Origin of the sequence: Paraburkholderia sp. SIMBA_053, assembly GCF_046534895.1 — a bacterium.
GTDB classification, from domain to species: Bacteria; Pseudomonadota; Gammaproteobacteria; order Burkholderiales; family Burkholderiaceae; genus Paraburkholderia; species Paraburkholderia caledonica.
In genome coordinates this window covers 57672-115342 of record NZ_JAWRXU010000018.1, presented here as the reverse complement: position 1 = coordinate 115342, position 57671 = coordinate 57672, and the positions used below count along the sequence as shown (strand labels likewise).

Genomic DNA, 57671 nt, shown 5'->3' with positions numbered 1-57671 from the left:
TGCCGAACGTGCTCCAGTATCCGGTGGCGATCGCAGCCATCTTGCGCGCGGGTTACGTGGTCGTGAACGTTAACCCGCTCTATACGCCGCGTGAGCTCGAGCATCAGTTGAAGGATAGCGGCGCGGAAGCAATCGTCTCGCTCGAAAACTTCGCGGTAACTTTGCAGGCAGTTGTGCGCAATACCGCGGTGAAGCATATCGTGGTCGCGGCAATGGGCGATCTGATGGGCGTCAAAGGCGCGGTTGTGAACTTCGTCGTGCGTCAGGTGAAGAAAATGGTGCCGGCCTGGAGTTTGCCGGGCCACGTCAAATTCAACACTGCAATTGCGGAAGGCGAGCGGCAGACTTTCAAACCCGTTCAGCAGGGCCCGGACGACGTCGCGTTCCTGCAGTACACCGGCGGCACCACAGGCGTGGCCAAGGGCGCGACACTGCTGCACCGGAATCTGATTGCCAACGTGCTGCAATCGGAAATCTGGCTCAACCCGGTTCGCACGGATCGTACGGACATCGAGCAGTTCATCACCGTTGTGGCGCTGCCGCTTTATCACGTCTTCGCGCTGACGGTGTGTGGGCTGCTGACCATTCGAACGGGCGGTTTGGGCGTTCTGATCCCGAACCCGCGTGATATCTCTGGGATGATCAAAGCCTTGCAAGGCTATGCGATCACGACGATCCCTGCAGTCAACACGCTGTACAACGCGCTGTTGAACAACCCGGACTTCCACAAGCTCGACTTTTCCAAACTGATCGCAGCCAACGGTGGTGGAATGGCGGTTCAGGAAGCGGTCGCGAAACGATGGTTCGAGAACACGCATACGCCCATTATCGAGGGCTATGGTTTGTCGGAGACGTCGCCGTGTGTGACTTGCAACCCGGTGACGATAACGGAATATAGCGGCACGATCGGTTTGCCGCTGCCGTCGACCGAAGTCTCGATTCGGGACGACGAGGGCAACGAGGTCCCACTTGGGCAGCCCGGCGAAATTTGCATTCGCGGCCCGCAGGTCATGGCCGGCTATTGGAACCGGCCAGACGAAACAGCCAAGGTCATGACGTCGGACGGCTTCTTCAGATCGGGCGATGTTGGCTTCATGAACGAGCAGGGCTTTGTGAAGATCGTCGACCGCAAGAAGGACATGATTCTGGTTTCGGGCTTCAACGTTTATCCGAACGAGATCGAGGACGTAGTGGCCAGGCTGCCCGGCGTGTTCGAGGTGGCTGCGGTCGGCGTTCCCGACCAGCATTCAGGTGAGGCCGTTAAGCTGTTCGTTGTCAGGAAGGATGACGCGCTCACCGACGCGGATATCTTCGCCTACTGCAAGCAGCAGCTGACTGGCTACAAGCGGCCGAAGATCGTCGAATTCCGCACCGAGCTACCGAAGAGCAATGTCGGCAAGATCTTGCGCCGCGAGCTACGCGACGGGCGTGCATGAACGTAAGGCACTAATGTAGATCAGGGGCTCTCAATGAGTTCCGGTAGCAAGACCAGAAAGCCCGACAGACGGACAGTCTGCCGGGCTTTTTGTTTGTGCTGTCGCAAACGCAAAGCCGGCAAGCATCGCGGCTCGCCGGACCCATAAAAAAAGGCGCCCGAAGGCGCCTTTGAGGCAAAACTGCGTATTTACGACTTATTAGAACTTGTGGCGGATGCCGACGCGAGCTGCGAGTTGGTTCTGGTTCTGCGAGCCCGACAGGCCGTTGATGCTTGCCGTTGCCCGAGCCACACCACCGGCAGCGGTCAGCGTGTCACCCAGAGCGTGCTGGTACACACCCATCACGTAGACGTCGGTACGCTTGGACAGGAAGTAGTCCACGCCAATCGCGCCTTGGTGGTACTGAGCGCGCGATGCACCTGCGATGTCCGCGCCGCGCGTGTAGTCGTATGCCGCGCCGACCAGCAATGCCGGGGTCAACTGGTACTTGAAGTTGATTTCAGCGTTGTTGAACGTAACCGACTGACCCTTGAACGGCGATGCAAACGAAGCGCCCAGGTTCGCGAAGCGGATGTTCGAGTACGTCAGGCCGACCGTTGCCGCGCCGAACGTGTATGCACCGCCTGCACCGATAACCTGGTACGTGTTAGCCGACGTGTAGCCAGCGTAGACCGGCGAAGCAGTCGCTGCGAAGGCAGCCGCAGTCGTCGTCGTGCCGCCGTTGTTGAACAGGCCGCCCGAAGCTGCCGGCGTACGTGCGTTCAAGTAACCGACGCCCAAGACCAGCGGACCGTTGTTGTAGCCAGCGCCCAACGACCAGATCTGGTTCGAAGTAACGTTGCCAGCAATGCCGCCGAAGCTGTACGTGCCGCCGAACTTCAGGCCGCCGTAATCCACGCTCGTGTACTTGACCGTGTTGTTCGTACGGTATGCGTTGTTGAAGTTGTCGATGTCGCCCGGGTGAGCAGCGATGTAGCCGCCCCACTGGTCGCCGGCTTCCAGCGGACCAACGTAGTCGACGACGGAGTCGTACTGGCGACCCAGCGTGACGGTGCCGAACTGGCTCGACAGACCGACGTATGCTTGACGACCGAACATCAGGCCGCCTTGACCCAGCTTGCCGTTGTTCACGTCAAAGCCGTTTTCCAACACGAACAGCGCCTTCAGACCGCCGCCCAGATCTTCCGTGCCGCGCAGGCCGAAACGCGAGCCTTGCATAACACCGCTGGACAGGTTGTACAGGTGCTTGCCACCAGCGTTGGTGTTGATGTTGAAGCCTTCGTCAATGATACCGTACAGGGTCACGCTGCTCTGAGCATGTGCGACGCCTGCGAATGCGCCCAGTGCTGCGAGAGCGAGAAGCGACTTTTTCATCGAATGATCTCCAAGGATTACGAATCTTTTGTACAAGGCGAATATTTATGTAGCGTTGAGGCCTTGCTTGTCCAACTTCGCGAGAAGTTGCACGTAATGTAACAAAACGGCTACATGGCACAAAGAAAAAGGACGGCGTCCGGAAGGCTCCTGTTTCGTTTACGCAACATGATCTAAAATTGAAATTTTGATGTCTCCGAAGGCCGAATCCGGCCTCGCCGGAGACTGCGTTTTTCTCCGCAAAGGCTTGCTGCATGGGCAGCGCAGAGTGGGGAGCCGGTTGTGAAATCAGGGAGTGCCGAATGTTTCTGGACGAGTTGATTACTGAATTTGATCGGGGTTTACGCTCAATGACTGGCGTCTCGCGCATGAGTCGTCCGTTGCCGGTTCCGCAAGAATCGGCTGCACACGCAGAGGTGCCCGAACTGTCGCCGGCCGAGCGCGCCCACTCCGCAGGTCTCATGCGCGTGAACCACGTGGGCGAAGTCTGCGCACAGGCGCTCTACCAGGCGCAGAAGCTCGCGACGAGGTCGCCATCGCTGCGGACCGTGTTCGATCGGGCCGCCGTCGAAGAAGAAGATCACCTCGCATGGACGGCCAAGCGTCTCGATGCACTGGACTCGCGCCCGAGTCTGCTGAATCCGGTCTGGTATGCAGGCGCCCTCGCTATCGGCCTTGCAGCTGGACGTCTGGGCGACCGCGTCAGTCTCGGCTTCATGGCGGAGACGGAGCGCCAGGTCGAACAGCATCTGGATAGCCACATGGACCGTTTGCCTGCCGCCGACCGTGAGTCGCGCGCCATTGTCGACCAGATGCGGGCCGATGAGGCCGAGCACGGCAAGGCCGCCATGGACGCTGGCGGCATCGAGCTGCCATTCCCGGCGCGCGCGTTGATGCGTGCAATGTCCAAAGTGATGACCCGTACCGCCTACTACATATAAGAGACAGCAGACGTCGGTTTTCTCCCCGCAACCGCCTCAAATTACCGTAAGTGGGACGACGCCCAAGGCGTCGTCCGTGCTCGATCCCCGAATCCCCGCCTCACACCTTCCAGCCGCCTGCCGCGATCGCTTACGGTCCGCGCCTTTCCCTCGTACTTTTCACGTATCACCTTCAGAAGCCGCAGTAGCTCTTTCATTTATAACGATTTTCCGTGTTATGTCTGACATGAACGAGTCGCGCTAAGTCCTTGTTCTAACAAACAAATTTCGCTGAAAAACCGTCCGTCTCCCTTGACCCCCGTTTAGCGTTCCTCTAAAGTGGGAGACAGTGTGAGAAAGTGTATTTTTGTGTGATCTGACACGCGGTTTCGGGTAGATTTTTACGAATCGGGCAGCCGGCGCAAAAGCGCCGGTCAAGAGGGAGAGCTAAGTGTTCCAAGGGGCGTCGGCGCTGACTCTCGATGCGAAAGGACGGATGTCAATTCCGTCCCGCTATCGGGATGCGCTGCAAACACAGGCAGAGGGCCGGGTGACGATCACCAAGCACCCGGACGGCTGCCTGTTGCTCTTTCCGCGCCCGGAATGGGAAATCTTCCGCGACAAAGTCGACAAGCTGCCCATGAACGCCGCCTGGTGGAAGCGCATTTTTCTCGGCAACGCAATGGACGTGGACATGGACGGCGCGGGCCGCGTGCTCGTGTCGCCCGAATTGCGCGCGGCCGGCACGCTGGAAAAAGAAGTGACGCTGCTCGGCATGGGCCGCCACTTCGAGTTGTGGGACGCACAGATTTACGCCGCGAAGGAACAGGCGGCGATCGCCGAGGGCATGCCCGAAGCGTTAAAGAATTTCACGTTCTGATCGCGGCGTACATATATGGCATCTGCGATGAGAAACGAATTGCAGCATCGCACGGTGCTGCTGGAAGAAGCGGTCAACGCGCTGGTCACCCGCGCGGACGGCGTTTATGTGGACGGCACGTTTGGGCGTGGCGGTCACAGCCGGCTGGTGCTGGAAAAGCTGAGCGAGTCGGGGCGTCTGATCGCTTTCGACAAAGACCCGCTCGCGATCACCACGGCGCAGCAGATCGCCGATCCGCGCTTTGGCATCGTGCATGAGAGTTTTGCTTCACTGCGCACCGCGATTGCGGAGCGCGGGATTGAACGGGTGTCGGGCGTTTTGCTGGATCTGGGCGTGTCGTCGCCGCAAGTCGACGATCCGGAGCGGGGTTTCAGTTTCCGCGCCGACGGCCCGCTCGACATGCGGATGGACCCGACGCGCGGCGAATCTGCCGCTGAATGGCTGGCGCGGGCCACGGTGCAGGAACTGACGGAGGTGATACGAGATTATGGGGAAGAACGGTTTGCTTTTCAGATTGCAAAGGCGCTTGTTGCTCGCCGGGCAGAGTCCGACCGTCTTGGGCCTCTCGTCAGCACGGGCGAGCTTGCCCAAATCGTGGCTAACGTCGTCAAAACCCGTGAGAAGGGCAAGGATCCGGCAACCCGCACCTTTCAGGCTATACGGATTCACATCAATCAAGAGCTTGCGGAGCTGCAAGTCGTTTTAGAAGCAGCGTTAGCGCTGCTGGAGCAAGGGGGGCGGCTGGTGGTCATCAGCTTTCATTCGCTCGAGGACCGGATCGTCAAGCGATTCATGCAGGCGCACGCAAGTACGCCTACGGTGGATCGTCGCCTGCCGATTCGCGCCGTCGACCTGCCGAGTCCCCCGCTCAAAATCATCGGCCGTGTGTTTGCAAGCGACGCTGAAGTCGCCGCCAACCCGCGCGCCCGTTCTGCCGTGATGCGCGTGGCGGAGCGAATCGCACCATGAATCGTCTCAACATTTTCCTGCTGATGATCGTGATGGGCTGTGCCTTGTCTGTCGTCAACGCAACCAATCAGCAGCGCCAGATCTTCATCCAGTTGCAGCGTGCGCAATCTCAGGAGCGCCAGCTGCAACAGGACTATTCGCAACTTCAATATCAGCAGAGCGCGCTGTCGAAAACGTCGCGCATCGAGCAGATCGCCACCGCGTCGCTAAAAATGCAATCGGTCACGACCGGCCGCACGCAATATCTGACGCTCGATCCGGGCTCGGCGAAGGCTGAAGACGCGCCGATCCCGACTTCCGGTCCGGCGTCCGCGCCTGCAACGAGCCGCAGCGGAGGCGTGCGATGAAAAAATCGTCGGCTCGCAAGAGCGTCGCCTTCTCGGCGAACCCGATCCTGTCGGTGCGCCTGCCTATGTGGCGCTCCAAGCTCGTCGTGTTCCTGCTTTTCATGGCGTTCGTCGCGCTGACCGCGCGCGCCTTCTGGATTCAGGGCCCCGGTAACGCGTTCTATCTGAAGCAGGGCGAAATCCGTTATCAGCGCCGGCTGGAACTGCCCGCCACGCGCGGCAAGATTCTCGACCGCAACGGTCTCGTGCTGGCTACGAGCCTGCCGGTGCGCGCGATCTGGGCAATTCCGGAATCGGTGCCGGACGATCTCGGCGCGGAAAAGCTGGGCGCGCTCGGCAAACTGCTCGGCATGACCGATAAGGAATTGCGCAGGAAGCTCTCGGAAGACAAGAACTTCGTGTACGTCAAACGTCAGGTGCCTGTCGACATCGCCGAAAAGGTGAAGGCGCTGGACATCCCCGGCATTTACGCGCGCGACGAGTACAAGCGTTTCTATCCGGAAGGCGAGATCACCGCTCACCTGATCGGCTTCACCAACGTCGAAGACGAAGGCCAGGAAGGCGTCGAACTCGGCGATCAGAAGCTGCTGGCGGGCATGTCGGGCAGCCGCCGCGTGATCAAGGACCGCATGGGCCACATCATCGAGGACGTGGACGAGCAGGTCGTGCCGCACAACGGCCAGGACGTGGATCTGTCGATCGACAGCAAGATCCAGTACATCGCGTACACGAACCTGAAAGCGGCCGTCGAAAAATTCAAGGCGAAGGCCGGCGCGGCAATGGTGATCGACGTGCGGACCGGCGAAGTGCTGGCGCTCGTCAATTACCCGACCTACAACCCGAACGACCGGTCGCACATGACCGGCGACCAGTTGCGCAATCGCATCCTGACCGATACGTTCGAGCCGGGCTCGATCATGAAACCGTTCACGGTGTCGCTCGCGCTAGATCTGCACCGCGTCTCGCCGACTACACTGGTTGATACAGGCGGCGGCCGCTTCGTGCTTGACGGTGCGCCGATTACCGACGACAGCGCGTTCGGTGTCCTGACCGTCGGCGGCGTGATCCAGAAGTCGAGCAACATCGGCGCGACGAAGATTGCGATGCAGCTCAAGCCCGAAGAGATGTGGAATATGTACACGAGCATCGGTCTCGGTCAGGCGCCGAAGGTCGGTTTCCCCGGCGCGGCGGCGGGACGTCTGCGTCCGTGGAAAAGCTGGCGCCGTATCGAGCAGGCGACCATGTCGTACGGCTATGGCCTGTCGGTGTCGCTGTTCCAGTTGGGGCGCGCATATTCGGCCATCGCGCACGACGGTCAGATCATGCCGGTGTCGATTTTCCGCACGCCTGGCGACCAGCCGGCAACGGGTCCGCAGATCTTCTCGCCGACCACCGCCCGTGAAGTACGCGCGATGCTCGAAACGGTCGTCTCGCCGGGCGGCACGTCGCCGGATGCGGCGGTGCCGGGTTATCGCGTCGGCGGCAAGAGCGGTACGGCGTATAAACACGGTCCGCATGGTTACGACCACTCGAAATATCGCGCGTCGTTCGTCGGCATGGCGCCCATGCCGAACCCGCGTATCGTCGTCGCGGTATCGGTCGACGAGCCGACCGCGGGTAGCCACTTCGGTGGTCAGGTGTCCGGGCCCGTGTTCTCGGGCATCGTCGGCGATACGTTGCGTTCGCTGAACGTGCCGCCGCAAATGCCGGTCAAGCAGATGGTGGTATCGGACGATTCCGCGTCTGCCGCACCGTCCGCAACGCCAGCGCCGTCTGCTGCGAAAAAGATCTCGACCAGCGCCGGCGCAAAGAAGATGACGATTTCCGCGAACGCGAAGAGCCATCCGGGAGTCGTTCGATGAGCGCGCTGCGCAACAATCATCCGGCGCATCGGGAGATCGCCGAAGCGCTGGGCTGGCTGCGCGCACGCGTGCAGCCGGGCGCGCATCTGCACGCCGACACGCGTTCGCTCGCCGCCGGCGACGCATTCTTCGCCTACGCAGTGGATGGCGCGGACAACCGTCCGTTCATCGACAGTGCAATTGAACGCGGTGCTGCCGCCGTGCTCGTTCAGGCCGAAGGATTCAACGGCGCGATCGATGCATCTACGACGCTTGCGGTGCCGGCGTTGAACGACCTCGCCGGTTCAATCGCGAGTGCCTGGTACAACGATCCGAGCGACAGCATGCTGACGGTCGGCGTGACGGGCACGAACGGCAAGACTTCGTGCAGTCAGTGGATTTCGGCGGCGCTCACCGCGCTCGGCACACGTTGCGCGACTATCGGCACGCTTGGCACTGGTCTGCCGGGACAATTGGTGCACACCGGCTTCACGACACCCGACGCGCCGCAATTGCAGCGCAGCCTTGCGCAATTGCGCGACGCCGGCGCGCGCGCAGTGGCGATGGAAGTGTCGTCGCATGCGCTGCACCAGGGGCGCGTGAACGGCACGGCGTTCGACATCGCCGTGTTCACGAATCTCACGCAAGACCACCTCGACTATCACCGCACTTTCGAAGCGTATGAAGCGGCGAAGGCGCGTCTTTTCGCGTGGCCTGAACTGCGTGCGGCGGTGATTAATCACGACGACGCGGCCGGCCGCCGTCTGCTAGTCAGCACTCGATGTCACGCGCGCACCATCGCTTACGGCCTCGACTCCGCGCAGAACGACGCTTCGCAAAGTGCAGGGCTAAGCGCGCCGCAAGCGGACGCGTGGTTGCTCGCGTCGAACGTGCGCGCCACCGCAACCGGCACCGCGTTCCATCTGAACACGTCCGACTGGGGCAAGGCCGACGTCGAAGTACAAACGCTCGGCGTGTTCAACGTGAGCAATCTGCTCGGCGTGCTCGGCGCATTGCTTGCCGCCGACGTGCCGTTCGACGCCGCGCTTGCCCAACTCGCGAAGCTCGAATCGGTGAACGGCCGCATGGAACGCCTCGGCGGCCGCTTGCAGAACGACGAGCCGCTCGTCGTGATCGACTACGCGCACACGCCAGACGCGCTTGAAAAAACGCTGGAAGCGCTACGCCCGATGGCCACCGCGCGCGGCGGCGAACTGATTTGCATGTTCGGCTGCGGCGGCGACCGTGACGCGACCAAGCGTCCGCTGATGGGCGCAATCGCCGAGAAGATCGCGGACGGCGTCGTAGTCACGAGCGACAACCCGCGCAGCGAAGATCCGCAATCGATCATCGAGCAGATCGCAGCGGGAATGAAAGACGCGTCGAAAGCGCGCCGCATTGAAGACCGCGCGAGCGCGATCCTTCAGGCGATCCGCAGCGCCGCGCGGGAAGACGTCATCGTGCTGGCTGGAAAAGGGCACGAAGCCACACAGGAAATCATGGGCAAGAAGCGCGCTTTCTCCGATCAGGACCACGCCCGTCTCGCGCTCGCAGCGCGGGCGACGCAGGCACGCGGAGGTGGCGAATGAGCGGGCAAGGAAATGCAATGTTCTCGCTGCGTGAAGCCGCGGCGCTGATTCCCGGCGCGACCGTGATCGGCGACGACAGCGTCACCTTCGAACGCGTGTCGACCGATAGCCGCAGCGCGGGTCCGGGCGATCTCTTCGTCGCGATCAAGGGCGAGCGTTTCGACGCGCACGACTTTCTCGGCGACGTTGCAGCGCGCAACGTGACGGCGGCGCTCGTTTCGCGCACGCCGCAAGACTGGAGCGTGCCGGCGCTGCGCGTGACCGATACGCGCGTCGGTTTGGGCGCGCTGGCTCGCGGCTGGCGTCGCAAGTTCGGCATGCCGCTCGTCGCCGTGACGGGCAGCAATGGCAAGACCACGGTCAAAGAAATGATCGCGTCGATCTTCGCCGCCGCCGTCGGCGCGGATGCGCGGCTCGCGACCGCCGGCAACTTCAACAACGATATTGGCCTGCCGCTCACGCTGTTCCGTCTGAATGCGGCGCATCGGCTGGCCGTGGTCGAACTCGGCATGAATCATCCCGGCGAAACGTCGTTGCTCGCGAAGATCGCCGAGCCGACGGTTGCGGTCGTGAACAACGCGCAGCGCGAGCATCAGGAATTCATGGCGACCGTCGAGGCGGTTGCGCTCGAGCATGCCAGCGTGATTCATGCGCTGAATCCGGACGGCGTCGCCGTGTTCCCGGCGGACGACGCTTTCGCCAGCATCTGGCGCGTGGCCGCCACCGGCAACCGGATCGTCGACTTCGCGCTGAACAGCGACGAACGCACGACCGAAGCCGCCGTCACCGGCAGGTTCGACGGCAAGCTGCTCAGCGTCGACACACCGCAAGGCCATGTCGAAATCACGCTGCAAGTGCTCGGCAATCACAACGCGCACAACGCATTGGCCGCGACATCGGCCGCCCTCGCCGCGGGCGTTTCGCTCGATGCGATCAAGCGCGGCCTCGAATCGTTCGGCGCGGTGAAAGGCCGCTTGCAGGTCAAGCATGCCGCGCTCGGCACGCTAGCCGGCGCAACGGTGATCGACGACACGTACAACGCGAATCCCGATTCGATGCGCGCCGCGATCGACGTCCTCGCGTCGCACGCTTCGCCGCGTGTGCTCGTCATGGGCGACATGGGCGAAGTCGGCGACAACGGTCCCGAGTTCCACCGCGAAATCGGCGCATACGCGAAGGAACGCGGTATCGACGCGCTGTACGCAATGGGCGACGCCTCGCGCGACGCCTGCACGGCGTATGGCGCGGGCGCGCATCACGTGGCCGACATCGGCACGCTGGTCGCGCAATTGCAGCAGGCCGGCTTCGGCGCCGCTGCAACGCTTCTCGTGAAAGGCTCGCGCTTCATGCAGATGGAGCGCGTGGTGGACGCCGTTACGAGTCCACAACCCAACGCAGCGGGCAATACGCCCGCCGCACACTGAAATAGAAGGACCGAAGCATGCTACTGGCGCTGGCGCAATGGCTGCAGAATGACGCAAGCTTCTTGCGCGTGTTCAGTTATCTCACTTTCCGCGCGGTGATGGCGACCATCACCGCGCTGCTGATCGGGCTCGTCTGCGGCCCGGCGGTGATTCGCAAGCTGACCGCCATGAAGGTCGGTCAGGCTGTTCGTAAAGACGGTCCGCAAACGCACCTCGTGAAATCCGGCACGCCGACCATGGGCGGTGTGCTGATTCTGCTCGGCATCGCCGTGGCCACGTTGTTGTGGGCGGACCTGACCAATCGCTTCATCTGGATCGTGATTCTGGTTACGTTCGGCTTCGGCGTGATCGGTTGGGTCGACGATTACCGCAAGGTCGTCTACAAGGACCCGCGCGGCATGTCGTCGCGCGAAAAGTATTTCTGGCAGTCGGTGATCGGTCTGTTCGCCGCGGTGTACCTCGCGTTCAGCGTGTCGGAGGCGAGCAACGTGCGCGTGTTCGACCTGTTCATGGCGTGGGTGCGCAGCGGCTTGTCGATGGGTTTGCCCGCGCGTGCCGACCTGATGTTGCCGTTCGTCAAATCGATCAGCTATCCGCTCGGCGTGTGGGGCTTCATCGTCCTGACGTATCTGGTCATCGTCGGCGCGAGTAATGCGGTCAATCTCACTGATGGTCTCGACGGCCTCGTCATCATGCCGGTCGTGTTGGTCGGCGCGTCGCTCGGCGTGTTCGCTTACGTGATGGGCAGCTCGGTCTACTCGAAATACCTGTTGTTTCCGCATATCGCCGGCGCGGGCGAATTACTGATTTTCTGCTCGGCAATGGGCGGCGCGGGGCTCGCGTTCCTGTGGTTCAACACGCATCCGGCGCAAATGTTCATGGGCGATGTGGGCGCGCTCGCGCTCGGCGGCGCCCTCGGCACGGTCGCGGTGATCGTGCGCCAGGAAATCGTGCTTTTCATCATGGGCGGCATTTTCGTCGCGGAAACGCTTTCCGTGATGTTGCAGGTGGCGTGGTTCAAATTCACCAAGCGGCGTTTCGGCGAAGGCCGGCGTCTCTTCAAGATGGCGCCGCTGCATCACCACTTCGAATTGTCGGGTTGGAAGGAGACGCAAGTGGTCGTGCGCTTCTGGATCATCACGTTGATGTTGTGTCTGTTCGGATTGTCCACGCTCAAGTTGCGTTAAGCAGGTATTAGGGGAAGCAGGCGATGTTCGGCGAGAAGTTTCGGGATCGGCAAAAGCCGATGGTGCTCGTGCTGGGACTGGGTGAATCCGGTCTCGCGATGGCGCGCTGGTGCGCGCGGCACGGCTGTCGGCTGCGTGTGGCCGATACGCGCGAAGTACCGCCGAATCTGTCCGCACTGGAAGCGCATGGCGTCGACGCCGCGTTTGTCGGCGGCCCGTTTTCGCCTGTGTTGCTCGAAGGCGTGGAACTCGTTGCGATCAGCCCGGGTTTGTCGCCGCTCGCCGCCGACCTGCTGCCGCTGATCACCGCGGCCCGCGAGCAGGGCATCCCCGTGTGGGGCGAGCTCGAACTGTTTTCCCAGGCGCTGAAAACGCTCGGCGAGAGCGGCTACGCGCCGAAAGTCATCGCGATCACCGGCACCAACGGCAAGACCACGACTACCAGCCTGACGGGCCTGCTGTGCGAACGTGCGGGCAAGAAGGTCGCGGTGGCGGGCAACATCAGCCCCGCGCTGCTCGACAAACTGAGCGAAGCGATCGACAACACCGCGCTGCCCGACGTGTGGGTGCTCGAACTGTCGAGCTTCCAGCTTGAAACAGCGCATACGTTCGAGCCGGACGCCGCGGCAATTCTCAACATCACGCAGGATCACCTCGACTGGCATGGCGGCCTCGACGCGTACGCCGCCGCGAAGGGCCGGATCTTCGGTACACAAACGGTGCGCGTGCTTAATCGCGACGACGCGCGCGTAATGGCGCTCGCGCCTTCCGACGCTAGCGACATCGAAGTCGTGACCTTCGGCGTAACCGAACCGAAGAGCGACGGCGACTACGGTCTGTTGCGCGATAACGGCATGATCTGGCTCGTCGAAGCACACGATCTCGACGCGAGCGACGAACCCGCACCGAAGCGTCGTCGCAGGAACGAAGCGGTTACGCCGCCGAACATTGCGCTGAAGCGCCTGATGCCGGCGGACGCCTTGCGCATTCGCGGCCTGCATAACGCGGCCAACGCACTTGCCGCCTATGCGCTCGCGCGCGCCATCGGCCTGCCCGGCGCGCGTCTTTTGCATGGCTTGCGCGAGTATCACGGCGAGCCGCATCGCGTGGAACTGATTGCATCGATCGACGGCATTGATTATGTCGACGACAGCAAGGGCACTAACGTGGGCGCGACGGTTGCCGCACTCGACGGTCTCGCGCAGCGCGTCGTGCTGATTGCAGGCGGCGACGGCAAGGGCCAGGACTTCGAGCCGCTTGCCGCGCCGGTCATGCGCTGGTGCCGCGCAGTGATGCTGATTGGCCGTGACGCGCCGCAGATTCGCGCGGCGCTCGAAGAGACCGGCATCGCGATGACTGACCACGCCACGCTCGAAGAAGCGACGCGTGCGGCAACGGCGCTCGCGCAACCGGGCGACGCCATCCTGTTGTCACCGGCTTGCGCGAGCTTCGACATGTTCAAGGGTTATGCGCATCGTGCCGCGGTGTTCCGCAGCACGGTAGAAGAAATCGCGGCCGAACGGGGGACGATGATATGAGCTGGTCCGAACGATTCGGTTCACGCGCCACCGCCAATGGCGACCCGGCAAGCGCCACGCGCGCTGCCGGCCGCACGGGCGGCAGCGGTCTCGCGAGCGCCGTCAACGGTGTGCGGCCGTTGCGCTCGCGCATGCTCGACTACGATCATTCGCTGCTGTGGGTGGTCGTCGCGCTGCTCGGCCTTGGCGTGGTGATGGTGTACTCGGCGTCGATCGCGATGCCCGACTCGCCGAAGTACGCGTCGTACCGCGATTACGCGTTCCTCGTTCGCCAGATTATTTTCGTGGTCATGGGCGCGGTGGTCGGCGTCGTGGCGTTCCGCGTTCCGATTTCGACGTGGGACAAATACGCGCCCAAGCTATTCCTGATTTCGCTCGTCGCTCTGGTGATCGTGCTGATTCCGCACGTCGGCAAGGGCGTGAACGGCGCACGCCGCTGGATTCCGCTCGGCATCACGAACATGCAGCCGTCCGAAATCATGAAGCTCGCGGTGACGATCTACGCGGCGAACTACACGGTACGCAAGCAGGAATATATGCACAGCTTCGCCAAAGGCTTTCTGCCGATGGCGATGGCGGTGGGTTTCGTCGGCGCATTGCTGCTGCTCGAGCCGGACATGGGCGCGTTCATGGTGATTGCGGCGATCGCGATGGGCCTGCTGTTTCTCGGCGGCGTGAACGGCAAGCTGTTCGGTGGGCTCGTTGCGACCGCGGTTGGCACGTTCAGTTTGCTGGTGTGGGCATCGCCGTGGCGGCGCGAGCGGATCTTTGCTTACCTGGATCCGTGGGACGACCGTTACGCGCAGGGCAAAGCTTATCAATTGACGCACTCGCTGATCGCGTTCGGCCGCGGCGAGTGGTTCGGCGTGGGTCTCGGCGGCAGCGTCGAGAAGCTCAACTATCTGCCCGAAGCGCATACCGACTTCATTCTCGCGGTGATCGGCGAGGAACTCGGCTTTGTCGGCGTGCTCGTCGTGATCCTGATGTTTTACTGGATCGTGCGCCGCGCGTTCGAGATTGGCCGTCAGGCGCTCGCGCTCGACCGCACGTTCGCGGGTCTGGTCGCGAAGGGCGTCGGCATCTGGTTCGGCGCGCAGACGTTTATCAACATGGGCGTGAACCTCGGCTTGCTGCCGACTAAAGGTCTGACGTTGCCGCTCGTCAGCTATGGCGGTTCCGGCATCTTGCTGAACTGCGTCGCCGTCGCGGTGTTGATGCGCGTCGACTATGAAAATCGTGTGTTGATGCGTGGGGGGAAGGTATGACCCTCACGCAGCAACGCACGATTTCGGCGAAGGCTAACTTCGTGCGCAAGGCGCGCGAAGTTAAGCGAAGCGGCCGCAGCCACAACCGGTTTTCATTCATGTTGATGCGTGGAGGGAAGGTATGACCCCCATGCAGCAACGCACGCTGATGGTGATGGCCGGCGGCACCGGGGGACACGTGTTCCCCGGGCTCGCGGTCGCGCATCTGATGCAGGCGTGGGGCTGGAAAGTCGTATGGCTCGGCAACCCTGCCGGCATGGAAGCCACGCTCGTGCCGAAGCACGGCATTCCCATGGAGTACGTGCGTTTTGGCGGACTGCGCGGCAAGGGCCTGAAGACCAAGTTGATGTTGCCGCTGAATCTGCTGCGCGCATGCACGCAGAGTCTGAGTGTGCTGCGTCGTGTGAAGCCGGATGTCGTGCTCGGCATGGGCGGTTACATCACGTTTCCGGCCGGGCTGATGACCGCATTGAGCGGGCGTCCTCTCGTGCTGCATGAACAGAATTCGATAGCAGGGCTCGCGAACAAGGTCCTCGCGAAGTTTGCCAGGCGCGTGCTGGTTGCATTTCCGAATGCGTTGCCGCACGGCGAATGGACCGGTAATCCGATTCGTGCGGAACTTGCGCGCGCGATTGCGCCCAAAGCACGCTATGCAGAACGCAACGGTCCGCTGAACGTGCTGGTGGTCGGTGGCAGTCTCGGCGCTGCGGCGCTCAACGAAGTGGTGCCGCGCGCGGTCGCGCTGCTCGGTGCGAGCGAACGGCCGCGCATCGTGCATCAGGCCGGCGCCAAGCATATCGACGCGCTGCGCGAGAACTACGCGGCGGCTGGCTTGCAAGCGGGCGCGGACGTGCAACTCGTGCCGTTCATCGACGACATGACGAGCGCCTATGCGAAAGCCGATCTCGTGATTTGCCGCTCGGGCGCAATGACGGTGTCCGAAATTTCAGCAGTAGGTGTGGCCGCGTTGTTCGTGCCGTTCCCGTATGCGGTGGACGATCATCAGACCACTAATGCAGCGTTTCTCGCCGATAACGGCGCAGCGCTGGTCGTGCAGCAACGCGATCTGTCGGCGGAAAAACTCGCCGACTGGTTGCGCAGCCAGACGCGGGAAAGTCTCGCGGAGATGGCAGAGCGTTCGCGCTCGCTCGCGAAACCCGACGCCACGGAACAGGTCGCGAAGATTTGCGCGACTGTGGCGGGTTCGATTTCGGGCGCGAGCCCAGAAGGAAAGCAATGAAACACATCGTCAAACATATTCACTTTGTCGGCATCGGCGGTGTCGGCATGAGCGGCATCGCGGAGGTGCTGGTCAACCTCGGCTATCAGGTGAGCGGCTCGGATCTGTCGAGCAATGCGGTGACCGATCGACTCGCCGCGCTCGGCGCGCGCATTGCGATCGGTCATGCCGCAGAGAACATAGAAGGCGCTAACGCTGTGGTCGTCTCGACCGCGGTACGTAGCGACAACCCGGAAGTGCTGGCGGCGCGTCATCGCCGTATTCCGATCGTGCCGCGCGCGGTGATGCTCGCGGAACTGATGCGCCTGAAACAGGGCATTGCGATTGCCGGCACGCACGGCAAGACCACGACCACGTCGCTGGTGGCAAGCGTGCTCGCCGCGGGCGGGCTCGATCCGACCTTCGTGATTGGCGGCAGGCTGATCAGCGCGGGCGCGAATGCGCGCCTCGGTACGGGCGACTTCATCGTGGCGGAAGCGGACGAGTCGGACGCGTCGTTCCTGAATCTGTTTCCGGTGATCGAAGTCATTACGAACATCGACGCCGATCACATGGACACCTACGGCCACGACTTCGCGCGGCTCAAGCAGGCGTTCATCGAATTCACGCACCGTTTGCCGTTTTACGGCATCGCAGTGCTGTGCGTCGACGATCCGAACGTGAAGGAAATTCTGCCGTTCGTGTCGAAGCCGATCATTCGCTACGGCTTTGCTCCGGATGCACAGGTGCGGGCGGTGAACGTTCAGGCACGCGACGGCAAGATGCATTTCACGGCAATGCGCGAAGACGCGCCGCCAATCGACATCGTGTTGAACCTGCCCGGCGAGCACAACGTGCAGAACGCGTTGGCCGCGATCGCCATCGCGACCGAACTCGAAGTGAAAGATGCCGACATTCAGCGGGCGCTGGCCGATTTCAACGGCGTGGGCCGGCGTTTTCAGCGCTACGGCGAAGTGCCCGTGGTCGGGGAAGGCAACACGTCGGGCGCCTACACGCTGGTCGACGACTACGGCCATCACCCGGTCGAAATGGCGGCAACGGTCGCGGCGGCGCGCGGTGCATTCCCGGGGCGGCGTCTGGTGCTCGCATTCCAGCCTCACCGCTTCACGCGTACGCGCGACTGTTTCGAGGATTTCGTAAAGGTGCTGTCCACGGTGGACGCGCTCGTGCTGACCGAAGTCTATTCGGCGGGCGAAGCGCCGATCGTCGCGGCGGACGGCCGTGCGCTCGCGCGTGCGTTGCGCGTGGCGGGCAAGGTGGAGCCCGTGTTCGTCGATACGGTGGACGAAGTGCCGGACGCGCTTGCAGCACTCGTGCGCGACGGCGATGTAGTGATCACGATGGGCGCGGGTTCGATCGGCAGTGTGCCGGGTCGTCTCGCTCTCGAAACGAAGGTGTGAGATGAGCAGTATCCAGTCAGATCAACTCGCTAAACAATTCGGCAAAGTGGCCGTGCTGCTCGGTGGAAATTCCGCCGAGCGCGAGGTGTCGCTTAATTCCGGGCGCCTCGTGCTGCAGGGACTGCGCGATGCCGGCGTCGACGCACATCCGTTCGATCCGGCCGAGCGTCCGCTTGCCGCGTTGAAGGAAGAAGGCTTCGTGCGCGCGTTCAATGCGTTGCACGGCGGCTATGGCGAAAACGGCCAGATTCAGGGCGCGCTCGACTTTTACGGCATCAAGTACACGGGCAGCGGCGTGCTTGGCTCGGCGCTCGGGCTCGATAAATTCCGCACCAAGCTCGTGTGGCAGCAACTCGGTATTCCGACGCCGCCGTTCGAAGCCGTACTGCGTGGCGACGACTACGAAGCGCGCGCGAAAGACATCGTCGCGAAGCTCGGATTGCCGCTTTTCGTGAAGCCGGCAAGCGAAGGCTCGAGCGTCGCGGTCATCAAGGTGAAAAGCGCCGACGCATTGCCGGCTGCGCTCGTCGAAGCCGTCAAGTACGACAAGATCGTGGTGGTCGAAAAGAGCATTGAAGGCGGCGGCGAATACACGGCGTGCATTGCGGGCGACCTGGATTTGCCGGTGATCCACATCGTGCCGGCCGGCGAGTTTTACGACTATCACGCGAAGTACATCGCGAACGACACGCAGTATCTGATTCCGTGCGGTCTGGCGGCGGACGACGAAGCGCGCCTGAAAGTGCTGGCGCGACGTGCGTTCGACGTTCTGGGCTGCACCGATTGGGGTCGCGCCGACTTCATGCTGGACGCCGACGGCAATCCGTATTTCCTCGAAGTGAACACGGCGCCCGGCATGACCGATCACTCGTTGCCGCCGAAAGCGGCGCGCGCGGTGGGCATCAGCTATCAGGAACTGGTTGTCGGCGTATTGGCGCTGACGCTCAAGGATTAACGGGCAGCACTAACCGAAGCACTAACCGGGGCAACCCGAAAGCAACACCATGTGGAACAACGTTCGCCAGCTCAATTTCGCCGCCAACGCATTGCATGCGTTGCTGGTGCTCGTGCTGCTGGCGGCGGGCGGTTACTGGCTGATCCAGCGCCCGAATTTCGCGCTGCGCGAAATCCAGATCGACGGCGATACCGAGCATATCAATTCGCCGACGGTGCGCGCAGGCGTGGTTGGGCGGCTGAAGGGCAACTTCTTCACGGTCGATCTCGACGTCGCGCGCCAGGCGTTCGAGCAGATGCCGTGGGTGCGTCACGCGAGCGTGCGGCGCGTCTGGCCGAATGCGCTCGCTGTCACGCTCGAAGAGTACAAACCGCTTGGTACGTGGGGCAGCGATCAACTGGTGAGCGTCGACGGCGATCTGTTCACCGCGAACCAGGGCGAGCTGGAGCAGGACCTGCCCGCGTTCGACGGCCCGGACGGTACGGCGAAAGAAGTGGTCGCGCGTTATCACGACTTTCAGAAGTGGTTCGCGCCGCTTGGCGCCACGCCCGAAGAAGTGACGTTGTCGCCGCGTTACGCGTGGACCGTCAAGCTGTCGAACGGCATGCAGGTGGAGTTGGGGCGCGAGCGCAATCAGGACACGCTGCTCGATCGGAGCAAGCGCCTAACCGCGGCCTGGAACGCGGTGACGCAACGTTGGGGAAAGGATATCGAGTATGCGGACTTGCGCTATCCGAACGGTTTCGCGATTCGTGCCGCTGGCATGCGCTTTATCAGCGAACCCGACAAGGGCAAGAAGTAAACGGACATCACACGCAATGAGCACGCTATGAGTAAAGACTATAAAGATCTGCTGGTCGCCCTCGACATCGGGACGTCGAAGGTGGTGGCCATCGTCGCCGAGCTGAAGGGCGAAGGTCACTACGAGGTGATCGGCCTCGGCCAGAGCGAATCGAAGGGGCTCAAGAAAGGCGTGGTGGTGAATATCGAAGCCACCGTGCAGTCCATTCAGCGCGCGCTCGAAGAAGCCGAGCTGATGGCCGACTGCAAGATCACGAACGTCTTCACCGGCATTGCCGGCAGCCATATCCGCAGCTTCAATTCGAGCGGCATGGTGGCGATCAAGGAAAAGGAAGTCACGCAGGCCGATGTGGCGCGCGTGATCGAAACGGCGAAGGCGATCAACATTCCGACCGACCAGCAGGTGCTGCATATCCTCACGCAGGAATTCATCATCGACGGTCAGGAAGATGTGCGCGAGCCGATCGGCATGAGCGGCATTCGCCTCGAAGTGAAGGTGCATATCGTCACGGGCGCGGTGAGCGCGGCGCAGAACATCGTGAAGTGCGTGCGCCGCTGCGGGCTCGAAGTGAACGATCTGATTCTGCAGCCGCTCGCGTCGTCGCTCGCGGTGCTGACGGAAGACGAAAAGGAACTGGGCGTGGTGCTGGTCGACATCGGCGGCGGCACGACGGACATCGCGATTTTCAGCGAAGGCGCGATCCGGCATACGGCGGTGATTCCGATTGCCGGCGACCAGATCACGAGCGACATCGCGATGGCCTTGCGCACGCCGACGCCGGACGCGGAAGACATCAAGGTCGACTACGGCATCGCCAAACAGGCGCTGGCCGATCCGGACGAAATGATCGAAGTGCCGGGTCTCGGCGAGCGCGGCCCGCGCACGCTGTCGCGCCAGGCGCTGGCGGCGGTCGTCGAGCCGCGTGTCGAAGAACTGTTTTCGCTCGTGCAGCAGGTGGTGCGCGAGTCGGGTTACGAGGAACTGCTGAGTTCCGGCGTGGTGCTGACCGGCGGCGCGTCGATGATGCTCGGCATGGTCGAGCTAGGCGAAGACATTTTCCTGAAGCCCGTGCGTATCGGCGTGCCGGAATACGCGGGCGGTCTTGCCGACGTGGTGCGCAACCCACGCTATTCGACGGCGATGGGCCTGCTCGTCGAAGGACGCTCGCAACGCATGCGCGGCCGCAAGGTGGCGGTGCAGTCGGGTTCGATGGGGCAAGTGTTCACGCGCATGAAGGACTGGTTCCTCGGCAACTTTTAAGAATTTGTTTTACCGAGCAGGTTTCAACGGGTTTTCGACAGTTTCAGAAATACGCGCTGGTGCCGGCGGCCGGCGCGCGACAGGGGGTTGCCCGATCTCTTGCCGAATAACGGCCGAGTGGCTGAATTTTTTATCTTGACGGAGGCAACATGGAATTCCAGATGCTGGAAACCGAAACGAACGGCACCATCATCAAGGTGGTCGGAGTAGGTGGCGCTGGCGGCAATGCCGTTCAGCACATGATCAACAAGGGCGTGCAAGGCGTCGACTTCATCGTGATGAACACGGACGCACAGGCTTTGTCGCGTTCGCGCGCCACCGCGGTGATCCAGTTGGGCAACACGGGTTTGGGCGCCGGCGCCAAGCCGGAGATGGGCCACGCCGCCGCGCAGGAAGCACGTGAGCGCATCGCCGACGCATTGCGCGGCGCGCACATGGTCTTCATTACGGCCGGCATGGGCGGCGGCACGGGCACGGGCGCAGCGCCGGTGGTCGCGCAGATCGCGAAGGAAATGGGGATCTTGACCGTAGGCGTGGTCAGCAAGCCGTTCGAATTCGAAGGCGGCAAGCGCATGCGTGTGGCAGAAGCCGGTTCGCAGCAACTGGAGGATCACGTCGACTCGCTGATCGTCGTTCTGAACGACAAGCTGTTCGAGGTGATGGGCGATGACGCCGAGATGGACAAGTGCTTCCAGTGCGCAGACGACGTTCTGAACAACGCAGTTGCCGGCATCGCGGAAATCATCAACGTCGACGGTCTGGTGAACGTCGACTTCGAAGACGTGAAGACGGTGATGGGCGAGCAGGGCAAGGCGATGATGGGCACGGCGACGGTTGCCGGCGTCGATCGCGCGCGTCTCGCTGCCGAGCAGGCTGTGGCCAGCCCGCTGCTGGAAGGCGTGGATCTGTCGGGCGCGCGTGGCGTGCTGGTGAACATCACGTCGAGCCGTTCGCTGCGTCTGTCTGAAACGCGCGAAGTGATGAACACCATCAAGAGCTATGCTGCAGAAGACGCAACCGTGATCTTCGGCGCGGTGTACGACGATGCAATGGGCGACGCGCTGCGCGTGACGGTCGTGGCAACGGGTCTCGGCCGTGCGGCGAAGAAGCAGCAATCGGCACCCATGACGCTGCTGCGCACCGGCACCGACAATCAGCCGATCAGCACGCAACACGCGGCCTACGCAACGCCGTCGCACGCGAGCACGGCCGACTACGGCGCGCTGGACACGCCGGCTGTGTGGCGCACGTCGCGCGACACCGCGGCTTCGCACGTGCAGGCGCTGCAAGAAAAGGGCGTCGACACGTACGACATTCCGGCATTCCTGCGCAAGCAGGCGGACTGAGCGCACGGGCAGGCTTTCGCTGCCGCGCCTGTTCCTGGGCGTTGGCGGACGAATGCACGAGCGTGGCGGGTGAACGGCAAACAAGCCGCGTATCGTCGGATTCGCGGCAAGGACAAGTGCCCTCTTCGGAAAACGAAGCGGTTTGGGCAACTGTCGCCGATTCACTGCGACACGATGACGTGCGAGAGACGCTTCGCATCGATGCAAAGGACTGAGCATGATTCAAGCTGGTGACAAGCTGCCCGACGCAACGCTCTTCGAGTATGTCGAAGACGAGCGCGCGGGCTGCACGATCGGGCCTAATAGCTTCGACGTGCGCGAGCAGACGGCGGGCAAGCGTGTGGTGATCTTCGGATTGCCTGGCGCGTTCACGCCGACCTGTTCTGCCAAGCACGTACCGGGTTATGTCGAATACGCCGAGCAGTTGCACGCGCTCGGGGTCGACGAAATCTGGTGTGTGTCCGTGAACGACGCGTTCGTGATGGGCGCGTGGGGACGCGATCTGCACGCCTCGGGCAAGGTGCGCATGATGGCGGATGGCAGTGCGGCTTTCACACGAGCGCTTGGTCTCGAGCAGGATTTGTCGGCGCGCGGCATGGGAATCCGTTCCCAGCGCTACGCGATGGTTGTCGACAACGGCGTGGTCAAGACGCTGAACGTCGAGGCTGCGGGCAAATTCGAAGTGAGCGATGCAAGGAGTATCCTCGCTACGTTGAGCTAGTTATAGCGGCGTCATCACGCTGACGCGGCACGCGGGAAACCGCGTTGTACCGCGGCAACAGTGAATGCGACGCTTTTGTGACAGGCCGTTACGCGGGCCGACGACCGGAAACGCCTCCGTTCCGGACGTCGGCCCGTCACGCTTTCCCTCACGGGCGCCCAATGAATAATGTGGGTAACGCAGCGAAACAGATTGATACGTTCCGTGCGAAGACGCTTCTTAGGGTTATGGAGTATAATTCGTGCTATGGAACAAAAAGTCCCGATTGGGATTTTCAATCGAATAAAAGATCACCATGTTGAAGCAGCGCACCATCAAATCAATCGTCAAGACGGTCGGCATCGGCTTGCACTCCGGCCGTAAGGTCGACCTGGCGCTTCGCCCGGCAGCGCCGGACACGGGCATCGTGTTTTCGCGCGTGGATTTGCCCACGCCGGTAGACATCCCCGCGTCGGCAATGGCGATCGGCGATACACGTCTCGCTTCCGTGTTGCAGAAAGACGGCGCGCGCGTCTCGACCATCGAGCATTTGATGTCCGCTTGCGCCGGACTGGGCATCGACAACCTGTATGTCGACGTCACCGCTGAAGAAATTCCGATCATGGACGGCAGCGCCGGCTCGTTCGTGTTTCTGATTCAATCTGCGGGAATCGAAGAGCAGAACGCAGCGAAAAAATTCATCAAGGTCACCAAGCCTGTCGAGATTCGCGACGGCGATAAATTCGCCCGGCTCGATCCGTATTTCGGTTTCAAGCTCAAATTCACGATTGATTTCCGTCACCCGGCTGTCGATAAAACCGGCCAGGCGCTGGAAGTCGATTTCGCCAATACGTCGTACGTCCGCGAAATCGCTCGCGCACGCACGTTCGGTTTTGCGCACGAAGTGGAAATGATGCGTGAGTTGGGCCTCGCACGCGGCGGCAGCATGGACAACGCGATCGTGCTCGACGAGTACCGCATTCTGAACAACGACGGTCTGCGTTACGACGACGAGTTCGTCAAACACAAGATGTTGGACGCGATCGGCGACCTGTATGTGGTGGGCCATCCTTTGCTGGCTTCGTACAACGCGTACAAGTCGGGACACGGCTTGAACAACGCACTTCTGCGGGAACTGCTCGCGCATGAAGATTCGTACGAGATCGTCACTTTCGACGACACGCGCAAGGCGCCGCGCGGCTTCGCTTATGAGACGCAGACGGCTTTTGCGTAACGAATTAACTTCACCTCTTCGGTGAAATCTCCGAAGCGAACACACGAAAAATAAGCGGCTCCAACGAGCCGCTTTTTCTTTTGTTCAGCGATTTCTCCGATGCCGCGCTGCCATTTTCGCCAACGCTTCCTGCAGCGGCGAGGGCGCAAGCGATTCGCTGAGCGCGTGTAACGCCTCGGCGCCGACGGGCGTCATGCGCGCCTGCTTGACCGGCGGCGGCTCCTTAGCGGGCTGCGGCCGCACACGGATACGCAACGCGTTGACCGGCCAGCCGCGCTGCTGCAGGTCCGACAGCAACCGCGGCTCCAGATGCCGCAGTCGCGCCGCCAACGCGTTGTGGGCGGCGAAAAGCGCCAGCACGCCTTCCTTGATAAAACTGGGTTCCACGCTCGTCGCCAGGTAATCGGGCAGCAGGTCCCGCAGGTCTTTCTCCAAGGCGGCAATCTGCTCGACGCCCGCCCGCAGCGCGGCAAACGCGTCGGTGCGATTGAGCACTTCGGCTACCGGCTGGGGCCGGCGCACGTTGAACTGCTTTGGCGGCGGCCTTGAAAACGAGGGGAAACGGCTCATGTTTGACAGTGGCGGCGCGTTCGCACCCAATGCGCGAACACGCCCCGATTGTACCGCGCGGGATGCACGCAGACCCGCCCGTGTGTACGCCGTCGAAGGGCGGCGCGGCGGGCTCCGCTGCCTTGCCGGCGTCGCGCTGGCGACATCAGCGCAGGCGGGGGCGCGTGCTAAAATGCCCGATTCGGTGCGACACGCACGCTCGTGTCCGACTGCTCCACGTTACGGAGCATCGACTAGAGGGTTATTGAGGCAACTCACCATGCCCTCCGCAGGCGGCCCCCTTGTGGGCCGCACTTTAGGAAGCAGATGCAACCCTCTGGGAAGCATCCTTGTAGTGAAATTGGAAACCGGAGCAATCAGCCGGGAACCTTGTTGCATGGGCCTGATTACCGTCAGGTCCCGCCCAGTCAGCGGCTTCACCTCCGCCGACAGGGCGGGGTGATGTTTGCAATTCCCTCGCCTTCAAGCAAGGGTTTCGCTAAACGATACGAGCGAAAAGCTCGGTGTGTCATTGTTCGACCTCGTTTGCTGGACGACGAGGGTAGTGAACCTGCTGTACGACCAGCAGTAGCCTAGGAAGACATGCGTCGCTGGCAACGGTGGCGTGTGAAGCTCTTCTGACAATGTAGCCCCCGGACGTTTCGGGCAGATTGGTTCCGCGAGGAGCGGTCTGGATACTCCTAGCAGCAAGGGGGTAAGGCGCTAGGCTGGCTGATAGGGTTAACGGAAGTGAACTGCTGATAAACCTCGTTAGCATTGTGTGCCAAAGCTGCTGATAGGCACTAACCAAAAAGGTATGCGGTTGGATAGCCCGCTCGAATCTCGGGTTACGTCGTTCGTGATACCGCCGGGGAATAGGCAGAACCTAAGTCAGTCGTGTGACATGCCGGGAACGTGGTAAGCCTGTATGGTTGCCAGCGCAGTAAGGCTGGCAGGCGAACCGCAAGGGACGCTGTTGATTGTGCAGGTATGGGAGGACGGAAAAAGCGAAAGCCGGGCTGTAATGGCTCGGATAGGGGTTGGAACATCACCCCACGCGAAAGCGGGCAGACTTCCGTCTGGTCTACCGTCGCAAGACGGCTGACTACCCTCTGTAACTTGGTCAGATGCAGGTGCATGCGCCTGCATTGAGTTTTGTTGTTCCCCAGCGGGGTGTATCTACCCCGCTGGGGGAGATGCGCCTTCTGTCTGGGGACTTTTCCAGGGAGGAGAGCAGCATGAAAGTATCTGGTCGAAAGACCGGATCTGCGCTTTCCCGCGCGCCGGACAACTGGTACGCCGTAGATTGGCGACGGGTTGAGCGGAACGTGAGAGGGATGCAGATTCGAATTGCGAAGGCGACGCGGGAAGGTGACTGGCGTAGGGTGAAAGCCCTGCAACGGATGCTAACTCGCACGTTGTCTGCGAAGCTGTATGCGGTACGACGTGTTACGCAAAACCAGGGTGCGCGAACGGCTGGAGTCGATCGCGAGCTATGGGATTCGCCTGACAGCCGGTGGGAAGCCATCGGCAGGTTGAAGCGGCGCGGATACAAGCCTCTGCCATTACGGAGAGTCTTTATCCCCAAGGCCAATGGGAAGGAACGCCCTCTGGGCATTCCGACCATGCGGGACAGGGCGATGCAAGCTCTGCATCTGCTGGCGTTGGAGCCAGTATCGGAATCGACGAGTGACCTGAATTCCTACGGGTTCAGGCTAAATCGTTCGACAGCTGATGCGATGGCCCAAATCCGCGTTTGTATGTCCCAAAAGGCTTCTGCCAAATGGGTCCTCGAAGCGGATATCAAGGGATGCTTTGACCATATCAGTCATGACTGGTTGGAAAACAATGTCCTGATGGACAGAGTAATCCTCCGGAAATGGTTGAAGGCTGGCCTGATTTATAAGGGGCAGCTACAGGCGACTGAGGCCGGTACGCCGCAGGGAGGAATCATCTCCCCGACATTGGCAAACGTAACGCTGAATGGGCTGGAGCGAGAACTGGAAGTGCACCTCGGTGCAAAACTAGGGATCATGAAAGCTCGAAGGCTCAAAGTGAATGTGGTGCGGTACGCGGACGACTTTGTAATCACCGGCGACTCGCGTGAGTTGCTGGAGTGCGAAGTCCGACCTTGGGTAGAGGCATTCCTTGCGGTTCGGGGGCTGCAGTTATCGGAGGAGAAGACGCGGATCACTCACATTGACGACGGCTTCGATTTCCTTGGGTGGAATTTCCGAAAGTACTCCGGAAAGATGCTCATCAAACCGAGCAAGAAGAACGCGAAAGCGTTCTACAGCAAGGTGGCGGAAACGATTCGCAGCAACAAGACGGTGAAGCAGGAGGAGATGATCCGACTGCTAAATCCAATGTTGCGCGGATGGGCGCAGTATCACCATCCGGTTACGGCCAAAAAGGCGTACACCCACATGGAGCATCTGGTGTTCCGGAGGCTCTGGTGGTGGTCCAAGCGGCGACATCCCCGAAAGAGCAGCAGTTGGGTGCGACAGAAGTACTTCCACTCAATCGACGCTCGACAGTGGGTGTTTGCGGTCCGGACGGTTCGAGACGATGGCAGTTGGGGCCTGATGGAGTTGTACCAACTCAGCGGTACGGCGATCAGGAGACACAAGAAGATCCAAGGAGAATTCAATCCCTTTGATCCGAAGTGGGAGCAATATGGCGAGCAACTGCGGCAGACGCGTCTGTGGGATTCGATGCGCTACCGGAAACAGTGGGCAAAGCTGTACATGTCGCAGAGCGGGCTGTGTGCGCACTGCGGCTGTGCCTTGACGGACGAAACAGGCTGGCACGACCATCATCTGGAATATCGGATGCATGGCGGGTCAGACAAGTTGTCCAACCGGGTCTTGCTTCACCCGCACTGTCACCAGCAGGTACACGTTGGTAAACTTGTAGTAACTAAGCCGGTTCTGTCGTAGACAGAACTTTGTTTGTAGATTTGAGCCGTATGCGGGGAAACTCGCACGTACGGTTCTCGGGGGGCCCGATCTTCGTAAGAAGGTCGGGCTACCCGACAATTCACTCTTGGACTAAGCCGCCGAGGCCACTCCGACCCCGGAGCGCGCGTGCTTTAATCGCACGCCGCAACCCAGCCGAAGCCGCGACGCAGACACCGATCCGATGACCACCGGTTTTCTACAGAAGATTTTTGGCAGCCGCAACCAGCGGCTAGTCAAGCAATATCAAAAGACCGTCGCGGCGATCAATGCGCTCGAACCGCAGATCGAGCAATTGACGGACGATCAACTGCGCGCGAAAACGGACGAGTTCCGCCAACGCGTCGCGAGCGGCGAGTCGCTCGATAAACTGCTGCCGGAAGCGTTCGCGGTCTGCCGCGAGGCGAGCAAGCGCGTGCTGAAAATGCGCCACTTCGACGTGCAGCTGATCGGCGGCATGGTTCTGCACTACGGCAAGATCGGCGAAATGCGCACCGGCGAAGGCAAGACGCTCGTCGCCACGCTGCCGGTGTATCTGAACGCGCTGTCGGGCCGCGGCGTTCACGTCGTCACGGTGAACGACTATCTGGCCCAGCGCGACGCCGAGTGGATGGCGCGCCTCTACAACTTCCTCGGTATGTCCGTCGGCATCAATCTGTCGCAGATGGACCACGAGATGAAGCAGCAGGCATACGCGGCCGACATCACGTACGGTACGAACAACGAGTTCGGCTTCGACTACCTGCGCGACAACATGGTGTACGAGCCGGAAGCCCGCGTGCAGCGAGCGCTGAACTTCGCCGTGGTCGACGAAGTGGACTCGATCCTGATCGACGAGGCGCGTACCCCGCTGATCATCTCCGGTCAGGCAGAAGATCACACCGAACTCTACGTGCGCATGAACGCGCTGCCGCCGCTGCTCGAGCGCCAGATTGGCGAAGAAAAGGCTGACGGCACAGGCGTGGAAAAGCCGGGCGACTACACGCTCGACGAGAAAGGCCGCCAGGTCTTCCTGACCGAATCGGGTCACGAGAAAGCGGAGCGTCTGCTGGCCGAATGGGGCCTGATCGGCGAGGGCGAAAGCCTGTACGCGCCGCAGAACATCACGTTGATGCACCATGTGTACGCCGCGCTGCGCGCGCACACGCTGTTCTACAAGGACCAGCACTACGTCGTGCAGAACGGCGAGGTGATCATCGTCGACGAATTCACCGGCCGTCTGATGGCAGGCCGCCGCTGGTCGGACGGTTTGCACCAGGCTGTCGAGGCGAAGGAGCACGTGAAGATTCAAAGCGAGAACCAGACGCTCGCTTCGATCACGTTCCAGAACTACTTCCGCATGTACGCCAAGCTGTCCGGCATGACCGGCACGGCCGACACCGAAGCGTATGAATTCAACGAGATCTACGGTCTCGAAACGGTCGTGATCCCGACCAACCGTCCGCCCAAGCGGATCGACAAGCAGGATCAGATCTACAAGACCGCCAAGGAACGTTACGACGCGGTGATCCGCGACATCCGTGACTGCTACGAGCGCGGTCAGCCGGTGCTGGTCGGCACCACGTCGATTGAAAATTCGGAACTGCTCTCGCATCTGTTGAAGCAGGCTGGTTTGCCGCACGAAGTGCTCAACGCGAAGCAGCACGCGCGCGAAGCGGAGATCGTGGCGGAAGCGGGCCGTCCGAAGCGCATTACAATCGCCACGAACATGGCCGGTCGCGGCACTGACATCGTGCTCGGCGGCAATGCGGAAAAACAGGCGTCGTTCATTGAACTCGACGAGACGATCCCCGACGACGAAAAGCAGCGCCGCATCCAGAAGCTGCATGACGAATGGCAGGCCTTGCACGATCAGGTGAAGGCCGCGGGCGGTCTGCACATCATCGGCACGGAGCGCCACGAATCGCGGCGGATCGACAACCAGTTGCGCGGCCGTGCGGGCCGTCAGGGCGACCCGGGTTCGTCGCGCTTTTACCTGTCGCTGGAAGATCCGCTGCTGCGCATTTTCGCGGGCGACCGTGTGCGCGCGATCATGGACCGCCTGAAGATGCCGGAAGGCGAGGCGATCGAAGCGGGCATCGTCTCGCGCTCCATCGAATCGGCGCAGCGCAAGGTCGAGGCGCGCAACTTCGACATCCGCAAGCAACTGCTCGAATACGACGACGTCTCGAACGATCAGCGCAAGGTGATCTACCAGCAGCGTAACGAACTGCTCGAGGCGAACGATATTACCGAAACCATCGGCGCGATGCGTCATGGCGTGATCGCGGAGATCGTTCACCAGTTCGTGCCGGCGGGCAGCATTGAAGAACAGTGGGACGTGCCGGAACTGGAGGAAGCGCTGCGCAACGAATGGCAGCTCGACCTCGCGATCCAGGAAATGATCAACGAGTCGAACTCGATCACGTCCGACGAAATTCTCGAAGCGGTGCAAGCCGCCGCAGACGAAGCATACGAAGCCAAGGTTGAACTGGTCGGCCGCGAGTCGTTTAGCGCGTTCGAACGTTCGATCATGCTGCAAACGCTCGACCGCAGCTGGCGCGAACATCTCGCCGCGCTCGACCACTTGCGTCAGGGCATCCATCTGCGTGGCTATGCGCAGAAGAACCCGAAGCAGGAATACAAGCGCGAGGCGTTCGAACTGTTCGCCGCCATGCTCGACGCCGTGAAGCTCGAAGTCACTCGCGTGGTTATGAACGTACAGATCCAGTCGCCCGAGCAGTTGGAGCAGGCGGCCGAACAGATGGAAGAGCAGGGCGGCCACCTCGAGAACGTCGAGTTCCGTCACGCCGAATTTGCCGAAGCTTCGTCCGCGGCACCTGCTGCAGCAGAGGCCGCAACTGCCGCGATGATCGGCGACGCGATGAGCCACGGCTCCTCGCCGCAAACGGCGTCGCCCGTTGGCACGGACAATGTGCCGAAGGTCGGCCGCAATGATCCGTGCCCGTGCGGCAGCGGCAAGAAGTACAAGCAGTGTCACGGCAAGATCGCATAATGCCTTGGGCGGCGCGCTGACAAGCGCGCCGCGTCGCATGGCGCAGTCTTTCCTGACCGTGTTGTGTTGCTGATTTCGCGGTGGTCCGGCATTTGGCCGAGCTACCAGTTCCGTTTCCCTCAATGCCGGCACTCGCCGGCATTTTCTTCGACAGGTCGCGACCATGGCTGTCAATTTCCCCTCGATCGATCCCGCTCAACTGCATCCCGTCGCCGGCGTCACGCTCGGTTGGGCGGAGGCGAACATTCGCAAGCCGAACCGCAAGGACGTGCTCGTCATTTCCGTCGATGAAGGCGCGACGGTAGGCGGCGTCTTCACGCAGAACCGCTTTTGCGCGGCGCCGGTCACGGTGTGCCGCGAGAATCTGGAGCGCGTGCGCGCCGGCGGCAAGCCGATTCGGGCCCTGGTGATCAACACCGGAAACGCGAACGCGGGCACCGGCGAACCGGGTCTCGTCGCGGCGCGCGAAACCTGCGTGGAACTCGCGCGCCTCGCGGACATCGCGCCGGAGCAGGTGCTGCCGTTTTCAACGGGCGTGATTCTGGAGCCGTTGCCGGTCGATCGTCTGAAGGCGGGTTTGCCGGCCGCGCTCGCGAACCGCAAGGAAGCCAACTGGTACGACGCCGCGCAGGCGATCATGACCACCGACACGCTGCCGAAGGCGACCTCGCGCCAGGTCACGATCGAGGGCCACACCGTCACGCTGACCGGCATCAGCAAGGGCGCCGGCATGATCAAACCGAACATGGCGACCATGCTCGGCTTCCTCGCGTTCGACGCGGCGCTTGCTCAGCCGGTGCTCGACGCGCTGGTCAAACACGTTGCAGACCGGTCGTTCAACTGCATCACGATCGACGGCGATACGTCGACGAACGATTCGTTCATCCTGATCGCGTCGGGCAAATCGAGCCTGCCGGCGATCACCTCCACCGACTCGCCCGCTTACGCAGCGTTGCGCGACGCGGTGACCGAAGTCGCACAGACGCTCGCGCAGCTGATCGTGCGCGACGGCGAAGGCGCGACCAAATTCATGACGGTGCACGTAGAAGGCGGTTCGAGCGTCGGTGAATGCCGGCAGATCGCGTATGCGATCGGCCATTCGCCGCTCGTGAAGACAGCCTTTTATGCATCGGACCCGAACCTCGGCCGCATTCTCGCGGCTATCGGCTATGCCGGCATCGACGATCTCGACGTCGGCAAGATCGATCTGTATCTGGACGACGTGCTGGTCGCGACTGCCGGCGGCCGCAATCCGGCGTACCGCGAAGAAGACGGCCAGCGCGTCATGAAAAAGAGCGAGATCGGCATTCGCGTCGTGCTCGGCCGCGGCAATGCGCAAGCCACGATCTGGACTTGCGATCTGTCGCACGACTACGTGAGCATCAACGCCGACTACCGCTCGTAACCAGGTTCATCATGCGGCTTCTGGCTGCTCACTCATTGTTATGGACAAACTCGAACAGTTTCTGACACGGGCCGAAGCCGTGCTCGTCCGCCTGGAAGCGATGCTTCCGCCCGCCGCGCCTGAGATCGACTGGGCGGCGGCGGTTGCTTTCCGCTGGCGCAAACGCCAGGGGCGCGGCTACCTGCAGCCGGTGCCGGCCATCTCCGACATCACGCTCGACGATCTGCAAAACATCGACCGTCAAAAAGCGCTGATCGAGCAGAACACGCGCCAATTTGTCCACAAGCTGCCGGCCAATAACGTGCTGTTGACGGGCGCGCGGGGCACCGGCAAGTCGTCGCTGATCAAGGCGTGCCTGAACGCGTATGCGAAAGACGGCTTGCGCCTGATCGAAGTGGACAAGGACGATTTGCACGATCTGGGCGACATCGTCGATCTGATTGCGAAGCGGCCGGAGCGCTTCGTGGTGTTCTGCGACGACCTCTCGTTCGAAGACGGCGAGTCGGGCTACAAGGCGCTGAAAGTTGCGCTCGACGGCTCGGTTGCCGCGCAATCGGACAACGTGCTCATTTACGCGACGTCGAACCGCCGCCATCTGTTGCCGGAGTACATGAGCGACAACGAGACCTATAAGCACACGTCAGACGGTGAGATTCATCCCGGCGAACTGGTCGAAGAAAAGATCTCACTGTCGGAACGTTTCGGCCTGTGGGTCAGCTTCTATCCGTTCAAGCAGGACGACTACCTGTCGATCATCGGCCACTGGCTGCGGCATTTCGGCTGCAATGACGCTGAAGTCGAAGCGGCGCGCGGCGACGCGCTCGTGTGGGCACTCGAGCGCGGTTCGCGCTCGGGGCGCGTCGCGTGGCAGTTTGCGCGCGACTGGTCAGGCCGGAAATCCGAAGCATGAGCGACGCGCAGACGAACTCGGCCGGTCGTCCGGTGACGGAAGTCGCCGTCGGCGTGCTCGTGCAGCCGGACGGGCGCTATCTGCTCGCGCAGCGTCCGGCGGGCAAGCCGTACGAGGGCTACTGGGAATTCCCGGGCGGTAAGCTGGAGACGGGCGAATCGGTCGAGGCGGCGCTTGCCCGCGAGTTACATGAAGAGCTGGGCATCGAAGTGGAAGCGTGCCACCTTTGGCATACGCTCGAACACGATTATCCGCATGCTTATGTGCGGCTCTTTTTCTGCAAGGTGACGCAGTGGAAGGGCGAGCCGCACGGCCGCGAAGGCCAAGCGTTCGTGTGGCAGGCGCTGCCGGCCGAGGTTGCGCCGCTCCTGCCGGCGACCATTCCCGTGCTGGAGTGGCTCGCGTCGGAGAAACGCTGACAGGTTCAAGCGGACGACGCGCCCCGCGCGCTCAATGCGGGTTGTAGTCGCCGCCAGGCGTCTCGTCTGACGGCGCTTCCTGATCGGTCCCGCCGATTTTGTACTTTTCAGCGGCCCACGCGCCGAGATCGATCTGTTTGCAGCGGTCCGAGCAGAACGGGCGGAAGCGGTTTTCGGGTGTCCAGCGGACGTCCTTTCCGCAGGTGGGGCATTTGACGACGGTTGGCATACGGTCAGGCGGTCAGTACAAATGGAACAAGTAACGAATATAGGGGCTTTTGCTGCCGCTTTAAAGGCGCGGCGAGCAAGCCGACCGCTTTATTGAGTCCGTGCAGCGCTCGCGAAGGGCTTGCTTACAGGCTGCAAAGCGTGAGCTGGAAGGGCACATCCACATCGACGGCACGCGGACGCAAATCGCCGTCCTGCACCGTGAAGCGCACCCAGAGCATGTATTTGTTGGCGCTGGCCTCGGGAATCACGCGCAATTCAGGCGCCACGCGCACCTGCATCAACTGATACGAGCGGCCCGACAGCATTTGCTGATAGCTGCCTGCCATGGCCATAACCTTCGACGCCTGCCCCGACTCCCGTGCAAGCCTCAGCACAATCGTGGCCGCGTCGCGCAAAGGCAGCAGCGGTGTGACCCACTTGGCAATGTCCTGACGCCGCTGATCCGGATGCAGTTGCTGCCACGCGTAATAAGAGGGCAGGTCGAATTTGCAGGTGCCGCCCGGAATGATCGCCCGGCTGCGGATGCTCGCGAGCCATTCGTTCTCCGCAAGATGCTGGCCCGTCTTGCCCTGCATCTGCGAAAGTCCCGCCAACGTGTGCTCGATTTCGCCGAGCACTGCTTCAAGCGCGCTCTGCTCGATTCCCGGATTGCCGCGAAACGGTGCGAGCGTTTGCCGCTGCCGTTCGAGTTCCTTCATCAGATCGGACTTGAGATCCGCGCGACCCGCCACCTCTGTGATTTCGAAGAGCGTGGTGAGTGCGACATGATGTTCCCTGGCGTCTTCTTGCGTCAGAAAAAACGTGAAGCGCTCGAACAGGTCTTCGAGGCGCAATAGCGTCCGGATTCGCTCGTTGAAGGGGTACTCGTAAAGGATCAAGCGGGCTCGCCTCGGGCGTGGTCGGTGACGGGAATGCAGGACATTCTAATGCCGTGGGACTACCCTAGCAATCACGCGCTTTTCCTGCGGGTTTTTGCACATTTTCGGGCGCGTTTTTGATGGTTTTCCGCTGCTTCGGCATACAGCTCAAGCCAAAGTTCAACGTTTCGCGCCAATCGGTCACACAGGCTCTGCGCGAGCCAGCGCCAGGTATGCGCGATGCTGCGCCTCGACTTGCGCTTCGAGCGCACTGAGCGGCGCATTGTCGTTGAAGATCACGTCATCTGCCGCGGCGAGCCGCGCTTCGCGCGTAGCTTGGCGGGCGATGATCGCGAGCACCTGTTCGCGGCTGAAACCATTGCGGTTCATTACGCGCGAGATTTGCGTCTCCATGCTGCAATCCACGGCGAGTACGCGATTCACGCGGGTTTTCCAGCTGCCTGACTCCACCAGCAGCGGGACCACAACGATCACATAGGGGCCGGTGGCCTCGCGTTGCTCGCGTTCCGTTTCTGCACGAATCAGCGGATGGGTGATGTTTTCGAGCCGTTTGCGCGCCGCGTCGTCGCTGAATACAAGCGTGCGCATGCGTGCGCGGTCGAGCGAGCCGTCCGCTGCGACGAACTCGTTGCCGAACTCCGCGGCGATCTGGGGCATCGCCATGCCGTGCGGCGCGGTGATGCGATGCGCGATCAGATCGGTGTCGACGAGCGGCACGCCATGCGCCGCGAACAGATCGGCAACAGTCGATTTGCCGCTGCCGATGCCGCCTGTGAGTCCCACAACGAACATGCTTCAGCCTCCGAGAGCCAGGTAAAGCGGTGTGCCGAAAAACAAGGTGAGAACGCCGCCCGCCGCAAGAAACGGCCCGAAAGGCAGCGGCTCTTCAAAGCGCATGCGGCCGCGCCACGTTGCCGCGAGACCGACGACCGCGCCCGCGACGGCGGCGACCAGCACGATCTGAGGGAGTGCCGCCCAGCCAAGCCACGCGCCGAGCGCCGCGAGCAGTTTGAAGTCGCCATAACCCATGCCGTCGATACCTCGCACGAGCCTGAATAGCCAATGCACGGCCCACAGCACGAGATAGCCGAAAATGGCGCCGAGCACGGCATCCTGGAGACTCGCGAACACGCCGTAGTAGTTGACGATGATGCCTGCCCAAAGCAGGGGCAACGTCATCAAGTCCGGTAGCAGATGCGTGTCGATGTCGATGGCGCTCATCGCGAGCAGGGCGGCGCACAGTCCGAACGCGGCGAGCGCGGCGAGCGTTGGACCGAACAGCGCGAGAGCGCCGGCTGCGAGGGCTGCAGTGCAGAGTTCGAGTAGCGGATAACGCGGGCTCACGCGCGCCCCGCATGAGGAACAGCGCCCGCGCAGCAGCAGATAGCTGATCAACGGCAGGTTCTCCCATGCGTGCAACACATGCCCGCAGTGAGGACAGGCGCTGCGTGGCACCCACAGGTTGTAGCGCGCCGGCAGGCCGTCTTCTTCGAGAGGTTGGTTGGTCGCCTCGCTCACTTCCAGGCGCCATGCGCGTTCGAGCATGATCGGCACTCTATGCACGACGACGTTCAGGAAGCTGCCGATGACGAGCCCGAATACGATCGCAAAAGCAAACTGCAAGGCGGGCGGCAGGCTGCCGAATGCCTGACCGAGACCCGCTGCGAAATGATCCGGCAGCAGGTTCGAAAGCGAGCCCGAAAGCAGGTTGGAGGAGGTTTCTGGCACGAGTGAGTGAGCTGCCTGCATGGACGATACGGTGGATTCGGCTGCGATGCTACACCACGTTGCCGAGTTGAATAATGGGAAGATACATCGCGATGACAAGCCCGCCGACCAGCGCCCCCAGCACAATGATGACGAGCGGTTCGCACAGACTCGACAGCGTGCCGATCTTTTCGTCTACCTGACGATCGGCCAGCGACGCCACGTCGAGAAGCATGGTGTCGAGTGCTCCGGACTCCTCGGCAACGGCGACCGGCTGCACGACATCTTGCGGGAAGCAGCTTGCCGAACGCATGGCCGCTGCAAGCCGTTCGCCGCGCCGCAGGCGCGCCGCGATGTCCACAGTTGCGCGATCGAAAAAGGCGTTGCCCGTGGCGTGAGTCAGCGAATCGAATGCGTCGGCGAGCGGCGTGCCGGCCGACAGCAAGGTGCCGAGCGCGCGGCTCCACCGAGCGGCGCAGAGCGTGGCCAGCAGTGAACCGGCAACCGGTATTTTCAGCGATAAACGCGCGAAGCGGAGGCGCGCCGTTTCGGAACGCCGCAGAAGAAACGTCGCCGCGAAATACGCCGCGACGATGACTGCGATGGCGGGCACACTCCATTGCGCGGCACCCGACGACAGCGCTAGTACGAACTGTGTTGGCGCGGGCAAACGCGCGCCAAATCCGTCGAAGATCTGTTTGAAAGTCGGCACCACCCAGACGAGCAAAGCGGCGGTGATCGCCAGAGCCAGCAGCAGGATTACGACAGGATAGGTCAACGCCGCGCGCACTTTCGCCCGTTGCGCGGCGGCGCGCTCGCGGTCGTCGGCGATACGCGCTAGAACCGCGGGCAGAGCGCCAGCGGCCTCGCCCACTTCGACGAGTTGACAATACAAAGCGTTGAACTGCAAGGGATGCTGTTGCAAGGCAGCCGAAAATCGCAGGCCGGCAGTGATGTCGCGAGCCAATGCGCCGACGATCCGCGGCATGCCCGGACGGCGCGAACTTTGCGCTTGGCCCAATAGGTCCAGTGCGGGAGCGAGCGGCAAGCCGGCGCGCAGCAGGCTTGCTAGCTGGCGTGTGAACAGCGTGACGTCTGCGGTATTCGCTTTCGGGCGCGGCGCCGGTCCGTCGGCTTTCAGATCGACCACGAACAGGTTGTCGCGCTTGAGCAGAGCGCGAGCGGTGCCCGCATCCGGCGCAATGAGCAAGCCCGTTCTATGGTTGCCGTCGGGATCGACACCGTGCCATCGGAAGCGCGTGTCGGTCGATGCAGGGCGACGTGTAACGGTATTATTCACGCGACCTCGGTGGCGGCGAGTGCTTCGGCGAGGCTCGTCGTGCCGTCGCGCACGCGAGCCAACGCGGCGTCGCGAAGCGTGCCGATGCGTTCGCTGCGCGCCTGCCGCGCGAGTTCGTGCGTTCCCGCTCGCGCGACGATCAACTCACGCATCGCATCGGACACGGGCATAACCTGATGGACGCCGACGCGGCCCCGATAGCCAATGCCGTGACAAGCCGCACAACCCTTCGCAGCGTAGGGCTGCCAACCGTCGATCTGTTCTTCGGCAAAGCCCGCTGAACGAAGTGCCGCGGCGGAGTGTGGCGCGGGCGTCCGGCAAGCTTTGCACAGGCGGCGCACCAGCCGCTGCGCCGTCACCATGCGCAGGGCGGCCGCGAGGTTGTACGGCGCCACGCCAATGTCGATCAGACGCGCGGCAGCGGCTGGCGCGTCGTTCGTGTGCAACGTCGACAGCACCAGGTGGCCGGTTTGCGCGGCCTTAACGGCGACGTCGGCGGTTTCATCGTCGCGTATTTCGCCAACCATGACGACGTCCGGATCCTGGCGTAGAAAGGCACGCAACGCGACGGCGAAAGTGAGCCCGGCCTTTTCACGCACGCTGACCTGATTGATGCCGGCCAACTGGATTTCTGCCGGATCTTCGACCGAGCACACATTGCGCGACTCGCTGTTGAGCAGATTCAGGAAGCAGTACAACGACAGCGTCTTGCCGCTGCCTGTCGGCCCCGTGACGAGCACGAGGCCGTGCGGCGCGCGAATTGCAGAATCGACGGCATCGCGCTGCCGTGCATCGAGCCCGAGCGAGTCGAGCGAAAGATCGGTTGGCAGCGCGTCGAGCCTGCGCAATACGAGCTTTTCCCCGAACAGCGTGGGCAGCGAGTTGACGCGGTAGTCCTCGATTCGTCCCGGCGACGTGGCCAGCCGAAGCCGGCCGTCCTGTGGAACACGCCGCTCGGCGATGTCCATGCGCGCCAGAACCTTCACGCGCGTGATAAAGGCGTCCCGCAGATGGGCGGGCGGCGTCGCTATTTCATGCAGCACGCCGTCGATGCGCAAGCGCACCCGCCAGCCGTTTTCCGCTGGTTCGATGTGCAGATCCGACGCGTTGCGACGTGTCGCTTCCCGCAGCGTGTCAGTGAGCAGACGCACGGCGGGGGCGTTGTCAGGATCGTGGGCCAGTGCGGCAACGCCGTCGGTTTCGCCGGTGCGCGCGTTTGGCTTATTGCGAGGGGCGTTCTCGCTGCCTGCCGGTAGTGGCCGCAGCAAGGCCGCGGGTTGAAAAGAAGCTTGCATGAAGAGCCGGCGACTAGCCGCCTGTAGAACACGACGGCTTCATCTTCGAGCAAGGCGGGCGGGGCCGCCACTCGGCCATTCGGCTAATGGCACCCGGGACGGGCTTGTGCGATGCTGGGGTGTGCGCCCGGCCTCTACCTCGATCTCAACCGGTAGGCTTTAACCCAGCAGCGCCTTGCCGCCCTTCCCGCGCGCTGGCGGCTTGAACAGCTTGACGGTGCGGATCGCCTGGTCGTCGCTGCGCATCACTTCGAGCTTTACGTCGCCGATCTGCACACAGACGTCGCCATCGGGAATGTCTTCGAGAATTTCGAGGATCAGCCCGTTAAGCGTTTTCGGGCCGTCGGTGGGCAGCGAGAGTTGCAACCAGCGGTTCAGTTCACGCAGCGGCATGCTGCCCGCGACGATGCATTCGCCGAGCTCGTTCCAGCCCCCGCGCGAATTGGCGCCGCGCGGGATCGACGTGGTGAACTCGCCGATCAGTTCCTCGATGATGTCTTCCGGCGTCACGAGCCCTTGCAACTCGCCGTATTCGTTGACGACGAGCGCGATGCGATGGCGGCTCTCCTGGAAGTACTGCAATTGCTGGAACACCGGCGTGCCGGTCGGCACGAAGTACGGCTCGGCGAGCAGCTCGCGCAGCGTCTCGCGCTCCAGTTCCTGGTTGTGCAGAGCGGCCAGTGTCTTGCGAACGTGCAGCACGCCGAGCACGCGGTCAATGTCGCCTTGATAGACGACTAGCTTGTTGTGATAGCAGGTTTCGAGCTGATGCAGAATCTGCTCGAACGGCGCGTCGAAGTCGAGCGCCTCGATGCGTCGCCGCGGGATCATCACATCGTCGACGTAAATGTTTTCGAGGTCGAACAGGTTGAGGAGAATGCTGCGGTGCTTGGTCGGCATGAAGCTGCCGGACTCGAGCACGATGGTGCGCAGTTCTTCTGTGGAGAGGCGCTGATCGCGCGCGCCTTGTGTGTTGATGTGCAGCACCCGCAGGATGCCGGTGGCGAACAGATTGACGAACCAGACGAGCGGCCTGGCGATGCGCATCATCGGCGCGATGAGCAGGCTGGCGGGCAGCGCGATCTTTTCGGGAAACGTCGCGCCGACGATTTTCGGCGTGATCTCGGCGAAAACGATAATCAGAAACGCGACGATGCCGGTCGCGATAGACAGCACCACGTTGTTACGACCGAACGTATGCAGCGCGATCGAAGTGGTCAGCACCGGAATGATGGTGTTGAACAGATTGTTGCCGATCAGCACGACGCTCAGCAGTTGATCCGTGTGCGCCAGAAGACCCTGAGTGGTCTTCGCGCCGAGCGCATTCTTGCTGGCAAGGTGCTTCAGGCGATGGCGGTTGAGCGCCATCATCGCCGTTTCGGATATGGAGAAAAAGCTCGAGCAGATAAGCAGCAGAAAGACGGCGCCAATCTGCGCCCATAAGGGAAGTTGTTCCACGCGTCGTGAAGGATAGAAGAGGGGAAAAGGATGGGGAGAATATAGCAGAGGGGGCGGCGCAACCCGCCACCAGGGAAGTTGCGAGCCGGGCGGCTTCAGCTAGAACCGCGTGCGGGCGCGGCGAGCAGGGCGGCAAGATCTGGCCGCAAAAACAAAAAACCGCCGAGCAAGCTGGGCGGTTTTTCGAGCCTTGAACTAACAAGGCGAATCTGGTCGGGGTGAGAGGATTCGAACCTCCGGCCTCTACGTCCCGAACGTAGCGCTCTACCAGGCTAAGCTACACCCCGATGTGTACTGCAGACTCGATTCAGACTAAACCGGCGTTTGAGTCTTGTTTAAGACTGTCTCGCCGTCGAGTAAGAACATAATTCTAGCAGGCTTTCTTTGTAAATGGAATCAGGAAACGAACAAATCGCGGCTGCCGCGGCCTGTGCTTCCTGTTTCGCGCATTCGAGCGTGTGATCCAGCGCGCCGGAACGTGTGATCGCCTCGAAAATCGTGTCGAAACGGTCGGTGCCGCCTTGCTCGATGGCCTCGCGAGCGAGAGCCGACTGCTCGGGCGTGCCGCGCTCTATCAAATAGATGAGCGGCAGCGTGGGCTTGCCCTCGCGCAGATCGTCGCCGGCATTTTTCCCCATCGACTCCGCCGTGCCCGTGTAGTCGAGCCAGTCGTCCATGATCTGGAAAGCCGTACCGATGCGCCGGCCGAATTCCGCCGCCGCTGCTTCGGTTCTGGCATCTGCGCCGGCCAGCACCGCGCCGAGCTGAGCCGCGGCCTCGAAGAGCTTGGCAGTCTTGTAGCGGATCACCTGCATGTAGCGGGCTTGGTCCACGTCGGCGTCGTGCATGTTCAGCAGCTGCAGCACTTCACCTTCGGAGATGATATTGGTGGCTTCCGACAGAATCTCCATGACACGCATCTTGCCCACGCCCACCATCATCTGGAACGAGCGCGAATAGAGAAAGTCGCCGACCAGCACGCTCGCCGCATTGCCGAACAGCGCGTTGGCGGTCTGGCGGCCGCGCCGCAGATCCGATTCGTCGACCACGTCGTCGTGCAGCAGGGTTGCCGTGTGAATGAATTCGACGACCGCCGCCAGTTCGTGCCGGTGCCCCGTGGTTTCGCCGAGCGCGCCGGCCACCAGGAGCAGCAGCGCCGGCCGCAGCCGTTTGCCGCCGGCACTGATGATGTACTCGGAAATCTGGTTGATCAGCATCACCTCGGACGCAAGACGGTGCCGGATGACGCGATTCACCTGCTGCATGTCTTCGGCGATCGGAGCGAGCAGGCTGGCGGCGTTGGAGGAGGTGGTGGCAGTCGACGACATGATGGCTGAATTGGGTAGTGCCGCGAATTATAAGGCGAATCGCGGTTGTTCCGGGTCGCGGACTGCCGCGCGGCGCGCTCGTGGACACCGCCAGGCGCTGGGCTGCGCGTCGCGCGGGCGGAACGCAGGGCCGCTCTGAATGAGTTTTGACCGAGCAGCTAACTCTATGTATAATCACGGGTTTCCGCGCGCGGTGCGTGGAAAAAATGAACACAGAGTGAGGTTCTCAATGTACGCGGTCATAAAAACCGGTGGCAAGCAGTATAAAGTTGCCGTCGGCGAAAAACTTAAAGTAGAACAGATACCGGCAGACATTGACGCTGAAATCACGCTCGACCAGGTTCTCGCAGTGGGCGAAGGCGAATCGATTAAGTTCGGTGCGCCGCTGGTCAGTGGGGCTTCCGTCAAGGCTACCGTCGTGTCGCAAGGTCGTCACAAGAAAGTGACCATCTTCAAGATGCGTCGCCGGAAGCACTACCAGAAGCATGGCGGCCACCGCCAGAACTATACCGAACTGCGCATCGACGCGATCAACGCGTAAGCGCACCGGTTAAGGAGCAAATCAAATGGCACACAAAAAGGCAGGCGGATCGTCCCGGAACGGCCGCGACTCCGAGTCGAAGCGACTTGGCGTGAAAGTGTACGGCGGTCAGGCTATCAACGCTGGCGGCATCATCGTTCGTCAACGTGGCACGCGTATGCACGCTGGCGAGAACGTCGGCATCGGCAAGGATCACACCTTGTTCGCGCTGACGGACGGCCACGTTCAGTTCTCGACGAAAGGCGCCGCGAAGAAGCACATGGTCAACGTCGTCCCGGCAGCAGTCTGAGTTCACTCAGGCACGGGCTTCAGGACCGGAAAAAGGCCCCGCGAAGTTAGCGGGGCTTTTTTTATTGCGGCAAGGGACGTTGGCGCTGCAATTCCGGCGCTGCGCCTATGCCGTTCGGTCGATTGATCATCGCGCGGCGGGCGCGGCAAAATAGCAGCATCCAGTAGTATTCAGCAGCACCATCTGGCAGTACACCACGGGACGGAGTTACGCATGAAGTTCATTGACGAAGCGAGGATTGAAGTCATCGCCGGCGACGGAGGGGATGGCAGCGCGTCGATGCGCCGCGAGAAGTTCGTTCCGTTCGGCGGCCCGGATGGCGGCGACGGCGGCCGGGGCGGCAGCGTCATTGCGGTAGCAGACCGCAACATCAACACGCTGATCGACTACCGCTACGCGAAAAAACATATGGCGCGAAACGGCGAGAACGGCCGCGGCGCAGACTGCTACGGCAAGGGCGGCGACGACATCACGCTGCGCATGCCGGTCGGCACCACCATTACCGACATGGAAACCGGCGAACTGATCGCCGATCTGACCGAGCACAATCAGAGCGTGCAGATCGCGCAGGGCGGTGCGGGCGGTCTCGGCAATCTGCACTTCAAATCCAGCACCAACCGCGCTCCGCGTCAAAAAACCGACGGCAAGCCGGGCGAGCGACGCATGGTGCGCCTCGAGTTGAAGGTGCTGGCCGACGTCGGCTTGCTCGGCATGCCGAACGCGGGCAAGTCCACTTTTATCTCTTCAGTGTCGAACGCGAAGCCGAAGATCGCCGACTATCCGTTCACTACGCTTGCGCCGAATCTCGGCGTGGTTCGCGTTGGTCCGAGCCGCAGCTTTGTGATCGCCGACATTCCAGGTCTGATCGAAGGTGCCGCGGAAGGCGCGGGCCTCGGCCACCAGTTCCTGCGGCATTTGCAGCGCACGGGCTTGCTGCTGCACATCGTCGACCTGGCACCGTTCGACGAAGCGGTCGATCCAGTCGCGGAAGCCAAGGCGATCGTGAACGAACTGCGCAAGTACGACGAGCTGTTGTATCAGAAGCCGCGCTGGCTCGTGCTCAACAAGCTCGATATGGTGCCTGAAGACGAGCGTGAAGCGCGCGTTTCTGCGTTTATCGAGGGCTTCGGCTGGGACGGCCCGGTCTTCGAAATCTCGGCGCTGACCGGTCAGGGTTGCGAGAACCTCTGCTATGCGGTGTTCGACTACATCGCGGCCCATTCGGAAGCGCAGCGCGCGGCCGAAGCCGAAGACCTCGCCGCCGACGTACGCTTTCGCGAGAAGCCGGAAGCACCTGCCGCCGCTGGCGAATCCAGCGCCGACCCGCAGGGCTAAACAATTGGGGCGCCGCGCCTTTGCGGGTTGGCGGCGCGCGTCAGGCGTCATCTTGGGAGCTGCGCACAATGCGTTCCGTCATCGCAGATTCACGGCGATTGGTAGTGAAAGTCGGCTCGAGCCTCGTCACGAATGACGGGCGCGGCCTCGATCATGCTGCGATCGGCCGTTGGGCTGCGCAGATTGCCGCACTGCGCGCGCAGAGCAAGGAAGTGGTGCTAGTCAGTTCCGGCGCCATCGCCGAAGGAATGCAGCGGCTCGGTTGGAGCAAGCGCCCGCGCGAGATCGACGAATTGCAGGCCGCCGCCGCTGTCGGCCAAATGGGCCTCGCGCAGGTCTACGAAAGCCGCTTCGCCGAACATTCGATTCAAACCGCGCAAATCCTGCTGACTCATGCCGACCTTGCAGACCGCGAGCGCTATCTGAACGCGCGTTCCACGTTGCTGACGCTGCTGCGGCTCGGCGTGGTGCCGATCATCAACGAGAACGACACGGTCGTCACCGACGAAATCAAGTTCGGCGACAACGACACGCTGGGCGCACTGGTCGCGAATCTCATTGAGGGTGACGCGCTCATTATCCTCACTGATCAGCAAGGGCTTTTTACCGCCGATCCCCGGAAGGACCCGAACGCTACGCTCGTTCAGCAGGCAGATGCCGGGGCGCCGGACCTGGAAGCCATGGCTGGCGGCGCTGGCTCAAGCCTCGGTCGCGGCGGCATGCTCACCAAGATTCTCGCCGCCAAGCGCGCCGCTCACAGCGGCGCAAACACGGTGATCGCGAGCGGGCGCGAAGCGGACGTCCTGTCGCGGCTCGCGTCTGGCGAGGCGATCGGCACGCAGTTGATCGCTCGCACCGCGCGCATGGCGGCGCGCAAGCAATGGATGGCCGATCACTTGCAGGTGCGCGGCCATGTCGTGATCGACGACGGAGCCGTGGAGAAGCTGACGGCAGGCGGAAAGAGCTTGCTGCCCATCGGCATTGTCGGCGTGCAGGGCGCCTTTGCTCGCGGCGAGGTGATCGCGTGCCTCAACGCAGCCGGCCGGGAAGTGGCGCGCGGCCTCACCAACTACAGCAGTGCAGAGACAAAACTGATCCAGCGGCGTCCGAGCGGCGAGATCGAATCAGTGCTCGGCTATATGCTGGAGCCCGAACTGATTCATCGCGACAACCTGGTGCTGGTTTGAGTAGCTAACCGGCTCACGCGCAACATGTGAAAAAGCCGTTCCAGCGAAGTGCAGGAACGGCTTTTTTTCTGGCGCGTCGGCAAAGAAGCGTCAGTGAATCAACGAAGTCGCCGTGCGCTTATAGCGGATGTTTTCCACAATCGTCTTTGCGCTCCCCGTCGGGATCTTGTTCGCGCACAGATAATCCTGATACAGCGCCGCGTGATACGCGTTCAGCGCGCCATTCTCAATACGCGTGAAGTCGTTCGCGACTGTCCTGTCCCAATCGTCGTGATCCGCGTTCAGGCCGGCATACAGGCGCCATTCATAGGTGTCGCAGCGAATGCCTTCGTAGTTCACGTTGCGGGCGCCGCTCGGGCTCGTCACCACCACGGTATAGCGCACGACGCCGTCGGAGCCGACGGTCAGCGAGTTCTTGTCGATCGCGAAATGTAGCGGCGTATTGCCTGACACCTCGAAAGGCAGCAGGTTCGAGTCCTGCGGCAGCGGCGGCAAAGTCTCGACCTTGTTTTCGACCCAATTGCTCGGCCGGTCCAGCAGATAGGCAAAGGCGCTGTCGTCCTTGTTGGTGGCTTTGCCGGCGCTCGAACAGCCAGTCAGCAGGGCGCCGGTGGCGACGCACGCCACGACGAGAGCAAGTGCTTTCAATATGGTTTCCTCGAAAAAGCGGGCGCGGCTCAAGAAGCCGCGCCCGCATAGACGACATAGGCGACGTAGACGGCTGTGCAGAAGGTCAGTTGCGCACGCCGTGATGACGGAACATCGAACCCGCAGCCTCGCGAGCCGAGTCGTCGTCGAGTTCCGATACGGTGCCGGCCTCGTTCCCCGAGCCGGCAGCTTCGCCGCAATCGGACACGCTTGTCGTGTGAACCGAAGTTTCGATTCTGACGGACGTAACCGTGGTCACCGTCATTACCGTGGAATCCGGCGGACTTTCCATTGACGACGCTATCCGGGGATAACGCGGCCCGTGGTGCCCGCTGGGTTTTTCCGCACGCGGCGCAGTGCGGCGCATGAAACGGGATAGCTCCGTCAGCGCCAACTGATAAACATCCCGCTTGAACTCGATCACACAGTCGAGCGGTACCCAATACTCGTTCCAGCGCCAGGCATCGAACTCCGGGTGGTCTGTGGCGCGCAAGCAGATGTCGCAATCGCGCCCTACCATTCGGAGCAAGAACCAGATTTGTTTCTGGCCGCGGTAGTGACCGCGTACCTCGCGCTTGATGAACTTGTCAGGCACCTCGTAACGCAACCAGTCGCGCGTGCGACCAATCACCTTGACGTGCTCCGGAAGCAGACCGGTTTCTTCGTGTAACTCCCGATACATCGCTTGCACGGGGGTCTCTCCGTACTTGATGCCCCCCTGCGGAAACTGCCAGGAATGTTCACGGAGCCGTTTGCCCCAAAACACCTCGTTGTGCGCGTTCAAGAGGATGATGCCGACGTTCGGGCGAAAGCCTTCACGATCCAGCATACAACCACCTTCGAATCCTTTAAAATTGCTTTGATTATAAACAGATAACGGACCCGACGCACCGATTCGCACCAGATTGGAACGATTCGCCGCAAAAGGCCTGCTTTGCGGTAGCCTGTCCGTCTTTGCGTGCCTGATCCCTTGTGCGAAAGACTTTGCGCGGCGGCTTGTGCGCCCCGGCGGCGGCCCTTGCGCCGGAATGGCAAGCCGGGCGGCCCCGGCCAGGCAGCCGTATCGATTTCCCCGTTTTTACCCTTTCGGGCGGTCCCTCCGGAGCCGCCGCTTTTGGAAAATCTGAATGAAAGCTTCCCGTTTCTTTATCGGCACCCTGAAAGAAGCTCCGGCCGACGCCGAGATCGTCAGTCACAAGCTCATGGTGCGTGCCGGCATGATCCGCCGCGTCGCCGGCGGCATCTATAACTACCTGCCGATCGGCTTGCGCTCGATCCGCAAGGTAGAAGCGATCGTGCGTGAGGAAATGAACCGGGCAGGCGCGATCGAACTGCTGATGCCGGCCGTGCAGCCGGCCGAGCTATGGCAGGAGTCGGGTCGCTGGGAAAAATACGGCCCTGAACTCCTTCGCTTCAAAGACCGCAAGCAATCAGACTTCGTGATCGGACCGACCCACGAAGAAGTGGTGACAGACATCGCGCGTGGGCAGATCAAGAGCTACCGTCAGCTGCCGGTCAACTTCTATCAGATCCAGACGAAGTTCCGCGACGAAATCCGTCCGCGTTTCGGCGTAATGCGCGGCCGCGAGTTCATCATGAAAGACGCGTACTCGTTCGATAAGGACGCGGCAGGCCTGCGCGAGTCATATCGAAAGATGTACGACGCGTACGTGCGCATTTTCACGCGCCTCGGTCTCGATTTCCGCGCGGTCGCGGCGGACAACGGTTCGATCGGCGGCAGCGGCTCGCATGAATTCCACGTGATCGCCGATACGGGTGAGGACGCAATCGCCTACTGCCCGACGTCCGACTTCGCTGCGAACGTCGAAGCGGCCGAAGCTTTGCCGCTCTACGCACAGCGCGCGGCGCCCACCGAGCAGATGAAAAAGACGCCCACGCCGGGCAAGGCAAAGTGCGAGGCCGTCGCCGAGCTGCTGAACATTCCGCTCGAGCGCACCATCAAGTCGATCGTGCTCGCTACCGAAAACGAAGGCGCCGAGCCGACCATCTGGTTGCTGATGCTGCGCGGCGATCACGACCTGAACGAGATCAAGGCAAGCAAGCTGCCGGGCCTCGCCGATTTCCGCATGGCGACCGAGGCCGAGATCATCGAAACGTTCGGCACGCCGCCGGGCTATCTCGGTCCGCTCAACACAAAGAAGCCCGTGAAAGTCGTCGCAGACCGCACGGTCGCGAACATGAGCGACTTCGTGGTGGGATCGAACGAGGTGGACTACCACACCACGGGCGTGAACTGGGGTCGCGATCTGCCGGAACCGGTCGTTGCCGATATTCGCAACGTGAAAAAGGGCGATCCGTCGCCGGACGGCAAAGGCGTGATCGACATTTGCCGCGGCATCGAAGTCGGCCACGTCTTCCAGCTCGGCACCAAGTATTCGGAAGCAATGAACGCAACGTGCCTCGACGAAAACGGCAAGCCGCAGCCTATGGAAATGGGCTGTTACGGCATCGGCGTCACGCGTATTCTTGGCGCCGCGATCGAACAGAATTTCGACGACAAGGGCATCATCTGGCCGGAGTCGATCGCGCCGTTCGAAGTCGTGCTGTGCCCGATGGGCTATGACCGCAGCGAAGCCGTGCGCGAGCAGGCCGATAAGCTCTACGCCGAACTGGTCGAAGCGGGCATCGACGTGATTCTCGACGATCGTGGCGAGCGCCCCGGCGTGATGTTCGCCGACTGGGAGCTGATCGGCGTGCCGCATCGTCTCGTGATCGGCGATCGTGGCCTGAAGGAAGGCAAGCTCGAATATCAGGGCCGCCGCGACGCGGAGGCGACCTTGCTGCCGGTCGATGAAGCCGCGCAAACGGTCATCGGGAAGGTTCGCGCGGCGCTGGCGCGTTAAGCGGGGCGGACGGTGGAGTACACCTTCCTGTCCGCGACCGTGCTGCTGATTCTGATCACTGACCCGCTCGGCAACATTCCGCTCTTCATCAGTTGTCTGCGCGGTGTGTCACCGAAGCGGCGCACCGCGGTGATTCTGCGAGAAGTCGCGATCGCGTTTGCAATCCTGCTGGTGTTCATGGTCGTCGGCGACGCGTTTTTGCGCATGATGAGTCTCACCGACCAGTCGTTGCGCATCGGCGGCGGCATCGTGTTGTTTCTGATTGCGCTGCGTATGGTGTTCCCGCATCCGGACGGCCCTTTTGGCGGCGACGTTCGCGGCGGCGAACCGTTGATCGTGCCGCTTGCAATTCCGGCGCTGGCAGGGCCGTCGGCGCTGGCAACCGTGATGCTGCTGACGTCGCAGGCGCCCGGCAAGATGTTCGAGTGGATTGGCGCGCTGACCGTCACCATGATCGTCTGCGCTGTGGTGCTGATGCTGGCCGAGCGTATTCAGGCCTGGCTCGGCGAGAGAACCATGATGGCATTCGAACGGCTAATGGGACTCGTGCTGGTGGCGATCTCGGTGGAGATGATGCTTGGCGGTATCCGCGCGTTCGTGCATCAACTGTGAGTGACGCGCGCTGTCTGTCGAAGCGGCACTTGGTAACACGTGGACGGATCTCTAGCCGATTTAGCTGAGTGAAACCCGCAAGCAACGTTCGACGCAACAAAAAGCGGCCCAGTGGGCCGCTTTTTTTATCTCGTGATTTGCGCGCCGGGCGACTCAAGCGCCTTCAGTCAACGCGCGAATAGTCGGCAGGTTGCGCCAGTAGCCTTTGGCGTCCATGCCGCAGCCGAAAACATAGCGGTCCGGCACTTCGAAGCCGCAGTAATCGGGGCGCAGCGGCTTGGCTTTCGGAATGATCTTTTCGCACAGCACGGCGCTCAGGAAGCGCTTGGCGCCCATTGCGAGGATGCGGTCGCGGATCGCGGCCATCGTCTCGCCTTCGTCGAGGATGTCGTCGAGCACCAGCACCACGCGATCCTTCACCGACTCAGCCGGCGCCACGCGCCATTGCATCTCGTTGCCGCCCTTTGTGGTGTTGCGATAGCGGGTGAGGTGGATGTAGTCGAATTCGAGCGGGAAATCGAGGTGCGGCAACAGCATGCCGGTGAAGACCGCGGCGCCGCCCATCACCGACAGCACGAGCGGAAAGTCCTCGCTCATTTCGTTGCGGATGGAGGTCGCCATGCCGCTGATCGACGCGTTGACCTCGTCGGCCGAAACGATTTCTTCGGAGTGGCTAAAAATGTGGAGAGCTTCTTCGCGGTTCATGACGTCTGGCGGGCGGTAACTGTATACATAGTGTGAGTGGGAACGCCCTGAAGGAAGTTCCCATGGTGACGGTGGCTGCGGGCCGTGTCGGCAACCCGCGCGCCGCCGTCTTGCTAAAGCTTAGCGCATGCCGGGCAACATGCCCTTCATGCCGCGCATCATCTTTTGCAGATTGCCGCCTTTCAGCTTTTTCATCATGGTGCGCATCTGATCGTACTGGTTCAGCATGCGGTTGACTTCCTGCACCTGCACGCCCGCACCCGCGGCGATGCGGCGCTTGCGCGTGGCCTTGATGAGATCCGGCTTGGCGCGCTCGAGCGGCGTCATGGAATTGATGATGCCTTCCATGCGGCGCATCTGCTTTTCAGCCTGGCTCATGTCGGCGCCGGCGGCGGCCTGCTGGAATTGCGCGGGCAGCTTGTCCATCAGCGAAGAGAGGCCGCCCATGCCCTTCATTTGCGTCAGTTGCGCGCGGAAATCGTTGAGGTCGAAGTCGCCGCCTTTCTTGACCTTATCGGCGAGCTTCTGCGCGGCTTGAACGTCCACGCCGCGTTGCGCTTCCTCGACGAGAGCGAGAATGTCGCCCATGCCGAGAATCCGGTTCGCCATACGATCCGGGTAGAAGACTTCAAGGCCGTCGAGCTTTTCCGCGACGCCGACGAACTTGATCGGCTTGCCCGTGACGTGACGCACCGAGAGTGCGGCGCCACCGCGCGAGTCGCCGTCGAGCTTGGTCAGCACCACGCCGGTGAGCGGCAGCGCGTCGCTAAATGCTTTGGCGGTGTTGACCGCGTCCTGGCCGAGCATTGCATCGACGACGAACAGCGTTTCCGCCGGCTTCAACGTGGTGTGCAGCGCGGTGATTTCCTGCATCATCGCTTCGTCGATACCTAGACGGCCGGCGGTGTCGACCAGCAGCACGTCGTGATAATGACGCCGGGCCCAGTCGACCGCGGCACGCGCGATGTCGACCGGCTTCTGATCCGGTTCCGACGGGAAGAAGTCCGCGCCGACCTGCTCGGTCACCGTCTTCAACTGCGCGATAGCAGCGGGGCGATAGACGTCGCACGAAACAGTCAGAACCTTTTTCTTGTACTTCTCGCGCAGCAGCTTGGCGAGCTTGCCGACCGTGGTCGTTTTACCCGCGCCTTGCAGACCCGCCATCAGAATGACGGCCGGCGGCGTGACGGCGAGATTCAGTTCAGCGGCTTTGCCTTCATAGTCGCCGCCGATCACGGCGGTCAGCTCGCGCTGCACGACGCCGACGAGCGCCTGACCTGGCGACAGGCTGCTAATCACTTCTTCGCCGAGCGCCTTCTCTTTCACCTTGGCGATGAACTCGCGCACGACGGGCAGCGCCACGTCCGCCTCGAGCAGCGCCAGACGCACCTCGCGCAGCATTTCCTGGGTGTTCGCCTCGGTGAGCCGGGCTTCGCCGCGCAGCGTCTTGACGACGCGCGCCATCCGTTGAGTCAGATTGTCGAGCATGGGGAGCGATGAACAGTGCGGCCCCGGGCGAGCGCGAAGTGGAAGACGTCGCGGATCAGGGGCCTAGTGTAAACTTCGAATATGGATATTGTACTGTATGCCCTCACTGCGCTCCTGTACGGCGGACTCGCCGTAGCCGGCTGGCGCTCGCACCGGCACGCCGGGTCGCGCCCCATGCTGGAAAGCGTTCCGCCAATGCCGGCTGCCGCGACCACCGGCGCGAACACGCAGGCACAGTCCGGGTTCGCCGGCTCGGCCGCTTCGGGCATGAGTTCGTCAGGCCGCGCGTTACTGTTCGTCGCGCTGCTCGCGCACGGCGTGCTGCTGCACACCACGATCTTCCCGCAGAACGCCATGGTGTTCGGCTTTGCGTTTGCACTGTCCGCCATGTTCTGGCTCGGCGCGGGCATCTACTGGATAGAAAGCTTCTTTTTTCCGCTCGACGGACTGCGTCTGCTGGTGTTGCCGCTCGCCTGCGTCGCCTCGTTATTGCCGCTCGCGTTCAACGGCGTGCGTGTGCTGCCGTATTCGGCCGCACCCATGTTCAAGCTGCACTTTCTGATCGCCAACATCGCCTATGGTCTGTTCGCGATCGCTGCGCTGCACGCCATTCTGATGCTGCTCGTCGAGCGGCGTCTTCATGCAATGCGCGGCGGAATCGCGCAACGGAACGTGGCTGCGGCAGGCAACGGCTGGCTGTCCAGCTGGCTCGACACGCTGCCGCCGTTGCTCACGCTCGAGAAGCTGCTGTTCCGTCTGATCGGCGCCGGTTTCGTGCTGCTCACGCTGACGCTCGTGTCGGGCATCCTGTTCAGCGAGCAACTGGTCGACCGCGCGCTGCGTCTCGATCACAAGACCGTGTTTGCGATTCTTTCGTGGGTCATGTTCGGCGCGCTTCTGACAGCGCGCAAAGTGTCCGGCTGGCGCGGCCGTGCTGCATTGCGCTGGGTGCTGGCGTCGTTCGTCGCGTTGCTGCTGGCGTACGTCGGAAGCCGTTTTGTTTTCGAGGTGCTGTTGCACCGTGCTGTAGTGTGAGCGTGCCCCATGCGACAAATCTTTCTGCTCATCATATTGTTCTTCGTCGGCCAGTGGCTCGTGAAGGCGCTGCGCCGTCATGACGCGCACTCGGCACAACGCACCGGCGCCGACGGCGCGCGAGGCGCATCGGGCGCCGCCGGCAATGGCAACGGTGCCGCGCGTCCCGCACAACCGCCTCAACTCGCCGAGCCGATGATCCGTTGCGTCGAGTGCGGCGTGCATGCGCCTAAGAGCGACTCGGTGGTCGTCGCCGGGCAGCCGTTCTGCAGCGCCGCTCACGCGCGGCGGCACGGCGCACGACCCACGGGCCGCGACGCCCGATGAGCATCGCGTTCGCCGTCGACGCAGACGGTTGGGTTGCACAAGCGCGCAGGCTGCCATCGCCGAATTTCGAAGCACGGCCGCAAGGCGCGGTGCCGACTCTGATCGTGGTCCACAACATCAGCCTGCCGCCTAACCAGTTTGGCGGCACGGCGATCGCCGAACTGTTTCTCAATACGCTCGATTGTGACGCGCATCCTTATTACGACGCGCATCTGCGCGGCGTGCGGGTGTCCGCGCACTTCGTGATTCATCGCGACGGCGCGCTCGAGCAGTTCGTGTCGTGCAATGAGCGCGCATGGCACGCAGGCCCATCGAACTTCTTCGGCCGTGAGCGTTGCAACGATTTCTCGATCGGCATCGAACTGGAAGGCAGTGACACGACTCCTTTTGAGGCGGCGCAATACTGCACGCTCGGCTCGCTCGTCAGTGCGCTGACGGCTCGTTATCCGATCGAAGCGCTTGCCGGGCACTCCGACATTGCGCCTGGTCGCAAGACTGATCCAGGACCACATTTCGAGTGGGCGCGTCTGCAACGCGATACGTTGCTGGCGGATCGGTATTTCCCCTATCTCAAGTTTTCCAAAACGCCGTAACGGCACTTTGCGCGACGTCGCGCGTGAGCCGCAGAGCGAGGCTCTGCCTGCTTCTGCGGGTGGAGCGCTTCGCGCCGCGCGGTGCAAAAGTCAAGACTTCAAAAGCAAATAAAACCGTTTGACCTGTCTCGAATCTCCACTATACTTGGTGCCACAAATTCAGTTACGCACTAGATATTGTGTGTCCTGTGTATAACTGTGTGAATAACCGAGTGCATAACTACGTGCACAAGTCGCGGCGCCCCGCTCTTTGAGCACGGCGCCGCAAGCATTCCAGGCAGCGAAAAATAATCCTGCAGCGCAGCCGGACCTGACCAGCCGGCGGCAACCAAAAGCATCAGGAAAGGGGCTGAGAGTGATCGCGACGCATACGACGAAGACCGTTTTCAATTCGAATCAGGCTTCATCGCAGTCGCATCCCGCCAGCCGCCCAGGCCGGTCTTTTTCCTGCACCTCCTCGCTTGCGCACGCGGCGGCGCAGCGTTCGTTTTAATCCGCGGCACTCGCCGCAACATTTCCAGGACCAGGAGCTTTGCACATGCAAACCACCGACAACGTGACGACCCGGTATGAGGGATCACCGACTGGCCAGGCGTTCGGCCAGGCACAAGGCACTCAAGCGCTCGCGCCGCAAGCGACGTACGCCGACTACAAGGTGATCCGTCGTAATGGCAGCGTGGTGTCGTTCGAACCGTCGAAGATCGCCATCGCGGTGACGAAGGCATTTCTCGCCGTCAACGGTGGTCAAGGCGCGGCGTCGGCGCGTGTGCGTGAACTGGTCGAGCAACTGACGCAGAACGTGGTGCGCGCGCTGCTGCGCAGCCGTCCGAACGGCGGCACGTTCCATATCGAAGACATTCAGGATCAGGTCGAACTCGCGCTGATGCGCGGCGGCGAGCACAACGTCGCACGTGCGTACGTGCTGTATCGCGAGAAGCGCACGCAGGCGCGCGCTCATGACGATCACGCGGCCGCCGGCACGCCCGGCCTCACGGTCACGGACAACGGCGTCACGCGTCCGCTCGACCTCGCTGCACTGCGCGGCATTATCGAGTCCGCTTGCGCGAACCTGGGTGACGCGGTGAGCGCGGAGCCGATCGTCGCGGAAACGGTGAAGAATCTGTACGACGGCGTGCCGATGAGCCAGGTCTACGACTCGGCGATTCTGGCTGCACGTACGATGATCGAAAAAGATCCGGCCTACAGCCAGGTCACCGCTCGCATCCTGCTGCACACCATCCGCCGCGAGATTCTCGAAGAAGAAGTCACGCAAGCCGAAATGGGCGAGCGTTACGCCGAGTACTTTCCGCAGTTCATCAAGCGCGGCGTGCAAGCCGAGCTGCTCGACGACAAGCTGCTGCAGTTCGACCTGAAGCGCCTGGGTGCCGCGCTCGACAACAACCGCGATCTGCAATTCGGCTATCTCGGTCTGCAGACGCTCTATGACCGTTACTTCCTGCACCACGACGGCGTGCGTATCGAAATGCCTCAGGCATTCTTTATGCGTGTCGCAATGGGCCTGTCGCTGAACGAGATCGACCGCGAAGCGCGCGCGATCGAGTTTTACAACGTGCTGTCGAGCTTCGACTTCATGTCGTCCACGCCGACGCTGTTCAACTCGGGCACGCGCCGCTCGCAACTGTCGTCGTGCTACCTGACCACGGTCGACGACGACCTGGACGGCATCTACGAAGCACTGAAGGAAAACGCGCTGCTCTCGAAGTTTGCCGGCGGTCTCGGCAACGACTGGACGCGTGTGCGTGCGCTCGGCTCGCACATCAAGGGCACCAATGGCAAGTCGCAAGGCGTGGTGCCGTTCCTGAAGGTCGTCAACGACACGGCTGTCGCTGTGAACCAGGGCGGCAAGCGCAAGGGCGCAGTGTGCGCGTACCTGGAAACGTGGCACCTGGACATTGAAGAGTTCCTCGAGCTGCGCAAGAACACCGGCGACGACCGTCGTCGCACGCACGACATGAACACGGCGAACTGGATTCCCGACCTGTTCATGAAGCGCGTGATGGAAGGCGGCGACTGGACGCTGTTCTCGCCGTCCACCTGCCCGGACCTGCACGACAAGTTCGGCGCCGAGTTCGAAGCGGCTTACACGGCTTACGAAGACAAGGTCGCGCGCGGCGAGATCAAGTTGTTCAAGAAGGTGCCCGCGGCGCAACTGTGGCGCAAGATGCTCGGCATGCTGTTCGAAACCGGCCACCCGTGGATCACGTTCAAGGATCCGTGCAATGTGCGCTCGCCGCAACAGCACGTCGGCGTCGTCCACTCGTCGAACCTTTGCACGGAAATCACGCTGAACACGAGCGACTCGGAAATCGCGGTCTGCAACCTGGGCTCGGTGAACCTCGTCGCGCATCTGAAGGAGCAGGCCGACGGCACGCTCGCGCTCGACCACGACAAGCTCAAGCGCACGGTCAGCGTTGCAATGCGCATGCTCGACAACGTGATCGACATCAACTACTACGCAGTTGCCAAGGCGCGCAACTCGAACCTGAAGCACCGTCCGGTCGGCATGGGCATCATGGGCTTCCAGGACTGCCTGCATCTGCTGCGCACGCCGTACGCGTCGGAAGAAGCAGTCAAGTTCGCCGACACGTCGATGGAAGCGGTCTGCTACTACGCTTACTACGCGTCGACCGAACTGGCGCAAGAACGCGGCCGCTACTCCAGCTACCGCGGCTCGCTGTGGGATCGCGGCATCCTCCCGCAAGACTCGGTCAAGCTGCTGGCCGACGCGCGTGGCGGCTATGTCGAAGTCGATTCCAGCGAGTCGATGGACTGGACGGAACTGCGCGAGCGCATCGCCACTTACGGCATGCGCAACTCGAACTGCATCGCGATCGCGCCGACGGCGACGATCTCGAACATCATCGGCGTGTCGGCTTGTATCGAACCGACGTTCCAGAACCTGTATGTGAAGTCGAACCTGTCGGGTGAGTTCACGGTGGTCAACGACTACCTGGTGCGTGACCTGAAGGCGCGCGGCCTGTGGGACGAAGTGATGGTCGCCGACCTGAAGTACTTCGACGGCACGCTCTCGCGCATCGACCGTATCCCGGCCGACCTTCGCGCGATCTACGCGACCGCGTTTGAAGTCGATCCGAAGTGGCTCGTCGAAGCGGCGTCGCGCCGTCAGAAGTGGATCGACCAGGCGCAGTCGCTGAACATCTACATGGGCGGCGCATCCGGTAAGAAGCTCGACGAGATCTACAAGCTTGCATGGGTGCGCGGTCTGAAGACCACGTACTACCTCCGCACGATGGCGGCAACGCACGTCGAGAAGTCGACGGTCGCTCACGGCGCGCTCAACGCAGTGAGTTCGGGCGGCGGTGAAGGCACGGGTGGTGTCGGCGGTGGCGCGGCAGGCGGTTTCGGCGCGAGCGGCGGTGCCGGTGGTGCACTCGGCAATGGCGGCGGCCTTCAGGCAGCAACGGCAGCAACAGCGGCAGCGTCGGCAGTCGCAGTGGAAGCGGCGCCCGAAGCAGACGGTCCCGTCTGCATGATGCGTCCGGGCGACCCTGGCTTCGACGAATGCGAGGCTTGCCAGTAAGCGTCAAGCAGTAAGCGTCGAGCAGCAAGCGGGTTCGTTGCTTGCTGACGGGTTCCAGGTAAAGACCCGCATGCAGCGATCAACGAACCTGATAGAGATGAAGCAGATATAAACCGACGAGCGGCGCGGCAAGCAAGATAGACGAAGTCAGCGAGGCCGCACCGCTCATCGACGCAACGAAGCGAAGCACCACGCAACGAAGCCTAGGCAACGAAGCCAGGCAACGAAGCAACGAGTCGGCACTTCACGAAGCGCGCGAGACAACATCCGAGCGCGCGACCCAACGCTTCGACCGATAGGGCGAACAACGCAGTCGGCCACACGCATCGCCACGCATTGCATTGAACTTCATCTCGCTAGCGCTGACGAACCGGCAACTCGCAGAGAAGTGCAAGACACAGCAAACGCACTCCGCAATACAGATAGATAGAGCAGCGAAACGACGCTTCAACGCGTTGCTCTTCGAACTCGCGAAGCACCTCGACGACACACGTTCAACTCGCTTCATACGAGGCAACGCACACAGTCTGTTGAACAAAGTGTTGTATGAACGTAGCAACGCGAATCGAAAACAGGATTTTTCGCGAGTGGACTCTTTTATCGCTCGTGAAAAGATGGTACAAACCGTTCTAAATTGATGGTGACATTTATGCTCAACTGGGATGACGAGATCACTGCCGTAACTCCCTCGAGCGCTACGCAACCGAACGTGTTGCGCAACGCTGCGGGACCGGCTGTCGGTTCGCAAGTCGGAACGCGTTCCGCTCCTCATGCTCCCTCGGCTCAAGACATCTTCGCGAACGACATCGCTGTCGCTCCCGCTGCTACCGTTGCTCATGCTGCTGGAACTGCTGCAGTTTCAGAAGCGCGAGTGAATGTCGCCGACAAGCGCATCATCAACGGCCAGACTGACGTGAATCAGTTGGTGCCGTTCAAGTACAAGTGGGCTTGGGAAAAGTATCTGGCTGGTTGCGCCAACCACTGGATGCCGCAAGAAGTGAACATGTCGCGCGACATCGCCCTCTGGAAAGACCCGAACGGGCTGACCGAAGACGAGCGCCGCATCGTCAAGCGCAACCTGGGCTTCTTCGTCACGGCCGACTCCCTTGCCGCCAACAACATCGTGCTGGGCACCTACCGCCACATCACGGCTCCCGAATGCCGCCAGTTCCTGCTGCGCCAGGCGTTCGAAGAAGCGATCCACACACACGCCTATCAGTACATCGTCGAATCGCTCGGCCTCGACGAGGGCGAAATCTTCAACGCGTATCACGAGGTCCCCTCGATCCGCGCGAAAGACGAATTCCTCATTCCGTACATCAACGTGCTGACGGATCCGGGTTTCC

Annotated in this window: 49 protein-coding genes and 1 tRNA gene (2 of these 50 cut by a window edge); 35 read left to right on the top strand and 15 right to left on the bottom strand. The window is 62.0% G+C overall.

All coding sequences use genetic code 11. The features are described 5' to 3' along the window. A protein-coding gene (locus SB753_RS31595) for a long-chain fatty acid--CoA ligase (RefSeq protein ID WP_410803745.1) crosses the window boundary here: on the top strand, window positions 1–1436 show its 3' portion. Its footprint begins 238 nt before the window's first position; only the last 1436 of its 1674 coding nucleotides appear in the window; its start codon lies beyond the left edge, outside the window; the stop codon is at window positions 1434–1436. A gap of 198 nt (window positions 1437–1634) precedes the next feature. Here SB753_RS31595 and SB753_RS31590 read toward each other — a convergent pair whose 3' ends face one another. Next, window positions 1635–2810: a porin gene (locus SB753_RS31590; protein WP_087751755.1), complete on the bottom strand. Its 1176-nt coding sequence runs from the start codon at window positions 2808–2810 to the stop codon at window positions 1635–1637. A 302-nt stretch (window positions 2811–3112) separates the two neighbouring features. On the opposite strand from SB753_RS31590, the gene coq7 reads away from it, so the two are divergent. From coq7 to lpxC, 18 genes are all read left to right on the top strand, one after another. Beyond that, window positions 3113–3751, top strand: coding sequence for a 2-polyprenyl-3-methyl-6-methoxy-1,4-benzoquinone monooxygenase (gene coq7, locus SB753_RS31585; RefSeq protein ID WP_408174622.1), 639 nt, complete (start codon window positions 3113–3115; stop codon window positions 3749–3751). 430 nt (window positions 3752–4181) lie between these two features. Continuing rightward, window positions 4182–4610 (top strand): division/cell wall cluster transcriptional repressor MraZ, encoded by a 429-nt coding sequence (gene mraZ / locus SB753_RS31580; RefSeq protein WP_027802334.1) that lies wholly within the window; start codon window positions 4182–4184, stop codon window positions 4608–4610. 15 nt (window positions 4611–4625) lie between these two features. Further along, a complete protein-coding gene (gene rsmH, locus SB753_RS31575; RefSeq protein ID WP_410803742.1) occupies window positions 4626–5579 on the top strand; it encodes a 16S rRNA (cytosine(1402)-N(4))-methyltransferase RsmH in 954 nt (317 codons plus the stop codon). Then, window positions 5576–5926, top strand: a complete 351-nt coding sequence (gene ftsL / locus SB753_RS31570; RefSeq protein ID WP_020071213.1) for a cell division protein FtsL — start codon at window positions 5576–5578, stop codon at window positions 5924–5926. The genes rsmH and ftsL overlap by 4 nt, the downstream gene beginning before the upstream one ends. Continuing rightward, window positions 5923–7788, top strand: a complete 1866-nt coding sequence (locus SB753_RS31565) for a peptidoglycan D,D-transpeptidase FtsI family protein (RefSeq protein ID WP_088175768.1) — start codon at window positions 5923–5925, stop codon at window positions 7786–7788. The genes ftsL and SB753_RS31565 overlap by 4 nt, the downstream gene beginning before the upstream one ends. Further along, window positions 7785–9356 (top strand): UDP-N-acetylmuramoyl-L-alanyl-D-glutamate--2,6-diaminopimelate ligase, encoded by a 1572-nt coding sequence (locus tag SB753_RS31560; RefSeq protein WP_410803739.1) that lies wholly within the window; start codon window positions 7785–7787, stop codon window positions 9354–9356. The genes SB753_RS31565 and SB753_RS31560 overlap by 4 nt, the downstream gene beginning before the upstream one ends. After that, on the top strand, window positions 9353–10780 hold the full coding sequence (locus SB753_RS31555; RefSeq protein ID WP_410803738.1) for a UDP-N-acetylmuramoyl-tripeptide--D-alanyl-D-alanine ligase: 1428 nt from the start codon (window positions 9353–9355) through the stop codon (window positions 10778–10780). Before SB753_RS31560 ends, SB753_RS31555 begins: the two co-directional genes overlap by 4 nt. A gap of 17 nt (window positions 10781–10797) precedes the next feature. Beyond that, entirely contained in the window at window positions 10798–11967 is a 1170-nt protein-coding gene (gene mraY, locus SB753_RS31550) for a phospho-N-acetylmuramoyl-pentapeptide-transferase (RefSeq protein WP_020071217.1), read from the top strand. A gap of 23 nt (window positions 11968–11990) precedes the next feature. Further along, on the top strand, window positions 11991–13505 hold the full coding sequence (gene murD / locus SB753_RS31545; protein ID WP_087751761.1) for a UDP-N-acetylmuramoyl-L-alanine--D-glutamate ligase: 1515 nt from the start codon (window positions 11991–11993) through the stop codon (window positions 13503–13505). Next, on the top strand, window positions 13502–14770 hold the full coding sequence (gene ftsW, locus SB753_RS31540) for a putative lipid II flippase FtsW (protein ID WP_087751762.1): 1269 nt from the start codon (window positions 13502–13504) through the stop codon (window positions 14768–14770). Before murD ends, ftsW begins: the two co-directional genes overlap by 4 nt. Window positions 14771–14891: 121 nt before the next feature. Further along, window positions 14892–16010 carry an undecaprenyldiphospho-muramoylpentapeptide beta-N-acetylglucosaminyltransferase gene (murG, locus tag SB753_RS31535; RefSeq protein ID WP_410803736.1) on the top strand — a complete coding sequence of 373 codons (1119 nt, stop codon included), beginning with the start codon at window positions 14892–14894 and terminating at the stop codon, window positions 16008–16010. Then, complete coding sequence (gene murC, locus SB753_RS31530; protein WP_020071222.1) at window positions 16007–17410, top strand: UDP-N-acetylmuramate--L-alanine ligase; 1404 nt, start codon at window positions 16007–16009, stop codon at window positions 17408–17410. Before murG ends, murC begins: the two co-directional genes overlap by 4 nt. Before the next feature lies 1 nt (window position 17411). Then, complete coding sequence (locus tag SB753_RS31525) at window positions 17412–18365, top strand: D-alanine--D-alanine ligase (RefSeq protein ID WP_020071223.1); 954 nt, start codon at window positions 17412–17414, stop codon at window positions 18363–18365. Between the two features lie 49 nt (window positions 18366–18414). Continuing rightward, window positions 18415–19167, top strand: coding sequence for a cell division protein FtsQ/DivIB (locus tag SB753_RS31520; RefSeq protein WP_020071224.1), 753 nt, complete (start codon window positions 18415–18417; stop codon window positions 19165–19167). 27 nt (window positions 19168–19194) lie between these two features. Continuing rightward, on the top strand, window positions 19195–20427 hold the full coding sequence (gene ftsA, locus SB753_RS31515; RefSeq protein WP_012434417.1) for a cell division protein FtsA: 1233 nt from the start codon (window positions 19195–19197) through the stop codon (window positions 20425–20427). Window positions 20428–20576: 149 nt separating this feature from the next. Then, window positions 20577–21773 carry a cell division protein FtsZ gene (ftsZ, locus tag SB753_RS31510; protein WP_020071225.1) on the top strand — a complete coding sequence of 399 codons (1197 nt, stop codon included), beginning with the start codon at window positions 20577–20579 and terminating at the stop codon, window positions 21771–21773. Window positions 21774–21990: 217 nt separating this feature from the next. Beyond that, window positions 21991–22494, top strand: a complete 504-nt coding sequence (locus SB753_RS31505; protein ID WP_410803733.1) for a peroxiredoxin — start codon at window positions 21991–21993, stop codon at window positions 22492–22494. A gap of 295 nt (window positions 22495–22789) precedes the next feature. Further along, window positions 22790–23707, top strand: coding sequence for a UDP-3-O-acyl-N-acetylglucosamine deacetylase (lpxC, locus tag SB753_RS31500; protein WP_410803731.1), 918 nt, complete (start codon window positions 22790–22792; stop codon window positions 23705–23707). 84 nt (window positions 23708–23791) lie between these two features. Here lpxC and SB753_RS31495 read toward each other — a convergent pair whose 3' ends face one another. Next, the gene (locus SB753_RS31495; RefSeq protein WP_020071228.1) at window positions 23792–24277 is read right to left on the bottom strand and encodes a DciA family protein; all 486 of its coding nucleotides are present in this window, start codon (window positions 24275–24277) and stop codon (window positions 23792–23794) included. A 1217-nt stretch (window positions 24278–25494) separates the two neighbouring features. Here SB753_RS31495 and ltrA point away from each other — a divergent pair. From ltrA to SB753_RS31470, 5 genes are all read left to right on the top strand, one after another. Further along, a complete protein-coding gene (gene ltrA, locus SB753_RS31490; RefSeq protein ID WP_114156751.1) occupies window positions 25495–27195 on the top strand; it encodes a group II intron reverse transcriptase/maturase in 1701 nt (566 codons plus the stop codon). Window positions 27196–27397: 202 nt separating this feature from the next. After that, window positions 27398–30208 carry a preprotein translocase subunit SecA gene (gene secA / locus SB753_RS31485; RefSeq protein WP_410803728.1) on the top strand — a complete coding sequence of 937 codons (2811 nt, stop codon included), beginning with the start codon at window positions 27398–27400 and terminating at the stop codon, window positions 30206–30208. Window positions 30209–30371: 163 nt separating this feature from the next. Then, window positions 30372–31613: a bifunctional glutamate N-acetyltransferase/amino-acid acetyltransferase ArgJ gene (gene argJ, locus SB753_RS31480; protein WP_088175763.1), complete on the top strand. Its 1242-nt coding sequence runs from the start codon at window positions 30372–30374 to the stop codon at window positions 31611–31613. A 40-nt stretch (window positions 31614–31653) separates the two neighbouring features. Continuing rightward, window positions 31654–32523, top strand: coding sequence for an ATP-binding protein (locus tag SB753_RS31475; protein WP_020071231.1), 870 nt, complete (start codon window positions 31654–31656; stop codon window positions 32521–32523). Next, entirely contained in the window at window positions 32520–32942 is a 423-nt protein-coding gene (locus tag SB753_RS31470; RefSeq protein WP_020071232.1) for an NUDIX domain-containing protein, read from the top strand. The genes SB753_RS31475 and SB753_RS31470 overlap by 4 nt, the downstream gene beginning before the upstream one ends. A gap of 31 nt (window positions 32943–32973) precedes the next feature. Here the strand turns inward: SB753_RS31470 and yacG are convergent, their stop codons facing one another. The 9 genes from yacG to SB753_RS31425 form a co-directional block, all read right to left on the bottom strand. Continuing rightward, a complete protein-coding gene (gene yacG / locus SB753_RS31465; protein WP_020071233.1) occupies window positions 32974–33171 on the bottom strand; it encodes a DNA gyrase inhibitor YacG in 198 nt (65 codons plus the stop codon). A 124-nt stretch (window positions 33172–33295) separates the two neighbouring features. After that, a complete protein-coding gene (gene zapD / locus SB753_RS31460) occupies window positions 33296–34051 on the bottom strand; it encodes a cell division protein ZapD (protein ID WP_020071234.1) in 756 nt (251 codons plus the stop codon). A gap of 180 nt (window positions 34052–34231) precedes the next feature. Then, complete coding sequence (gene coaE, locus SB753_RS31455) at window positions 34232–34843, bottom strand: dephospho-CoA kinase (protein ID WP_410803725.1); 612 nt, start codon at window positions 34841–34843, stop codon at window positions 34232–34234. Between the two features lie 3 nt (window positions 34844–34846). Beyond that, window positions 34847–35800 (bottom strand): prepilin peptidase, encoded by a 954-nt coding sequence (locus SB753_RS31450; RefSeq protein WP_410803724.1) that lies wholly within the window; start codon window positions 35798–35800, stop codon window positions 34847–34849. A gap of 28 nt (window positions 35801–35828) precedes the next feature. Continuing rightward, entirely contained in the window at window positions 35829–37058 is a 1230-nt protein-coding gene (locus SB753_RS31445) for a type II secretion system F family protein (RefSeq protein ID WP_310067281.1), read from the bottom strand. Continuing rightward, window positions 37055–38353, bottom strand: a complete 1299-nt coding sequence (locus tag SB753_RS31440) for a GspE/PulE family protein (protein ID WP_410803722.1) — start codon at window positions 38351–38353, stop codon at window positions 37055–37057. The genes SB753_RS31445 and SB753_RS31440 overlap by 4 nt, the downstream gene beginning before the upstream one ends. Before the next feature lie 159 nt (window positions 38354–38512). Next, window positions 38513–39811, bottom strand: coding sequence for an HlyC/CorC family transporter (locus SB753_RS31435; RefSeq protein ID WP_410803720.1), 1299 nt, complete (start codon window positions 39809–39811; stop codon window positions 38513–38515). 210 nt (window positions 39812–40021) lie between these two features. After that, window positions 40022–40098, bottom strand: a tRNA-Pro gene (locus SB753_RS31430). 48 nt (window positions 40099–40146) lie between these two features. After that, window positions 40147–41139 (bottom strand): polyprenyl synthetase family protein, encoded by a 993-nt coding sequence (locus SB753_RS31425; RefSeq protein ID WP_020071241.1) that lies wholly within the window; start codon window positions 41137–41139, stop codon window positions 40147–40149. A 229-nt stretch (window positions 41140–41368) separates the two neighbouring features. Here SB753_RS31425 and rplU point away from each other — a divergent pair, with 229 nt between their 5' ends. The 4 genes from rplU to proB all read left to right on the top strand — a co-directional run bounded on the left by rplU (window position 41369) and on the right by proB (window position 44491). Then, entirely contained in the window at window positions 41369–41680 is a 312-nt protein-coding gene (gene rplU, locus SB753_RS31420) for a 50S ribosomal protein L21 (protein WP_006051835.1), read from the top strand. A gap of 25 nt (window positions 41681–41705) precedes the next feature. Further along, a complete protein-coding gene (gene rpmA / locus SB753_RS31415) occupies window positions 41706–41969 on the top strand; it encodes a 50S ribosomal protein L27 (protein WP_020071242.1) in 264 nt (87 codons plus the stop codon). Between the two features lie 213 nt (window positions 41970–42182). Next, a complete protein-coding gene (gene cgtA / locus SB753_RS31410) occupies window positions 42183–43304 on the top strand; it encodes an Obg family GTPase CgtA (protein WP_020071243.1) in 1122 nt (373 codons plus the stop codon). A 68-nt stretch (window positions 43305–43372) separates the two neighbouring features. After that, window positions 43373–44491, top strand: a complete 1119-nt coding sequence (gene proB / locus SB753_RS31405) for a glutamate 5-kinase (protein WP_027779645.1) — start codon at window positions 43373–43375, stop codon at window positions 44489–44491. A gap of 90 nt (window positions 44492–44581) precedes the next feature. Here the strand turns inward: proB and SB753_RS31400 are convergent, their stop codons facing one another. Further along, on the bottom strand, window positions 44582–45139 hold the full coding sequence (locus SB753_RS31400) for a CNP1-like family protein (RefSeq protein WP_087751775.1): 558 nt from the start codon (window positions 45137–45139) through the stop codon (window positions 44582–44584). Window positions 45140–45224: 85 nt separating this feature from the next. Continuing rightward, a complete protein-coding gene (locus tag SB753_RS31395) occupies window positions 45225–45968 on the bottom strand; it encodes an RNA pyrophosphohydrolase (protein ID WP_020071246.1) in 744 nt (247 codons plus the stop codon). Between the two features lie 298 nt (window positions 45969–46266). Between SB753_RS31395 and SB753_RS31390 the strand changes: the two genes are divergently transcribed. Both SB753_RS31390 and SB753_RS31385 read left to right on the top strand, forming a co-directional pair. Beyond that, complete coding sequence (locus tag SB753_RS31390) at window positions 46267–48003, top strand: proline--tRNA ligase (RefSeq protein ID WP_020071247.1); 1737 nt, start codon at window positions 46267–46269, stop codon at window positions 48001–48003. Window positions 48004–48015: 12 nt separating this feature from the next. After that, window positions 48016–48615 carry a MarC family protein gene (locus SB753_RS31385; RefSeq protein WP_020071248.1) on the top strand — a complete coding sequence of 200 codons (600 nt, stop codon included), beginning with the start codon at window positions 48016–48018 and terminating at the stop codon, window positions 48613–48615. A gap of 153 nt (window positions 48616–48768) precedes the next feature. Here the strand turns inward: SB753_RS31385 and SB753_RS31380 are convergent, their stop codons facing one another. Next, window positions 48769–49320 (bottom strand): hypoxanthine-guanine phosphoribosyltransferase, encoded by a 552-nt coding sequence (locus SB753_RS31380; RefSeq protein ID WP_020071249.1) that lies wholly within the window; start codon window positions 49318–49320, stop codon window positions 48769–48771. Window positions 49321–49440: 120 nt separating this feature from the next. Then, window positions 49441–50808, bottom strand: a complete 1368-nt coding sequence (gene ffh / locus SB753_RS31375) for a signal recognition particle protein (RefSeq protein ID WP_020071250.1) — start codon at window positions 50806–50808, stop codon at window positions 49441–49443. Window positions 50809–50889: 81 nt separating this feature from the next. Between ffh and SB753_RS31370 the strand changes: the two genes are divergently transcribed. The 5 genes from SB753_RS31370 to SB753_RS31350 form a co-directional block, all read left to right on the top strand. Next, window positions 50890–51843 carry an inner membrane protein YpjD gene (locus SB753_RS31370; RefSeq protein WP_020071251.1) on the top strand — a complete coding sequence of 318 codons (954 nt, stop codon included), beginning with the start codon at window positions 50890–50892 and terminating at the stop codon, window positions 51841–51843. A gap of 9 nt (window positions 51844–51852) precedes the next feature. Continuing rightward, on the top strand, window positions 51853–52170 hold the full coding sequence (locus SB753_RS31365; protein ID WP_310353004.1) for a PP0621 family protein: 318 nt from the start codon (window positions 51853–51855) through the stop codon (window positions 52168–52170). Beyond that, window positions 52167–52763: a 1,6-anhydro-N-acetylmuramyl-L-alanine amidase AmpD gene (gene ampD / locus SB753_RS31360; protein ID WP_410803714.1), complete on the top strand. Its 597-nt coding sequence runs from the start codon at window positions 52167–52169 to the stop codon at window positions 52761–52763. Before SB753_RS31365 ends, ampD begins: the two co-directional genes overlap by 4 nt. Before the next feature lie 538 nt (window positions 52764–53301). Then, window positions 53302–56325: a ribonucleoside-diphosphate reductase subunit alpha gene (locus tag SB753_RS31355; RefSeq protein ID WP_020071254.1), complete on the top strand. Its 3024-nt coding sequence runs from the start codon at window positions 53302–53304 to the stop codon at window positions 56323–56325. 649 nt (window positions 56326–56974) lie between these two features. Beyond that, window positions 56975–57671, top strand: the 5' portion of a protein-coding gene (locus SB753_RS31350; RefSeq protein WP_204522458.1) for a ribonucleotide-diphosphate reductase subunit beta. 536 nt of this gene lie beyond the right edge of the window; 697 of the gene's 1233 nt are visible here — the first part of the coding sequence; the start codon lies at window positions 56975–56977; the stop codon falls past the right edge of the window.

Coding starts and splice junctions, on each gene's coding strand:
- SB753_RS31590 (WP_087751755.1), bottom strand. CDS start 2,810: ATGAAAAAGTCGCTTCTCGCTCTCGCAGCACTGGGCGCATTCGCAGGC.
- coq7 (WP_408174622.1), top strand. CDS start 3,113: ATGTTTCTGGACGAGTTGATTACTGAATTTGATCGGGGTTTACGCTCA.
- rsmH (WP_410803742.1), top strand. CDS start 4,626: ATGGCATCTGCGATGAGAAACGAATTGCAGCATCGCACGGTGCTGCTG.
- ftsL (WP_020071213.1), top strand. CDS start 5,576: ATGAATCGTCTCAACATTTTCCTGCTGATGATCGTGATGGGCTGTGCC.
- SB753_RS31565 (WP_088175768.1), top strand. CDS start 5,923: ATGAAAAAATCGTCGGCTCGCAAGAGCGTCGCCTTCTCGGCGAACCCG.
- SB753_RS31560 (WP_410803739.1), top strand. CDS start 7,785: ATGAGCGCGCTGCGCAACAATCATCCGGCGCATCGGGAGATCGCCGAA.
- SB753_RS31555 (WP_410803738.1), top strand. CDS start 9,353: ATGAGCGGGCAAGGAAATGCAATGTTCTCGCTGCGTGAAGCCGCGGCG.
- mraY (WP_020071217.1), top strand. CDS start 10,798: ATGCTACTGGCGCTGGCGCAATGGCTGCAGAATGACGCAAGCTTCTTG.
- murD (WP_087751761.1), top strand. CDS start 11,991: ATGTTCGGCGAGAAGTTTCGGGATCGGCAAAAGCCGATGGTGCTCGTG.
- ftsW (WP_087751762.1), top strand. CDS start 13,502: ATGAGCTGGTCCGAACGATTCGGTTCACGCGCCACCGCCAATGGCGAC.
- murG (WP_410803736.1), top strand. CDS start 14,892: ATGACCCCCATGCAGCAACGCACGCTGATGGTGATGGCCGGCGGCACC.
- murC (WP_020071222.1), top strand. CDS start 16,007: ATGAAACACATCGTCAAACATATTCACTTTGTCGGCATCGGCGGTGTC.
- SB753_RS31525 (WP_020071223.1), top strand. CDS start 17,412: ATGAGCAGTATCCAGTCAGATCAACTCGCTAAACAATTCGGCAAAGTG.
- SB753_RS31520 (WP_020071224.1), top strand. CDS start 18,415: ATGTGGAACAACGTTCGCCAGCTCAATTTCGCCGCCAACGCATTGCAT.
- ftsA (WP_012434417.1), top strand. CDS start 19,195: ATGAGTAAAGACTATAAAGATCTGCTGGTCGCCCTCGACATCGGGACG.
- ftsZ (WP_020071225.1), top strand. CDS start 20,577: ATGGAATTCCAGATGCTGGAAACCGAAACGAACGGCACCATCATCAAG.
- SB753_RS31505 (WP_410803733.1), top strand. CDS start 21,991: ATGATTCAAGCTGGTGACAAGCTGCCCGACGCAACGCTCTTCGAGTAT.
- lpxC (WP_410803731.1), top strand. CDS start 22,790: ATGTTGAAGCAGCGCACCATCAAATCAATCGTCAAGACGGTCGGCATC.
- SB753_RS31495 (WP_020071228.1), bottom strand. CDS start 24,277: ATGAGCCGTTTCCCCTCGTTTTCAAGGCCGCCGCCAAAGCAGTTCAAC.
- ltrA (WP_114156751.1), top strand. CDS start 25,495: ATGAAAGTATCTGGTCGAAAGACCGGATCTGCGCTTTCCCGCGCGCCG.
- secA (WP_410803728.1), top strand. CDS start 27,398: ATGACCACCGGTTTTCTACAGAAGATTTTTGGCAGCCGCAACCAGCGG.
- argJ (WP_088175763.1), top strand. CDS start 30,372: ATGGCTGTCAATTTCCCCTCGATCGATCCCGCTCAACTGCATCCCGTC.
- SB753_RS31475 (WP_020071231.1), top strand. CDS start 31,654: ATGGACAAACTCGAACAGTTTCTGACACGGGCCGAAGCCGTGCTCGTC.
- SB753_RS31470 (WP_020071232.1), top strand. CDS start 32,520: ATGAGCGACGCGCAGACGAACTCGGCCGGTCGTCCGGTGACGGAAGTC.
- yacG (WP_020071233.1), bottom strand. CDS start 33,171: ATGCCAACCGTCGTCAAATGCCCCACCTGCGGAAAGGACGTCCGCTGG.
- coaE (WP_410803725.1), bottom strand. CDS start 34,843: ATGTTCGTTGTGGGACTCACAGGCGGCATCGGCAGCGGCAAATCGACT.
- SB753_RS31450 (WP_410803724.1), bottom strand. CDS start 35,800: ATGCAGGCAGCTCACTCACTCGTGCCAGAAACCTCCTCCAACCTGCTT.
- SB753_RS31440 (WP_410803722.1), bottom strand. CDS start 38,353: ATGCAAGCTTCTTTTCAACCCGCGGCCTTGCTGCGGCCACTACCGGCA.
- SB753_RS31425 (WP_020071241.1), bottom strand. CDS start 41,139: ATGTCGTCGACTGCCACCACCTCCTCCAACGCCGCCAGCCTGCTCGCT.
- rplU (WP_006051835.1), top strand. CDS start 41,369: ATGTACGCGGTCATAAAAACCGGTGGCAAGCAGTATAAAGTTGCCGTC.
- rpmA (WP_020071242.1), top strand. CDS start 41,706: ATGGCACACAAAAAGGCAGGCGGATCGTCCCGGAACGGCCGCGACTCC.
- cgtA (WP_020071243.1), top strand. CDS start 42,183: ATGAAGTTCATTGACGAAGCGAGGATTGAAGTCATCGCCGGCGACGGA.
- proB (WP_027779645.1), top strand. CDS start 43,373: ATGCGTTCCGTCATCGCAGATTCACGGCGATTGGTAGTGAAAGTCGGC.
- SB753_RS31395 (WP_020071246.1), bottom strand. CDS start 45,968: ATGCTGGATCGTGAAGGCTTTCGCCCGAACGTCGGCATCATCCTCTTG.
- SB753_RS31390 (WP_020071247.1), top strand. CDS start 46,267: ATGAAAGCTTCCCGTTTCTTTATCGGCACCCTGAAAGAAGCTCCGGCC.
- SB753_RS31380 (WP_020071249.1), bottom strand. CDS start 49,320: ATGAACCGCGAAGAAGCTCTCCACATTTTTAGCCACTCCGAAGAAATC.
- ffh (WP_020071250.1), bottom strand. CDS start 50,808: ATGCTCGACAATCTGACTCAACGGATGGCGCGCGTCGTCAAGACGCTG.
- SB753_RS31370 (WP_020071251.1), top strand. CDS start 50,890: ATGGATATTGTACTGTATGCCCTCACTGCGCTCCTGTACGGCGGACTC.
- SB753_RS31365 (WP_310353004.1), top strand. CDS start 51,853: ATGCGACAAATCTTTCTGCTCATCATATTGTTCTTCGTCGGCCAGTGG.
- ampD (WP_410803714.1), top strand. CDS start 52,167: ATGAGCATCGCGTTCGCCGTCGACGCAGACGGTTGGGTTGCACAAGCG.
- SB753_RS31355 (WP_020071254.1), top strand. CDS start 53,302: ATGCAAACCACCGACAACGTGACGACCCGGTATGAGGGATCACCGACT.